The organism is Variovorax paradoxus (genome assembly GCF_030815855.1).
Taxonomy (GTDB): Bacteria; Pseudomonadota; Gammaproteobacteria; order Burkholderiales; family Burkholderiaceae_C; genus Variovorax; species Variovorax paradoxus_M.
This window is the reverse complement of sequence record NZ_JAUSXG010000001.1, coordinates 3,309,123-3,362,302: the sequence shown is the minus strand read 5'-3', so window position 1 is coordinate 3,362,302 and position 53,180 is coordinate 3,309,123. Positions and strand designations below refer to the sequence as shown.

Sequence of the window (53,180 nt, the reverse complement as noted above, 5' to 3'; positions counted from 1 at the left end):
TGTTCCGGCTCAACGAGAAATACATCAGCATCACGCCCCAGGCCTCGGGCGAGCTCGAGATCCGCATCAAGGGCCCGTGGCTGCACACCATCCTGTTCGAGATTCCCGTGCTGGCGATCGTGAACGAGGTCTACTTCCGCAACACGCAGAAGAAGCCCGATCTCGAAGAAGGCCGGCGTCGGCTGGAAACCAAGATCGGGCAGCTGCAGGATGCCGGCCTCGCCGACCTCAAGATTGCCGACTACGGCACTCGCCGCCGCTTTTCGAAGGACTGGCACGAGGAGGTCCTGCGGACCTTGAACGCAAGGCTCGGCGCCGTGACCTCGCCGCCGGTCCAGCCCAGGCCCACCGCCCGCCTGCCGCAGCTTGCGGGCACCAGCAACGTGCTCTATGCCATGAAGCTCGGCCTGATTCCGCTCGGCACCATGGCGCACGAATACCTCCAGGCCTGCCAGGGACTCGGTCCGCGGCTGCGCGACAGCCAGATCTTCGGCTTCGAGAGCTGGGCCCGCGAATACCGCGGCGACCTCGGCATCGCGCTGTCGGACGTCTACGGCATGAGCGCTTTCCTGCGCGACTTCGACCTGTACTTCTGCAAGCTGTTCGACGGCGCGCGCCACGACAGCGGCGACCCGTTCCAATGGGGCGAGCGCATGCTGGCGCACTACGCCGCCAACCGGGTCGATCCGCTCACCAAGACATTGATCTTCAGCGACAGCCTCACCGTGCCGCGCACCATCGAGCTCTACCAGCAGTTCCGCGGCCGCTGTCAGCTGGCATTCGGCATCGGGACCAATCTCACCAACGACCTCGGCTACGAGCCGCTGCAGATCGTCATCAAGATGATCAACTGCAACGGCCAGCCCGTGGCCAAGCTGTCGGACACGCCTTCCAAGAACATGTGCGAGGACGAAAAATACCTGGCGTACCTGCGCCAGGTGTTCGAGATCGAGCAGCCGCCGGCCTGACTCCGTCTGGTACGGTACGGCCCCATGAGAAAAACGTTCCGCATGGCGGCAGCCGCCGTGCTGCCGATGACGTTCCCCGCGCTTGCGATGGCTGCCGAATTCGACGGCAGCAAGCTGTCTGCACTGTGGGGCGTTCCGTTCGCGGGCATCCTGCTGTCGATCGCGCTGCTGCCGCTGCTCGCGCCGACGTTCTGGCATCACCACTATGGCAAGATATCGGCGGCCTGGGCGCTGGCGTTCCTGCTTCCCTTCGCCGCGGTCCATGGGGTGCCTCTGGCGGGAGCCCAGTTCGTGCATGCGCTGGTGGAGGAATACATCCCCTTCATCATCCTGCTGACCGCGCTGTTCACGGTGGCCGGCGGCATCCATATCCGCGGCAACCTGCATGGCGCGCCCGGGCTCAACACGGCCATTCTTGCCATAGGCGCGGTGCTTGCGAGCTTCATGGGAACCACGGGCGCCTCGATGTTGCTGATACGGCCGCTGATCCGCGCCAACGACAACCGCGTGAGCAAGGCGCACGTGGTGGTGTTCTTCATCTTCATCGTGTCGAATGCGGGCGGCTCGCTCACGCCGCTGGGCGATCCGCCGCTGTTCCTCGGCTTCCTGAAGGGCGTCGACTTCTTCTGGACCGCGCGGAACATCTTTCCGGAAACGCTGTTCCTCGTCGGCACGCTGCTCGCGCTGTTCTACGTGATCGACCGCCATCACTACCGCAAGGAAGGGGTGCTGCCGTTCGACCCGACGCCCGATACCCAGCGTATCGGCTTCGATGGCGGGGCCAATGTCTGGTTGCTGGGCGGCGTGGTCTTCTTCGTGCTGCTCTCCGGCATCTGGAAGTCGCCAGTCGACTTCGACGTCTTCGGCACGCGTATCGGCTTGCCGGGGCTGGTGCGCGATGTCGGGCTCATCGCGATCACGCTGCTCTCGCTCAAGATCACGCCCGGCAAGGTGCATGCCGCCAACCAGTTCGAATGGGGTCCGATGGCCGAGGTCGCCAAGCTGTTCGCGGGCATCTTCCTGACCATCATTCCGGTGATCGCGATGCTGAAGTCCGGCATTCACGGAGCTTTCGGACCGGTGGTCGCAGCCGTGACGCGGGCCGACGGCACGCCGGATCCCGCCATGTACTTCTGGGCGGCCGGCATCCTGAGCTCGTTCCTCGACAACGCGCCGACCTACCTGGTGTTCTTCAACACCGCGGGCGGCGATGCGGCCATGCTCATGACCACCTACGCCACCACGCTGGCCGCCATCTCGGCCGGCGCCGTGTTCATGGGCGCCAACACCTACATCGGCAATGCGCCCAACCTCATGGTCAAGGCCATTGCCGAAAGCCGCGGCGTGCGCATGCCCAGCTTCTTCGGATACATGGCGTGGTCGATGGCCATCCTGGTTCCGCTGTTCGTTCTCTCCACCTTCATCTTCTTCCGCTAGGCGCAGACACATCATGAGCAAGCCCAAGATCCTGGTCGCACGCGCGATCTTTCCCGAAACCATCGAACGCCTGTCGCAGCACTTCGAGGTCGAGTCGAACCAGGCCGACGAGAGCTGGAGCAAGGAGCAGCTGATCGCGAGGCTCAAAGGCAAGCAGGGCGCGTTCACGACCGGCAGCGAGCGCATCGATGCCGCGGTGCTCGACGCCTGCCCCGACCTGAAGATCTGCGCCAACATGGCCGTGGGCTACAACAACTTCGACGTCGAGGCGATGGCCGCGCACGGCGTGCTGGGCACCAACGCACCCGATGTGCTCACCGAAACCACGGCCGACTTCGGCTTTGCGCTCTTGATGGCCACGGCCCGCCGCATCACCGAAAGCGAACACTTCCTGCGCGCGGGCAAGTGGCAGAAATGGAGCTTCGACATGTTCGCGGGCTCCGACATCCACGGCTCGGCGCTCGGCATCATCGGCATGGGCCGCATCGGGCAGGGCATTGCCAAGCGCGGTGCGCACGGCTTCGGCATGAAGGTGGTCTATCACAACCGCTCGCGGCTCGATGCTTCGCTCGAGGCCGAATGCAAGGCCAGCTACGTGAGCAAGGAAGAGCTGCTCAAGACCGTCGACCACGTGGTGCTGGTGGTGCCGTATTCGCCGGCTTCGCACCACACCATCGGCGCGGCCGAAATCGCGCTGATGAAGCCGACCGCCACGCTGGTGAACATTGCGCGCGGCGGCATCGTCGACGACGCGGCGCTGGCCGTCGCGCTGCGCGAGAGGCGCATTGCGGCAGCGGGGCTCGACGTGTTCGAGGGTGAACCCAAGGTCCACCCCGATCTGCTGACCGTGCCCAACGTGGTGCTGACGCCGCACATCGCGAGCGCCACCGTGCCCACGCGGCGCGCCATGGCCGAGCTCGCGGCCGACAATCTCATCGCCTGGTTCGGCGGCAAGGGGGCGCTGACGCCCGTCACGCCGGTTCCGCCCGCGGCGCCCTGAACGGCCAGATAGACATACAACACGGACCCTCGCCGACACCTTGGACACCTCCCTGATTCTTCTTCTGCTGGCCGCCTTCGCGGTGGTCCAGCTCGTGCTCGTGATCTGGCTTCTCGCGCGCCGCCAGCCCAGGCCCGACCACAGCGAAATGCTGGCTGTGCTGGCCGCCATGGGCTCGGCCAATGAGCGCACCGAGCGCGAGCTGCGCCACGAAATCGGCGAGAGCTCGCGCGGCGCGCGGCAGGAAACCGCGCAGGCCTTCGCCACTTTTCAGCAGGCGCTGGTGCAGCAGGGGGCCGAGGCCACGCGCACGCAGAACGCGCAGCTCGATGCCTTCTCGCTGCAGCTCGCGTCCTTGCAGAAGAGCCTGGCCGACACGCTCAACACGCAACTGCAGGGCCTGAGCGAATCGAACGCGCGCCGTCTCGCCGAAGTGCGCGCCACCATGGAAACGCAGCTGGCGCAGCTGCAACAGACCAATACCGCCAAGCTCGACGAAATGCGCAAGACCGTCGACGAGAAGCTGCAGAGCACGCTGGAAGCCCGCCTCGGCGAAAGCTTCAAGCAGGTGGCCGACCGGCTCGAGCAGGTGCACAAGGGGCTGGGCGAAATGCAAACGCTGGCGGTGGGCGTCGGCAGCCTGCAGCGGGTGCTGACCAACGTGAAGACGCGCGGCGTGTTCGGCGAGGTGCAGCTCGAGGCGTTGCTCGAGCAGGTGCTCACGCCGGAACAGTACGCCAAGCAGATCGAGACCAAGCCGCGCAGCGGCCAGCGCGTCGACTTCGCCATTCGCTTTCCGGGCCGCGGCGACGACGGAGCGCCGGTGTGGCTGCCGATCGATGCCAAGTTTCCGCGCGACGACTACGAGCGCCTGATCGACGCGCATGAGCGCGCCGACGCGGCCGGCGCCGAGCTCGCGGCCAAGGCGCTCGAAGCGCGCATCCGCAGCGAGGCCAGGTCGATCGCGGAGAACTACCTTGCCGCGCCGCACACCACCGACTTCGCCATCCTGTTCCTGCCGGTCGAGAGCCTCTATGCCGAAGTGCTGCGCCGTCCGGGCCTGATGGACGCCATCCAGCGCCAGCACCGCGTGACGCTGGCGGGCCCGACGACCCTGCTGGCCATGCTCAACAGCCTGCACATGGGCTTTCGCACATTGGCACTGGAGCAGCAGGCTTCCGAGGTCTGGAAGGTGCTGGGCGCGGTCAAGACGGAGTTCGAGCGCTACGGCGAATGGGTGTCGCGCATCAAGGAGCAGGTGGCCAAGGCCTCCGACACGCTCGACAAGGCCGACACGCGCGCCAAGCAGATGCGCCTGGCGCTGCGCAAGGTCGAGGCCCTGCCCGAAGCCCAGTCGCAGGTGCTGCTGCCCCCCACGGCCGACAGCGAGGGCGACGACACGCCGTGAAAGGTTCCGAACTGCTGCGCGTGATCGGCGCCCAGGTCTGCCTGCATGCGACCATGGCCGGCATGCGGCTCGCAACGCCGCTGCTGGCACTGCAGCAGGGCTACAGCGCGGCGGCCGTCGGCGTGCTGATTTCGTTGTTCGCGCTCACCCAGGTGTTCCTGGCGCTGCCCGCGGGCCGTTTTGCCGACCGGCACGGATTCAAGCGGCCGCTCTGGCTTTCGGTGCTGGCGGCCGCGGCCGGTGCGGGCCTCGTGGTGGTCTTTCCGATTTTCCCGGTCATGTGCCTCGCCGCGCTGTTGACCGGCGGTGCCACGGGCGCGACCGTCATTGCGCTGCAGCGGCACGTCGGCCGCTCGGCCACCAACGCCACGCAGCTCAAGCGCGTATTCAGCTGGCTTGCCATTGCGCCCGCGGTAGCCAATTTCGTCGGGCCGTTCGTGGCCGGGCTGCTCATCGATCATGCGGGGCGCGCACCCGCGGACATGCTGGCCTTCAGGATTTGCTTCGCGGTGATGGCGGCCTTTCCGATCGTCTGCTGGCTGCTTGCGCGCGGCGCGCACGAGCCACCGCGCACCGAGCCCGCCGCAGGCGCGGTGCCGACGCGAGCCTGGGACCTTCTGCGCGAGCCGATGTTCCGCCGCCTGCTGTTCGTGAACTGGCTGCAGTCGTCGAGCTGGGACGTGCATGCCTTCGTGCTGCCCGTGCTGGGGCACGACCGCGGCATCAGCGCCTCGGTCATCGGCTCCATCCTCGGCGCTTTCGCGATTGCGGCAGCGGCCATTCGTGTCGTGCTGCCTCTCGTTGCCTCGCGCGCTTCGGAGCGCAGCGTGATCCTGAGTTCCACCATCGTCACGGCCGCGGTGTTCGCGGTCTACCCGCTGCTCCATTCGCCCTTGACCATGGGCCTGTGCTCCGTGGTGCTGGGTTTTGCGCTCGGGGCGGTGCAGCCGATGGTGATGAGCATGCTGCACCAGATCACGCCGCATGCCCGGCACGGCGAGGCGCTGGGCCTGCGGCTGATGACCATCAATGCATCGAGCGTGGCGATGCCGATGCTGTTCGGATCGCTCGGTGCGCTGATCGGTATCGCGGGCGTTTTCTGGGTCGTAGGCGGCGTGCTGGCGCTGGGGGCGCGGGCGACGTGGGGTCTGAAGGTCCGGGACAGGACCGATTGACGCGACCAGCCAGCACCCGCCGCCGGTCAGAGCTCAGAGCTTGTAGAAGCGCTTGATCGCGTCCCAGGCATCTTCGGGTGCGTCGACGTACTCGAAGAGATTCACATCGGTTGGCGAAATCACGCCTTCCTCGACCAGGAAGTCGAAATCGATCAGCTTCTTCCAGTAGGCAGAGCCGAACAGCACGATCGGCACCGGCTTCGACTTCTTGGTCTGCACCAGCGTGATCACTTCGAACAGTTCGTCGAGCGTGCCGAAACCACCCGGAAAAGCCACGAGCGCCTTGGCACGCATCATGAAATGCATCTTGCGAATGGCGAAGTAGTGGAACTTGAAGCTCAGCGCCGGCGTCACGTAGGGGTTGGCTTCTTCTTCCATCGGCAGCGCGATGGCAAGGCCGACCGACAGGCCGCCGCCTTCGTGCGCGCCGCGGTTGGCCGCCTGCATGATGCCGGGGCCGCCACCCGTGCAGACGAATAACTTGTCTTCCGGTTCTTTCCCCTCGCTGTATTGCGCGACCAGCTTGCCGAAGGCGCGCGCCTTCTCGTAGTAATGCGAGCTGCGCGCCAGGCGGCGCCAGCGTTCGGCCGCGGCGGCATCGCCGGCGGCCTCGGCCCGCGCCACCAGTGCGGCGGCTTCTTCCTCGCTGCGGAAACGGGCGCTGCCGAAGACCACCACGGTGTTTTCGATGCCGTGGGCGCGCTGCTCGAGGTCCGGCTTCATCAGCTCGAGCTGCATACGAATGCCGCGGGTTTCGCGGCGCAGCAGAAACTCCGGATCGGCGAAGGCGATGCGCGAGGGATCGGGGTCGAGCGGAAGGCCTTTTTCCGAATGCGTCTTGAGCGTGGCCCAGGCGTCGGCGAGGCGTTTGTCGTGAAGGTCGTGCGTGTTGTTCATGGAGGAATCAGACAGGAAGACTGGTGCATTGTGCAGCCTTGCAACCGGCATGCCCGCCGGTTCAGAAAGTGCCGTGCCGCCCCGCGCCCTGGACGAAGCGCTTGGCGCCGGCTGCGCCCTCGGCCGCCACCATCGGCACACCCAGCCGCCCCTCCTGCCGCAGCGCCTCGGCCAAAGGCAAGTCCCATTGGGCGTAGGCGGAACGGCGGTCCGCCAGCATGCATTGCTGCGGAAAGGCCGCGAGCTCGCGTCCGAGCGCTTCGGCCGCCTCGCGGGCTTTGCCCTTCGGCACCACGCGGTTCACGAGGCCCATGGCATGCGCCTCCTGGGCGCTCACGGGCCGCCCGGTCAGGATGAGGTCGAGCGCGCGGCCCATGCCGACGATGCGCGGCAGCCGCACGGTGCCGCCGTCGATCAGCGGCACGCCCCAGCGGCGGCAGAACACACCCAGCACGGCATCTTCTTGGGCCACGCGGAGGTCGGCCAGCAGCGCCAGTTCGAGCCCGCCGGCCACCGCATGGCCGCTGATGGCCGCGATCAGCGGCTTGCTCAGCACCATGCGGGTCGCGCCCATGGGACCGGAACCGCCGCCGTCGGGATCGAGTTCGTTGCGCCGCACGGGGTCGCCGACCGCGCCGAGGTCGGCGCCCGCGCAGAAGGTTCCGTGTTCGCCCCAGAGCACCGCGACGCGCTGGCTTTCGTCGGATTCGAAGCGCTCGAAGGCGGCACGCAGCGCATCGGCCATGGGCTTGTCGACCGCGTTGCGCTGCCGCGGGCGGCTCATGACAATGGTGCTGACCGGTCCATCGATTTGGGTGCGGACGCTGGCGGACGTGTTCATGGGCGCGAGCGTACGCCCGCCAACGGAAAAAGGCTCCTTGCGGAGCCTTTTGTCGGGGCGGCGGCCGGCAGCGACGCTGAAGCCGCCGTCGGAAAGGTCCTGGACCTTAGACGCGCTTGCGGTATTCGCCGGTGCGGGTGTCGATTTCGATCTTGTCGCCTTGCGCAACGAAGAGCGGCACGCCGATTTCGAAGCCGGTCGCGATCTTGGCGGGCTTCATGACCTTGCCCGAGGTGTCGCCCTTGACGGCGGGCTCGGTCCAGGTGATTTCGCGTTCGACGCTGGTCGGCAGTTCGACCGAGATGGCCTTGCCGTCGTAGAACACCACTTCGACAGCCATGCCGTCTTCGAGATAGTTGAGCGCGTCGCCCATGTTCTCGGCTTCGACTTCGTACTGGTTGTACTCGGTGTCCATGCAGACGTACATCGGGTCGGCGAAGTAGGAGTAGGTGCACTCCTTCTTGTCGAGCACGATCTGGTCGATCTTGTCGTCGGCCTTGAAGACCACTTCGGTGTTGAAGTTGGCGATCAGGCTCTTGAGCTTCATGCGCACCGTGGCGGAATTGCGGCCGCCGCGGCTGTATTCGGTCTTCAGAACGACCATCGGGTCCTTGCCGTGCATGATGACGTTGCCGGCGCGGATTTCTTGAGCGATTTTCATGTCAGGTTCTCTGGATGTTGGCCGCTCGGTGCACGGGACCATCGGCGGCGTTTGCAGCGTTGCGATGCAACGTCTTGCCGGCGTTATTGGTCCCGCGGTACAGGTCCCGCGGCAGGTTTGGCGGACAGCATCTCGGATCTGTGTAAATCCGGGCTGAAATCCGCAAAGCCCGCTATTTTAGCTTTTTCCGGCGACCAGATGCCGCAGCTGCGTGACCAAGTCCTCTTGTTCGCACAGCCTTTCGCAAGCGGCCTGCACGGTTTCATGCCAGGGGCCTCGCGTTCCGAGAGGGGGCAGGGGGCTGTCGCCGAAGCCATTCCAGGCATGGTGAAACTGCCGGAGCGATGGCGGGGCGCCGAGCCAGTCCAGCCAGGCGCCGAGCTTGACGTGGTGCGCGTCGTCGTCCTGCGGGTAGATCTGCCAGACCAGCGGGGCGCCGGCCCACAGGCCCCGCACGAGCGAATCTTCGCCGCGCACGAAATTCAGGTCGCAGGCCCACAGCAGATGGTCGAAATCCGGCTGCGTCAGGTAGGAGAGGTACGAAATTGAGAGTGCGCCGAATCCTTGGAGCGAGCGTTCCGGCCGTGCCTGGCCGGAGAAATATGCCTTGACCGCATGTGCGGCACGGCCTGAAGTCACCAGGAGCCGCGTCGGTTCCGGCCCTGACGCCAGCTGCTCGAGCAGGCTGGCCAGCGCCGGAGGCTCGTAGCAGAACAGCGAAACGAGGCGTTCGCCATCGCGCCAGGGGATTTCCTGCGCCGCCAGCCATTGCGCGCGGTCGAAGCGGGCGCGCCGTTCCAGCAGATCGGGCTCCCGCAGCAGCCCTCCCGTGGCGGGCGTGAAGCCCGGATAGAAAAAGCGCTTGGTCAGCCCCGCGCCGGGCCCCTTGAACACCGGAGAAGGCAGGCCGTGCAGCCGTTCCACGTAAGGTTCCGCCGAGAGGTATTCGAGATTGATCCACGTCCGGGCCGGCCCGCCCGCGGCCGGCGGTTCGGCGAAGCGGGCGATCAGTTCGGGTGCCGGCTCGCAGCCGAAGGCTTCGATCAGCACATCGGGTGGCGGAGCCGCGACGGCCTTGCGGATTGCGGCAGGGTCGAGCCAGTCGATCACGCTCACGCCGTCGCAGCCTGTCGGCGCCATCCAGTGCAGCGCCGTGGCGTCGTCGATCCAGAGGCGTGCGCGCTCGCCGAGCGCCGCCAACTGGCTGGCCAGCCGCCAGCACACGCCGAGATCGCCGTGGTTGTCGATGACCTTGCAGAAGATGTCCCATTGCATGGGGTGGCAGTGTGCCCGTCTTCGGCGCCTCCGGGGCGTGGGTGCTTGGTATGCTGGCCGCACCACAACATCCGGAGCGAGAAACCATGCGCATGAAGACCCGTCGTCGTTCGCCGCTTTCCCTTGTTTCCCTTGGTACAGCGAAAACCGCGCTCGCGGTTTCTCTGGCCCTGGGTGCCCTCGCAGGGGCGTCGGCGCAAACGACGCCGTCGCTGACGCCGCAGCAGCAGCGCTTTCACGATATCTACAAGGAGTTGATCGAGATCAACACCAGCCATTCGGTCGGCGACAACACGCTGGCAGCGCGCGCGATGGAAAAACGGCTCGTCGAATCGGGCTTTGCGCCCGGCGACATTCAGATCTTCGAACCCTTCCCGAAGAAGGGCAACCTCGTGCTGCGCTTCAAGGGCAACGGCAGCAAGAAGCCGCTGCTGTTGCTGGCGCACATCGACGTGGTCGAGGCCAAGCGCGAAGACTGGAAGACCGATCCGTTCAAGCTGCAGGAGACCGGCGGCTACTTCACAGCGCGCGGCTCCATCGACGACAAGGCGATGGCTTCGGCGCTGGTGTCGGTGCTGGGGCAGCTCAAGCAGGAAGGCTTCAAGCCCAGCCGCGACATCATCCTGGCGCTCACCGCAGACGAAGAGCGCGGCGACGCGCTCAGCAACGGCGCCTTCTGGCTCATCAACAACAAGCCCGAGCTGCTGCAGGCGGAGTTCGGCATCAACGAAGGCGGCGGCGGCGAGCTGCGCGGCGGCAAGCCCAACCTGCACCGCATGCAGGTGGCCGAGAAGATGTACACCACCTACATGCTCGAGGCGCGCGACGTGGGCGGCCACAGCTCGGTGCCGACCAAGGGCAACCCGATCTACGCGCTCTCGGCGGGGCTGGAGCGGCTGGGCAACTACGCCTTCCCGATCAAGCTCGCGGACGTCACGAAGACCTACTTCGCGCGCAGCGCGCCGTTCGCCACCGGCCAATTGGCAGACGACATGCGGGCCATCGGGAGCGGCAACCCCGATGCCGGAGTGCTCGAGCGCATGACGGCCAACCCGGCCTACAACGCGCAGTTGCGCACCACCTGCGTGGCGACCATGGTGCAGGCCGGGCATGCCGAGAACGCATTGCCGCAATCGGCCAAGGCCACGGTCAACTGCCGCATCCTGCCGCACGACGACCCCGAGGAAATCGAGCGCCTGCTGACCCAGGCCGTCGGCAACGACAAGATCGTGGTGCGCAATCTCGGCAAGCCCTTGCGCAGCCCGGCGTCGCCGCTGAACGGCGACCTGGTCAAGACCGTGGAATCGGTGACGCAGGCCATGTGGCCCGGCGTGCCCGTGGTGCCCGCGATGAGCACCGGCGCCACCGACAGCCGCTTCATGCGCAATGCCGGCATTCCGATGTACGGCGTGACGGGCATGTTCCTCGATCCGGCGGACGCACGCGCCCACGGCCTGGACGAGCGCATCGAGATCCAGCGCCTGTACGACGGCCGCGAGTTCCTGTATCGGCTGGTCAGCGAACTCGCCAAGTAACCCGGCGCCTTTCAGGGCGGTGGCCGCTGCGGCGGCCGCCCTGCGCGCGCGCCACAATAGCCGCCATGTCAGACGTGCATTCCGATCAATTGCTCAGTGAAGTCGCGGCCCTGCCGCAGCTGCCGGGCGTCTACCGCTATTTCGACGCGGCCGGCGCGGTGCTCTATGTGGGCAAGGCGCGCAACCTCAAGAAGCGGGTTGCCAACTATTTCCAGAAGAGCCATGGCGGCACACGCATCGGCCACATGATCAGCAAGATCGCGCGCATGGAGACCACCGTGGTGCGCTCCGAGGCCGAGGCGCTGCTGCTCGAGAACAATCTCATCAAGACGCTCAAGCCGCGCTACAACATCCTGTTCCGCGACGACAAGAGCTATCCCTACCTGAAGATCGCTTCGCACGAGTTTCCGCGGCTGGCCTATTACCGCGGTGCCGTCGACAAGAAGCACCGCTACTTCGGGCCTTACCCGAGCGCCTGGGCGGTGAAGGAATCGATCCAGCTGCTGCAAAAGGTGTTCAAGCTGCGCACCTGCGAAGACACGGTGTACGCCAACCGCACGCGGCCCTGCCTGCTGTACCAGATCAAGCGCTGCACCGGGCCCTGCGTGGGCTACATCGCTCCCGAGGCCTATGCGCAGGACGTGGCCAGCGCTGAAGCCTTTCTGATGGGCGACACCCAGCTCGTGCTGTCGAAGCTCGAGGCGCGCATGACCGAGCATGCCGAGAAGCTCGAATTCGAGCAGGCGGCCGAGCTGCGCAACCAGATGTCGGCCATTTCGCGCGTGCTGCACCAGCAATCGATCGAGATCGCTTCCGACAAGGACGTGGACATCCTCGCCGTCAAGGTGCAGGGCGGCAAGGCCTGCGTCAACCTGGCGATGGTGCGCGGCGGCCGGCACCTGGGCGACCGCCCCTACTTTCCCGTGCACGTGGAAGACGCCGCGCAGATCCATCATGGCGAGCTCGATGCGGAGGAGGGCGCGGCGGCCGCGCCGGCCGATCCGATCGAGGTGCAGGTGCTCGAGGCCTTCATCGCCCAGCACTACATCGATGTGCCGGTGCCCGCCACGCTGGTGCTGAGCCATCAGGTGGGCCGCGAACTGATCGAGGCCATTTCCCAGCAGGCCGGCTCGCGCGTGACGGCCGTGTTCCAGCCGCGCGAGCAACGCCGGCACTGGCTCGAAATGGCCGAGACGAACGCCGGCCTGCAATTGGCACGCCTCTTGGCCGAAGAGGGCTCGCAGCAGGCGCGCACCCGCGCGCTGGCCGATGCGCTCGAGCTCGCGCCGGACGACCTCGACAACTTTCGCGTCGAGTGCTTCGACATCTCGCACACCGCGGGCGAGGCCACGCAGGCTTCGTGCGTGGTGTTCGAGCACCACACGATGCAGAACCGCGAATACCGCCGCTACAACATCGAGGGCATCACGCCCGGCGACGACTACGCCGCGATGCGCCAGGTGCTGCACCGCCGCTACGGCAAGCTCGCCGAGGCAATGGCGGCCGAGACCGATGCGCCGCCGATGGGCGATGCCGGCGGCGCGGGCAACGATGCGCCTGCCAGGACCAAGGCCGCGCGCATGCCCGACCTCGTGCTGGTGGACGGCGGCAAGGGCCAGGTGTCGATGGCGCGCGAGGTGTTCAGCGAACTGGGCCTGGCACTGTCTCTCATCGTGGGCGTCGAAAAGGGCGAGGGCCGCAAGGTCGGGCTCGAGGAACTGGTGTTCGCCGACGGCCGCGAGAAGGTCTACCTGGGCAAGGATTCGGCGGCGCTGATGCTGGTGGCGCAGATCCGCGACGAGGCGCACCGCTTCGCCATCACCGGCATGCGCGCCAAGCGCGCGAAGGTGCGCGTGGGCGGCAGCCAGCTCGAAGACATTCCGGGCATCGGGCCGAAGCGCCGTGCGCGCCTGCTGCAACGGTTCGGCGGAATTCGCGGCGTGGCGGCGGCCAGCGTCGAGGACATCGCATCGGTCGAAGGCATTGCCACGGATCTGGCCGAGGAAATCTATCGCGCATTGCACTGAGGCCGATTTGCCCCCTGGCCTTCGGCCCGTCACGCGCGCATGACACAATCGCCCGCATGTTCTGGACCCTCCCGACCATCATGACCTGGACGCGCATCGTCGCGATTCCATTGATCGTTGGCGTGTTCTACCTGCCGATGGCCGAGCCGACGCGCAACCTGATCGCCACGGTCATGTTCATCGTCTTTGCCGCGACCGACTGGCTCGACGGCTACCTGGCGCGCAAGCTGAACCAGACCTCGTCCTTCGGCGCCTTCCTCGATCCGGTGGCCGACAAGTTTCTGGTGTGCGCCGCGCTGCTGGTGCTGGTGCACCTGCAGCGCGCCGATGTGTTCGTGGCGCTGATCATCATCGGCCGCGAGATCGCCATCTCGGCGCTGCGCGAATGGATGGCGCGAATCGGCGCCGGCAAGAGCGTGGCGGTCCACATGATCGGCAAGGTCAAGACGACCGTGCAGATGATCGCGATTCCCTTCCTGCTCTATGACGGGCGCCTGTTCAACGTCATCGACACGGGCCTCTGGGGCCAGTGGCTGATCTGGATCTCGGCGGTGCTCACCGTCTGGTCGATGGTCTATTACCTGCAGAAGGCCATTCCCGAGATCCGGGCCCACAGCAAATGACGGCGGCGGCCACGGCACGTGGCTCGGGCTGGCTGCGTGCCATGCCGGCGGTCTTCGTGCTGATCTGGAGCACGGGGTTCATCGTCGCGCGCTACGGCATGCCCTATGCGCCGCCGCTCAAGTTCCTGGCCGTGCGCTATGCGCTTTCTCTCGTGTGCTTCTGCGTCTGGGTCGCGCTCGCGCGGGTCGCTTGGCCGAAGGAGCGCGCGCAGTGGGGGCACCTTGCGGTCACGGGCGTGCTGATGCAGGCGGGCTACCTGGGCGGCGTGTGGGCGGCCGTGCACGCGGGCATGGGCGCGGGGCTGGTGGCGCTGCTGGTCGGCGTCCAGCCGGTGCTGACCGCCATCTGGCTCTCGTTTGCCGGTGGGCGCATTTCGAAGCGCCAGTGGGCGGGGCTGCTTCTGGGATTTGCGGGCTTGGTGCTCGTGGTGTCGCGCAAGTTCGGGCAGGGTTCCGAGATCAGCGCTTTGACGATGGGGCTCGCCGTGATGGCGCTCCTTTCGATCACCGCGGGCACGCTGTACCAGAAGCGCTTCGTCGCGCCGTGCGACGTTCGCAGTGCGAGCGCCGTGCAGATGGCGGCGGCGTTGCTCGTGACCTTGCCTTTCGCGGCAATGGAAACGCAAGGCATCGAATGGAACGCGTACTCGACCGGCGCCATGGCGTGGTCGGTGCTGGTGCTGTCGCTTGGCGGCAGTTCGCTGCTCTACATGCTGATTCAGCGCGGTACGGCCACCGCCGTCACGAGCTTGCTGTACCTCGTGCCGCCAAGTACGGCGGTGATGGCCTGGCTGCTGTTCCGCGAGCCGATCACCCTGGTGACCTTGCTGGGCATCGGGCTGACCGCGGCGGGCGTGAGCCTGGTGGTGCGCAGCGAGCGATGACCGACCGCGTCTTCTTTCAGCGTGCCGAACCGGCCTTGCCGGGTTTCCAAGGCTCGCCGCGGAACTGTTCGGCCAGGTAGTCGAGCAGCAGCCGCACGCGGCGCGGTGTCTTGGGCCGCCATGGCGCAACCCAGTGGATGTCCGCATCGGGCATGGCGTAGTGGGGCAGCACGCGCACCAGCTCGCCTGAAGCCAGCTGCGGGGCGATGTCCCACAGGCTGCGCAGCATGATCCCCTGGCCGGCCAGGCACCAGTCGCGCACCATCTCGCCGGAGTTGCTCGTCAACGGCCCTTGGACGCGCACGCGCGCCGTGCTGCCGTCGCGCGCGTGGCGCAGCGTCCAGAGCGCGAACTGGTGCTGGTTGACGTCGCCGTTCTCCCGCGCCACCAGGCAGTCGTGCGTGCCTAGCGCATCAACCGTGGCGGGCACGCCGCATCGCTTTATATATGCAGGAGAGGCGGCCAGCACGCGCTGGTTGCGCGCGATGCGGCGCGTGACCCAGTCGGCGGCGCGGCGTTGCTGCACGGCCCAAAGCCAGAGCGCGCCGTCGTAGCCCTCGGCGCCAAGATCGGGCAGCCGCTCGGTCAGCAGCAATTCGATCTGCAGCCCGGGATGACGCGCTTGAAACGCTGCCAGCGCGGGGCCGAGCCAGCGCCGTCCGAAACCGAAAGTCGCCGCCAGTCGGATGGTGCCGACCAGTTCGTTCTGCCGCTCGCCGAGTTCGCTCTCGAGCGCCGCGAAACCTTCGAGCAGCGTCCTGGCGTGCAGGCAGACGGCCTCGCCCTCGGCCGTGACGCTGAGCCGGCGCGTCGTGCGTTCGAACAGGCGCTGGCCCAGCCGCGCCTCGAGCGCGCCAAGTCGCTTGGTCACCACGGAAGGCACCACGTCCAACGTGGCGGATGCGCCCGCCAGGCTTCCCTGGTCGCGGATGGCCAGCACCAGTTCCAGATCGCCCCGGTCCATCGACAGTTGATTCATGCCAAACTGGAAAGTATGAATTGGCTGATTGTTGCTTGATGGCCGATGGAGCGCAACGCACAATGGCCGCGTGACTGCTTCATCCTTCTTCGACTTTCCAGAATTCGATATCGAGCGCAACGGCGTGCGCGTGCATGGCCGCATCGGCGGCCGCGGCGCCCCCTTGCTGCTTTTGCACGGCCACCCTCAGACGCACCTGATCTGGCATCGCGTGGCACCGGCGCTGGCCGAGCAATTCACGGTGGTGGCGGTGGACCTGCGCGGTTACGGCGACTCCGGCCGCCCCGCGGACGATGCGGATCACATGGCCTACAGCAAGCGCGAAATGGCGCTCGATGCGCTCGCCGCCATGCGCCACCATGGTTTCGAGCGCTTCGGCGTGCTGGCCCACGACCGCGGCGCCCGGGTGGCGCATCGGCTGGCCGAGGACCATGCCGCGGCCGTCGATCGCATGCTGCTCCTCGACATCGCACCCACGCTCTCGATGTACGAGAACACCACCGAGGCGTTTGCCCGCGCCTACTGGCACTGGTTCTTCCTGATCCAGCCGCCGCCGCTGCCCGAAGCGCTGATTGCTTCCGACCCCGTGCGCTACGTGCGCAGCGTGATGGGCGGGCGCCATGCCGGCCTCGCGCCCTTCGCGCCCGAGGTGCTGGCCGAGTACGAGCGCTGCGCAAGCATTCCGGGCACGGCCGAATCCATTTGCGGCGACTACCGCGCATCCGCGAGCATGGACCTGGTGCACGACCGCGCCGACGTTGCCGCCGGCCACCGGCTCGCGCAACCGCTGCGGGTGCTCTGGGGCGAGCACGGCGCGGTGGGCCGCTGCTTCGACGTGCTGGCGCTCTGGCGCGAATGCGCAGAGCAGGTTTCGGGCCGTGCATTGCCTTGCGGCCACTACGTTCCGGAGGAAGCCCCGGGCGAGGTGCTCGCCGAGGCACTCCAGTTTTTTACTCCCCCTCTCCAGCAAGAAGGAACCAGACCATGACCACCCACAGAATCGCAGTCATCGCCGGCGACGGCATCGGCAAGGAAACCATGCCCGAAGGCCTGCGCGTGGTCGATGCTGCGGCGCGCAAGTTCGGCATCGACCTGAAGTTCGACCATTTCGACTTCTCGAGCTGGGACTACTGCGAGAAGCACGGCAAGATGCTGCCCGACAACTGGAAGGACCAGATCGGCGGGCACGACGCGATCTACTTCGGCGCGGTCGGCTGGCCCGAAAAAATTGCCGACCACGTGTCGCTCTGGGGCTCGCTGCTGCTGTTCCGCCGCGAATTCGACCAGTACATCAACCTGCGCCCCGCGCGGTTGATGCCCGGCATCATCGCGCCTGTGGTGCGCCGCGACGGCACGCCGCGCGAGGCCGGCGAGATCGACATGTACATCGTGCGCGAGAACACCGAGGGCGAATACTCGAGCATCGGCGGGCGCATGTACGAAGGCACCCCGCGCGAGATCGTGGTGCAGGAAACGGTGATGTCGCGCGTGGGCGTCGACCGCGTGCTCAAGTTCGCCTTCGAACTCGCGCAATCGCGCCCGAAGAAGCATCTGACCAGCGCCACGAAGTCGAACGGCATCTCGATCACCATGCCGTACTGGGACGAGCGCGTGGCCGAAATGGCAAAGAACTATCCGGGCGTGGAGCTCGACAAGTTCCACATCGACATCCTCACGGCCCACTTCGTGCAACGGCCCGACTTCTTCGACGTGGTCGTGGCGAGCAACCTGTTCGGCGACATCCTGTCCGACCTGGGGCCGGCGTGCACCGGCACCATCGGCATTGCGCCCAGCGCCAATCTCAACCCCGAGCGCACCACGCCATCGCTGTTCGAACCGGTGCATGGCTCGGCGCCCGACATCGCGGGCAAAGGCATCGCTAACCCGATCGGCCAGATCTGGTGCGGCGCGATGATGCTCGAATTCCTGGGCCACAAGAAGGCGCACGACGCGATTCTTGCCACCATCGAAAAGGTGCTCGCGCCCCAAAGCGGAGCACCGCGCACGCCCGACATCGGCGGCACTGCGAGCACCAGCGACCTGGGCAAGGCCATTGCCGAAGCGCTCTGAAATAGACTGCGCGAAACGCCCCTAAAATCGCGCGCTCCGCTGTTCTGCATGGCCTCGTGTCGTATTGACACCCTGCAGACCAGTGGTTGTAATCCTCGCTGGCAGTGCGCTGCCGAGGCGTCATTCCTGCCAGGTTCCCGTGTCGCGTCATTTCGCGGCCAGCTCGCAGCTGACGAAAGCCGACCAACTTTATTTCTTCGACAAGGGGCCCTTGTGAACAAGACCGAACTGATTGAGCACATCGCAAAAAACGCCGATATTTCCAAGGCAGCCGCCACGCGCGCGCTCGAATCCACCATCGGCGCCATTCGTACCACGCTCAAAAAAGGCGGCTCCGTGTCGCTGGTCGGTTTCGGCACTTTCGCAGTAGGCAAGCGGGCTGCTCGCACCGGCCGCAATCCCCGGACCGGCGACGCGATTAAAATCAAGGCCGCCAAGATTCCGAAGTTCCGTCCGGGCAAGGCGCTGAAAGACGCGCTGAACTAAGACGTAGACTCGGAGAGTTTCCCGGTGGGGTGCTTAGCTCAGTTGGTAGAGCGGCGCCCTTACAAGGCGTAGGTCGGGGGTTCGAGCCCCTCAGCACCCACCACCCACCGATGCAAAGGCGAACACAGGTTCGCCTTTTTTATTGCCGTTCGACATCCGTCGCAAGAGAGTGTTCAAGCATGTTTGATTTCTTCCGCAAGCACAACAAGATCGTCATGATTTTCTTGTTCTTGCTGATCATTCCTTCGTTCGTCCTCTTCGGCGTGGACCGCTACCAGGGCTCCGGCAAGGACGAAAAGGTTGCACGCGTCGATGGCCACGACATCACGCGGCCCGAGTGGGACGCGCAGCACCGCAACGAGGTCGACCGCATTCGCCAGCAATCGCCGAACGTCGATCCGACACTGCTCGATTCCGAGGTGATGCGCTACGCCACGCTGGAGCGCATGGTGCGCGATCGCGTGCTGGCCGCAGCGGCGGCCAAGTCGAACGTCACGATTTCGGAAGAACGGCTGTCGCGGATCTTCGCGCAGGACGCGGGCCTCGCGTCGTTCCGCACGCCGGACGGCAAGTTCGACCGCGAGACCTTTCAGCGCGTGACCGGCCGCACCCCGGAGCAGTACGAGGCGTCGATGCGCGCCGACCTGGCAACGCAGCAGATGCTGCTGGGTATTTCGGGCACGGCATTCACGCCGCCCGCGCTGGCTGCCGCCACCATCAATGCGTTCTATGACCGGCGCGAAATCCAGGTGGCACGCTTCGGTCCCGAGAGCTTCGCATCGAAGGTGACGATCAGCGACGCCGACATCGAGGCCTACTACAAGGACCACGCAGCCCAGTTCCAGGCACCCGAGCAGGCCAGCATCGAGTACCTGGTGCTCGATCTCGAAGCAGCCAAGAAGAACATCTCGGTGAACGAGGCCGACCTCAAGACGTACTACGAGCAGAACAAGGCGCGCTTCGGCACGAAAGAAGAGCGGCGCGCGAGCCACATCCTGATCACCGCGCCGGCCAGTGCGTCGGCGGCCGATCGCGAAAAGGCCAAGGCCAAAGCAGAACAGTTGCTGGCCGAAGTGAAGAAGGCGCCCGCCACCTTCGCCGACGTGGCACGCAAGAATTCGCAAGACCCGGGCTCGGCGGAGAAGGGCGGAGACCTCGACTTCGTGACGCGGGGCGCGATGGTCAAGCCTTTCGACGACGCGATGTTTGCGCTCAAGAAGGGCGACATCAGCGACGTGATCGAAAGCGAGTTCGGCTACCACATCATTCGCCTGACCGACATCAAGCCGGCCGTGGTGCCGCCGTTCGAACAGGTGCGTGCCACCATCGAGAACGAAGTCCGTGCACAGCAGGCGACGCAGGAATTCGCCAAGGCCGCTGAAGCCTTCACCGACGCGGTGTACCAGCAGCCGGACAGCCTCAAGCCCGCGGCGGAAAAGCTGAAGCTCACGATCCAGACGGCGACCAACGTTGCGCGCACGCCCGCACCGGGTGCGACCGGCGCGCTCGCGAGCCGTAATTTCCTGAGCGCACTCTTCGCGGCCGATTCACTCGACCGGAAGCAGAACACCGAGGCGATCGAAGTCGGTTCCAACCAGCTCGCATCGGGCCGCGTGACGCAGTACACGCCTGCGCATCCAGTCCCGCTGGCTGAAGTGAAGGACAAGATCCGCGCGCAGCTCGTCACCGAGCGCGCCGCGGTGCTGGCAAAGACCGAGGGAGAAGCCAAGCTCGCTGCCTGGACCGCCAAGGCCGACGGCGCGACCTTTGCTGCGCCGGTGACGGTTTCACGGCGCGAATCGCAGAACCAGCCCATCGCGGTCGTTGATGCCGCACTGCGCGCCGACGCGTCCAAGCTGCCCGCGCTGGTGGGTGTCGATCTGGGCACGCAAGGCTATGCCGTGGTTCGCGTGACCAAGGTCGTTCCGCGCACGCCGTCGGCACCCGAGCAGGCGCAGCAGGAGAACACGCAGGTCGGCCAGTCCGTGGCCGCCGCGGAAGACGTTGCGTACTACAACCTGCTGAAGGAACGTTTCAAGGCCGAGATCCTCGTGCCGAAGCCCGCGGATACGCTGCCCGTGCCCACCCGCTGACGGGGCGCGGCGCGCCGCGCCCGGGTCGGCGGCCCGGGCCCCGCCGCGCGCGCTTCGTCGCACGTGGGACAAGCGCGCGATGCGCTTGTCGCCAGAATCGCGTGCATGGGAACCCTCTATCTCGTGCGCCATGGCCAGGCCAGTTTCGGCGCCGCCGACTACGACAACCTGAGCGAGCTCGGGCACAAGCAGTCGGTGCGCCTCGGTGAATACTGGCGCGAGCGCGGCATGCTGTTCGATGCCGTGATCACCGGCACCTTGAAGCGCCACTGGCAGACCTGGGAGGGCATTGCCGAGGGGCTCGGGCTGAAGCGCGACGACGTGCTCCCGTGGCCCGGCCTCAATGAATACGACAGTGAAGCGGTCATCGCCACCATTCACGAAGGCAAGCTCGAGAAGCCTGATTCGCCCGAGATGTACCGGCATCATTTCCGCCTCTTGCGCAATGGCCTGGGGGCCTGGATGCAAGGCAAGACCCGGCCTGCCGGCATGCCGAGCTATGTCGACTTTCTGTCGGGCGTGACGACGGCGCTCGACCATGTACGCGACCGCCACCATGGCGCCAAGGTGCTGGTAGTGTCGAGCGGCGGGCCGATCAGCACGGCGGTGGGGCATGTGCTTGGCACGAGCCCGGAAACCACCATCGAGTTGAATCTGCGCATCCGCAATACCGCGGTGACGGAGTTTGCCTTTACGCCCAAGCGCCACATGCTCGTGACGTACAACACGCTGCCGCATCTGGACGCACCGGCTTACGAGGGCTGGATTACCTACGCCTGAAGTGTCGGCGCCGAAGCAGAGCACCTCGAAGCGAGTGGGCTTCAGGCCTGCCAGACGCCGTAGCCGTTGTTGCGCAGCCTGATGCCGAGTTCGACCTCCATCGATCGCGCATCCTCGTAGCTCATCGGGTTGTAGCGTTCATAGAGGGCGGGCAGCAGCCGAAGGCCGAACTCCCGCACGAAGCTGTTGGCCTGGATGCCGGCCTTGTGCTTGTCGAACCGGACGTCGGGGTCGAGCCCGGTCATTCCGACATAGACGAACGGCTTGCCGAGCAGATAGCCGGGGTTGGCCCGCCGGAAACGGCCATGGTTCCAGACGCGATCGTCGAGTTCGACCACGTAGACATGATGCTTGGCTCGGGGTTTGCGCGGCATCAGTCTTCCGCACTGCTCCGAATCAGCTCTTGCGCTTGATCAGGCCGTAGAGGATGAGCAGCACGATTGCGCCAAGCACCGACGCGATGAAACCGGCCCCCTGGCCCGCGGTGTACCAGCCCATGGCTTGGCCGACATAGGTCACGATCAACGAACCCGCGATGCCGATCAGCGTGGTCACGATGAAGCCCGCGGAATCGTCGCCTGGCTTGACTGCCCGCGCAACGAGACCCACGATGAACCCGATCAGAATAGTCCAGACGATGCTCATGAAGAAGTTCCTTTGGCGGTGAATTGAAGAAGCTGGGAAGCGCGCCCGATGCTCAGGTGGCAGCCATGATAGCGGAGCAAAACCGCCGCCAAGCGCAGGAAAGCACATCGAGGACGGGTTCGAGAATTTTGGCGCGGACTACCGCCATCTCTCGCTTGCTGCGGCGTCCTACAGGGCCAACTGCCGCGCAGGGCTATACCGAAGCCATGCTCGAAAAATTGCCTGAAGTCATCGGCCATGCGCTGCACGGCATGCGCGCGGGGCTGGACAAGATCGTTTTCAATGCGCTCGGCATGCGGCAGGGCATGGCGTCCATCGCGCTGACCAGCGTGGCTTTCGTGGACCATGGGCCGCTGCCCTCACGCTATACGGCCGACGGCGAAGGCTTGTCGCCACCGCTGCAATGGGCGAATCTGCCCGCTGAATCCACTTCGGTGGTGCTGGTGGTCGAGGACGCCGATTCCCCGACGCCGAACCCGCTGGTGCATGCGATCGTGGTCGGGCTGCGGCCCAGCGACGGCAAGCTCGACGAGGCGGCCATTCCGAGCCGGGACAACGAAGGCGCCGCCGGCATTCACGTCGGGCGCAACTCCGGGCTGCAGGCCGCCTGGCTCCCGCCCGATCCGCCGCCCGGCCACGGGGCCCACCGCTACGCTTTTCAGTTGTTTGCGCTCGACAGTGCACCCCTGTTTTCGGCCGCACCCGGCCGCGACGAAGTCTTCGAAGCGCTGCGCGAACATGCGCTTGCGAGCGGGTTGCTGATCGGTACCTGCGAGAGGCCTGACGGTTCCATCAAGATCGAGAAGGCTGCACCGGCCGGCCCGTTGGCAGCGGGCTGAACAGAATTTCAGGCATGTCCGGATGCCCGGGCGCTGAAAACGGGAGTTTTTGCCGCTACAATTGCGGGCTCTTCGGTGGCTGTAGCTCAGCTGGTAGAGTCCCAGATTGTGATTCTGGTCGTCGTGGGTTCGAGTCCCATCAGCCACCCCAAATACTTCCCTGACTGCTATTGCGCAATAGCGTCCAAGGGACCACAACGCCGGGGCTGGCCCGGCGTTGTCATTTCCGGCTGTTACTGCCGTTGGGGCTTAACCCCTTGCCTCTCTTCTTTTTGTTCGATAAAAGCGTGTGAACCGGTGCGCTTTACATGGTGCACTGCCGCAATCCGCGTGCGCTCTCCGGTTTTTTCTTGCGGCGGCGTGCTTGTTTTAAATTGGAATTGAATTAAAATCCGCCCGTTTCCAATTTTCAGGAGTCCAACAATGGCTTCGACCCTCGCCGATATCAATTCCCAGATCAAGAAGCACGACGAGCTGATTGCGCAATTGCGCAAGCAGGCCGAAGACCTTCGCAACCAAGAACGCTCAGGCGTCATTGAAGAGGTTCGCAAGAAGATTGCTGAATATGGTTTGACGGCCTCCGACCTGAAACTCAGCGCACGCGGCGGTTCGGTCAAGCGCAGCGCCGGAGCGCCCGGCACCAAGGCTGCCGCCAAATACCGCGGTCCGAGCGGTGAAACCTGGTCTGGCGGCCGTGGCCGCAAGCCGCGTTGGGTGACCGAGGCGCTGGCCGCCGGCAAGTCGCTGTCCGAGTTCGAGATCAAGTAACCGAACGTCCGACAGAACCATCGACCACAAAAAAGCCCGCATCCGCGGGCTTTTTTTATTGCGTGAGTGGAACCAAACGGGCGACGCGCGCTCAGTTCACCATGACGAGTTTCCCTTTGACGCCGCGCGAACCCATGTGGGCATAGGCAGCTTTCAATTCTGCCATCGGCATCGTGCTGTCGATCACCGGCTTGATCTTTCCCTGGCCGTACCACTGTGCCAATTCGGCCATCATTTGTGCATTGGCCTTGGGCTCGCGCTTCGCGAAATCGCCCCAGAACACGCCGACGATCGAAGCGCCTTTCAAGAGCGTCAGGTTCAATGGCAGCGACGGAATGGGACCGGAGGCAAAGCCGACCACCAAATAACGGCCGCGCCATCCGATCGAACGAAATGCCGGCTCGGCAAAATCGCCGCCCACCGGGTCGTAAATGATGTCGGGACCCTTGCCGTCGGTCGCGGCCTTGATGGCGTCGCGAAAACCGTTTGGAAGCGCGTGCGTCGTGTAGTTGATGGTGGCGTCGGCGCCAATGGAACGGCAGAGTTCACATTTCTCGTCCGTGGAGGCCGCCGCAATCACTTTCGCGCCCGCTGCCTTTGCAATTTGTATGGCCGCGGTGCCCACGCCGCCCGCCGCGCCGAGCACGAGCACGGTTTCACCGGCCTTGAGTTGTGCGCGGTCCATCAGCGCATGCCACGACGTCGCATAAATCATGATGAATGCCGCCGCGTCGACATGGCCGAAGCCTTGCGGCAGCGGCATGCAGAGCGCCGCCGGCGCCAGGGTGTGGGTTGCGAAGCCGCCGGTGCCCGAAAGGCAGGCCACGTTCTGTCCGACCGAGAGGTGCGTGACGCCTTCGCCCACCGCCTGGACGATGCCGGCGTATTCCGAGCCGGGTACGAAGGGCAGCGGCGGCTTGATCTGGTATTTGTTCTGGACGATCAGCAGATCGGGAAAGTTGAGGCTGGCGGCCCTGATCTCGATCAGCACCTGGCCCGGGCCCGGCGCCGGTGTGGGCAGTTCTTTCCAGGTCAGCGCATCGACGCCGGTGGGGTTTTCGCAAAGCCATGCGTGCATGCTCGGGTCTCCTTGAATCAGTCGTGTGTGGGCAATGAATGCGAGGCGATGATAGGGGGCGCGGCAGGGCGCCGTTGTCCCTGCTGCGACGCACCCGGCGCCTACAATCCGGGGCACCGAAAAGCACCATGAAGATACTTATTTCCAATGACGACGGCTTTCAGGCTCCGGGCATCGTCGCATTGCACGACGCCCTGAAAGACATCGCCGATGTCGAGGTGGTTGCACCCGAACACAACAACAGCGCCAAGTCGAACGCGCTCACCCTGGCCGCACCGCTCTACGTGCACAAGGCGCACAACGGATTCCGCTACGTCACGGGCACGCCGGCCGACTGCGTTCATATCGCGCTCAAGGGGCTGCTCGACTACCGGCCCGACCTGGTGGTTTCCGGCATCAACAACGGCGCCAACATGGGCGACGACACCATCTATTCGGGCACTGTCGGGGCCGCGATGGAGGCGTATCTGTTCGGCATTCCGGCCATTGCGTTCTCGCAGATCGAAAAGGGCTGGGCGCATGTCGATGCGGCGGCACAGGTGGCGCGGCGGCTGGTACAGCAGATCGAGCGCGAGCGCATGCTCGAAGGCGGCGCTTTCCTGCTCAACGTGAATGTGCCGAACCGGCCGTTCGAGGAGCTCAAGCCGACCAAGGTCTGCCGGCTCGGCCGCCGCCACGCGGCGGAAAAGGTCATTACGCAAGAGAGCCCGCGCGGCGAGACGATGTACTGGATCGCGGGCGCCGGCAGCGCCAAGGACAGCGGCGAAGGCACCGACTTCCACGCCACCGCTGACGGCCACGTCGCACTGACACCGCTGCAGATCGACCTCACCGATCACGCCAACCTGGGGCAATGGCGCGAGACGGTAGCCCGTCTCGGCAATTGACATGGCCACGCAACGGCCTGGATTCCCGGTTCGCCTGACACCCACTGCTTCGGCCGCCGCGCGCGGGCGCCTGCCCGCCGTACCGGTCAAGCCGATGGTGCCGACCACGCCCTCGATGGCCTCCGACGCGGTGCGCGCGCGCATGGTGCAGAAGCTCGCCGCCCAGGGCATTACCGACCCCCGCGTGCTGCGTGCCCTGGGCGCGGTGGAGCGGCATCGTTTCGTCGACAGCGCACTGGTCAACCAGGCCTACGAAGACACGAGCCTGCCCATCGGTCTGGGACAGACCATTTCCAAGCCCAGTGTGGTGGCCCGCATGATCGAGCTCCTGCTGGGCGCGCCTGCACTGGCCGGCAAGCCGCAAGACCGGCTCGGACGCGTGCTCGAGATCGGCACCGGCTGCGGCTACCAGGCCGCGGTGCTGAACCACGTGGCGACGGAGGTCTACAGCATCGAGCGTTTGCGGGGGCTGCACGAGCGCGCACGCGCCAACCTGCGGCATTTCCGGCTCGCCACCGTGCACCTGATGCTCGGCGACGGCATGGTCGGCTATGCCAAGGGTGCGCCCTATGCAGGAATCATCGCCGCAGCAGGCGGCGAAGCGGTTCCGCAGGCCTGGACCGATCAACTCGCCGTGGGCGGACGCATCGTCGCGCCCACGCAATCGGCGGGGGGCGGACAGGCCCTCGTCGTCATCGATAAAACCGCCCGTGGGCTGGAGCGCCGCATTCTTGAGGCGGTTCACTTTGTCCCCCTAAAATCGGGCATCGCTTGAAGGAACAACACATGCAGGGTTTTGGCAATCGGAGTTGGTGCGCTGGTATCACGTTGGCCGTTGTGCTCGTGATCGCGGGCTGCGCCGCACCGCGAGGGCCGGCGCCGGTCGAAGACCGTGGCACGATGACGCGCGCCCCCAATGCGGCCCCCGGCGGCCCGCTCATCACCACCGACGCCTCCGGCAAGCCGCTTCCCGGCATCGAGAACTATGGCAAGCCGGGCTACTACGCAGTGCGGCCCGGCGACACGATTCGCCGCATCGGAAACGAAACCGGCCAAAGCTGGCAGAACATCGCTCGTTGGAACAATCTCGACAACCCCGACCTGATCGAAGTCGGCCAGGTGTTGCGCGTGGTTCCTCCGGTGGGCCCGGTCTCCACCACCGTGGCCGCCGCGCCTGCGCCCGCCGAAGGCGTCGTGACCAAGCCCGTCACGCCAGCGGCGGTACTCCCCGCGGCGCCCGCGAGTGCGGCTGCGAGCAAACCGCCGGTCACGGCATCGCCGTCGGCGCCTGCTGCAAATGCAGGCGACGAGGACCTCGGCTGGATCTGGCCGGCGCATGGCTCCCTCATCGCAGGATTCGACGACGCCAAGAACAAGGGCTTCGATATCGGCGGCAAGGCGGGCGATGCTGTCTTGGCCGCGGCCGACGGCCGCGTGGTCTACGCAGGCGCGGGCCTGCGCGGCTACGGCAACCTCATCATCCTGAAGCACAACAACACCTACCTCACGGCCTATGCGCACAACCAGACGCTGCTGGTGAAGGAAGACCAGTCGGTGCAAAAGGGCCAGAAGATCGCCGAGATGGGCAACAGCGACGCGGACCGCGTCAAGCTGCATTTCGAAATCCGTCGCCAGGGCAAGCCTGTCGATCCGGCACGCTACCTTCCGAACCGGTAATGCCATGGCTGCCTCTCGCCCCCGTCGCGCGCTTGCTGTGCGTCGGCTGGCGGGCCGGGGCGGGGCCGTGGAGAACAGCAAAGAGGGCGCGTCCACGAAGCCCGGCCGCGCTGCAGACCTGATTGCGGCAACCGACGCGGTCGGCGGCGAGGGCGCGGATGCCCTGACGATCTACCTGCGGCAGGTGCGGCGCACCGAACTCTTCACGCCCGAAGAGGAATACCAGGCCGCTTGCGCTGCCCGCGCCGGGGACTTCGCCGCGCGCCAATCCATGATCGAGCACAACCTGCGGCTGGTCGTGAACATCGCCAAGGCCTATCTGGGCCGAGGCGTGCCGCTCTCCGATCTCATCGAGGAGGGCAATCTCGGCCTCATGCATGCCATCACCAAGTTCGAGCCCGAACGCGGTTTTCGCTTTTCCACCTATGCGACCTGGTGGATCCGCCAGTCGGTCGAGCGCGCTGTCATGACCCAGGCGCGTGCCATCCGCCTGCCTGTGCATGTGGTGCGCGAACTGCAGCAGGTGCTGCGAGCCCGCCGTGCGCTCGAAGGCGATGCCGAGTTCCTGGCCCATCGGCCCGACGGCGTGCGCGTGGAAGATGTGGCGGCGTTCCTGGGCCGCGAAGTGCAGGCTGTCGCAGAATTGCTGGCGCTCGCCGAGGCGCCGCGATCACTGGATGCCGGCGATGCGCACGGCGAAGAAGGCTTCACCTTGGCCGACACCGTGGCCTCCGACGATGAACGCGGCGACCCGACCGACGTCACCCACACCCACGAGGTCGAACGGCTGCTCGAGCAATGGGTTCATGCGCTCGATGCGCGCGAACGCGAAGTGCTGGAAGGCCGCTACGGCTTGCACGACCGCGAGCCCGAAACGCTCGAGGTGCTGAGCGTTCGCCTCGGCCTGACACGCGAGCGCGTCAGGCAGATCCAGAACGAAGCGCTTGCCAAGATGCGGCGGCAACTCGTCCGTTCCGGGGTGGGGCGCGACGCCTTGTTCTAGGCCGAGCCGGCGAGGCCGCGGGAAGCGGGGCCGGCGCTGAGACAATCGGGGGATGACGGAATCCATCGAAGAAAAGAAAGTCCCCACGAAAGCCCTTGCGAAAGCCTCGGCAAGTTCCCCGGACGAATGGCTCGAGGTCGAATCGCTCGACCTGGACGCGCAGGGCGTTGCGCACAACGCCGAAGGCATGGTCGTGTTCATCGAGGGCGCCTTGCCTTTCGAGGAAGTGCAGTTCAACGTTCATCGCCGCAAGAACAACTGGGAGCAGGGCACGGTCACGGCCATCCGCCGTGAATCGTCGCAGCGCGTGCGCCCCGGCTGTCCGCATTTCGGATTGCACACCGGCGCATGCGGCGGCTGCAAGATGCAGCATCTGGACGCCGCGGCGCAGGTGGCGGTGAAGCAGCGCGCCCTCGAAGACAACCTGTGGCACCTTGGCAAGGTCCGGCCCGAGAACGTGCTGCGGCCGATGGAAGGGCCGGCTTGGCACTACCGCTACCGCGCGCGGCTCTCGGTGCGCCATGTGGTCAAGAAGGGCACGGTGCTGATCGGTTTCCACGAGCGCAAGAGCCGCTATCTTGCCGACATGCAGGTGTGCCCGGTGCTGCCGGAGCAGGTCAGCGACATGCTGATGCCGCTGCGCGCGCTCATCGGCTCGATGGACGCCCGCGAGACCTGCCCGCAGATCGAGCTTGCCTGCGGCGACGCACCCGGTACGACCGCGCTCGGCACCATTGCGCTGGTGCTCAGGCACCTGGAGCCGCTGTCCGACGCGGACATCGACCGCCTCAAGGGCTTTGCGGCGCAGAACCCCGGCGTTCAGTGGTGGCTACAGGCCAAGGGCCCCGAAACAGTGAAGCTGCTGGAAGAGGGCGGCGCGCCGCTGTCTTACGAGCTGCCCGAGTTCGGCGTCACCATGCCGTTCAAGCCGACCGATTTCACCCAGGTCAATCCGCACATCAACCGCGCGCTGGTCGGCAAGGCGCTGCGTCTTCTCGATGTGCAGGAGAACGAGCGCGTGATCGACTGGTTCTGCGGGCTCGGAAATTTCACCTTGCCGCTGGCGAGCCGTGCCCGCGAGGTCCTGGGCATCGAAGGCAGCGACACCCTGGTGGCGCGCGCGAGCGACAACTTCAAGAAGAATCAACCCGCCACGCCCGCCAGGCGAGCGCTTTCGTCCACCGGTTTCGTGGCCCGCAACCTCTTTGAAATGACGCCCGCCATGCTCGTGGCCGATGGCAGCGCCGACAAGTGGCTCGTCGATCCGCCGCGCGAAGGGGCTTTTGCGCTCGCCAAGGCCATGGCCGATCTGCTCCTGCAGCCCGAACTGCGAACCGATGGCTGGACGCCGCCGAAACGCATCGTGTACGTGAGCTGCAATCCGTCCACCCTGGCGCGGGATGCCGGCCTGCTCGTGCACCAGGCCGGATACCGCTGCACATTCGCGGGGGTGATCAACATGTTCCCGCACACGGCGCACGTCGAGTCGATTGCGGTGTTCGAACTGGCATGAAGAAAGGCCCCTCGAGGCCTTTCTTCTTCATGTTGGCGCACCGCAGCGCCACAGGTCTTGATCAGTCGCGTTCGCCGCCGGCAATGCCCAGCAGGGCCAGCAGGCTCTGGAACACGTTGAACAGGTCCAGGTAGAGCGCGAGCGTGGCGCTGATGTAGTTGGTCTCGCCGCCGTCCATGATCTGCTTCAGGTCATAGAGCATGAACGCCGAGAAAATGCCGATGGCGGCCACCGAGATGGCCATCATGCCGGCGCTCGAGCCGACGAAGACATTGATGATGGCACCCACCATCAGCACCATGGCGCCGACGAAGAGCCACTTGCCCATGCCGGACAGGTCGCGCTTGATGACGGTGGCCAGGGAAGCCATCACGAAGAACACGCCGGCGGTGCCGCCGAAGGCGGTCATGATGAGCTCGGAACCGTTCTTGAAACCCAGCACCATCGCGATCAGACGCGAGAGCATCAGGCCCATGAAAAAGGTGAAGGCCAGCAGCACCGGCACGCCGGCGGCGGAGTTCTTGGTTTTCTCGATGGCGAACATGAAGCCGAAGGCGCCGCCGAGGAAAACCATGAGGCCCAATCCGCCCTTGAGCGAAGCGGTAATGCCGGTGGCAACGCCGAACCAGGCGCCCAGCACCGTAGGCAGCAGGCTCAGCGCGAGCAGCCAGTAGGTGTTGCGCAGCACGCGTTGGCGCTCAGCCTGCGGCAGCACCTGGCCGTAGCCGGTGGAAGTGTCGAGGGTGGTAACGCGGTCGTTCATGGCCGTAGCTCCTTGGGTTGCTGCAATGACGCAGTTTGGGCGCATTCTAGGGGTCTGCAAGAGGAGGCAGGCAAAGACCGTATGGGCGATGGTCCTAAGCACCGCAGGGCTCCGGGTCTGGTTGGCCGTTATGCTGTCGGGTTTCCCGACCAACCTGACTTTCATATATGAAGACCAAGTCCTTCCTCGAACTCGCCGACGTCAAGGCCATTGCCGCGGCTGCCGAAGCCGAAGCCCTGAAGAACAACTGGGCCGTGACCATTGCCATCTCGGACGACGCCGGCAACCTGCTCTGGCTTCAGCGCCTCGACGGGGCTGCGGCACTGTCTTCCCATATCGCTCCAGCCAAAGCCCATACCGCGGCCATGGGCCGCCGCGAGAGCAAGGTCTACGAAGACATCATCAACGGCGGCCGTACGGCGTTCCTCACGGCGCCCGCCGTGCAAGGCTTGCTTGAAGGCGGAGTGCCCATCGTGAAGGACGGCCATGTGATCGGCGCCGTGGGCGTGAGCGGCGTGAAGTCCAACGAAGATGCCCAGATCGCCAAAGCGGGCATCGCAGCGCTCGGTCTTTGAAGTAGTTCGTCCGCGGGGCGAAAGTCCCGCGGAAAGCAAAACGCCGACTTCGAGTCGGCGTTTTTGTTGGTATCCAGCGTGAAAAAAAGCTTGGCTAGTCGGCGAACCGTTGGCTAGCAAAAAACGACCCTTCGGAGATGAATCTCCTGGAGTCGCCCCACGATGAAACTTGCGCGAGGGGCGGGCGGATTGCTTACTTGGTAAGAATCAGCTTGCCGAGTTTGGTCGCCTGAAGACGATAGAGGGAACCGTTGTGCATGATGCCCACGGTTTTGCTCCCCTTGAGAAGCTCCGTGCTTTCGACCATCGGCGCCGGACGGGGGGCCTGGATGGACGCATGTCCGCCACCCGATTGATCGAGCGAAGGATGGCTCAGAACGGAAAAGGCGTTCGGCTTGGCTTGCATCTGAAATTCCCTTATCGAAGCGATGAGTGAATGATAATGATTCGCAATAAAAAGTCAATCGCGGCGATCAACTTTTTTAAGGGCGTTCAGTGACTTACTTCGCGTCGGGTTCGGTAATGAAGCCGATCTTGCGCACGCCGGCCTCTCGCGCCTCCGACATGGCCTTGGCCACGCGTTCATAGCGGACCGCCTTGTCGCCGCGGATGTGCAGCTCGGGCTGCGGGTCCTTCGCAGCCTCGGCGGCCAGCCGGCCCGGCAGTTCGCCGTCTTCGATCTTCTGTTCGTTCCAGTAGTAGCTGCCGTCGGCCGTGATGCTGAACAGGATGTTCTGCGGTTTGGGCTGCTCGGGTTCGCTGGTTGCGCGCGGCAGGTCGATGTTGACCGCGTGCTTCATCACCGGCACGGTGATGATGAAGATGATCAGGAGCACCAGCATGACGTCGACCAGCGGCGTCATGTTGATCTCGTTCATCACCTCATCGGGTTCGTCCTGGGTACCGAAGGCCATGATGCTCAGCCCTTCTTGAGCGGAACCACGATGGCGTCGCCGCTGCCGCTTTGCACGCGGGCGCCCGTCACGAAGTAGGCGTGCAGGTCATGCGCGAAGCTGTTGAGCTTGGTCAGCACGAACTTGTTGCCGCGCACCAGCGCGTTGTAGCCCAGCACCGCCGGAATCGCCACCGCGAGACCCAGCGCCGTCATGATCAATGCTTCGCCGATCGGGCCGGCCACCTTGTCGATGGTGGCCTGGCCGGCCGAGCTGATGCTCATGAGCGCGTGATAGATGCCCCAGACGGTGCCGAACAGCCCGATGAACGGCGCCGTCGAGCCCACCGACGCCAGGATGGCGAGGCCGGTTTGAAGGCGTGCCGTGAACGCATCGATGCCGTTGCGGAGGGCTCGCGTGATCCAGTCGCTCACATCGAGCGCGTCGTGCAGATGGGCCTTCGTGTTGCGGTGGTGCGCAGCTGCTTCGCGGCCTTCGAGCGCCAGCGCGCGAAACGGGTTGCTGTCGTCCTTGCCGAGCTTGTTGAGCGCGGTGGCGAAGTCTTCGCTGTGCCAGAAATCCTGCGAGTTCTTCGCGAGGCGCTTGTACTTGATGACGTCGAGGGCCTTGATGATGATCACGATCCACGACGCAAGCGACATGCCGATCAACAGCACCGCGACGGCCTTGGTGACGAAATCGCCCTGGTTCCAGACGTTCATCAAGCCGAATTGGGAATCCATACGAAGTTGCTCCAGAGAAAAATTAGTTCAATTTGAATGAGAAGGGCGCCCGCAGCAGGTAGGTCGTCTGCGCGTTGCCTCCCGTTTGCCTGAAGGGCGTGACCTGGGCGGTTCGGGCGGCGCTCATCGCTGCTTCGTCCAGGCGTTCGAATCCGCTGGACTTGAAGAGTTCGACGCGCTTGGCGAAGCCTTCACTGTCGAAATAGATCGACACGACCGTCGTTCCCGTCTCGCCCAAGCGCTTGCTCATGCTGGGGAACACCAGCTTGGGTTCTCTGACGTAGCGCGTCTGGCCTTCCGAAATTTCGATCATCCGCGGCGCGGGGGGAGCGGGCGGTGCCGGCGGCGGAGCCGGTGGCGCGGGCGGCGCGGGGGCCTCGACCGGCGGTGCGGGAGGGGGCGGCTCGGTCACGCCCACGGGTGCACTGGGCGCGGGTGTCGGTTTGGGTTCGCGTATGGCGACCGGGCGCGGCGGCGGCTTGACCGCCTCGGGCTTGCGCTGCGGAGGAGGCGGTGGAGGGGGCGGCGGCGGAGCAGGCTTGGGCGGCTCGACGAACTGGCTCAGTATTTCAACCGGAATCACCACTTCGGCAGCCCGCCGCAGGAGGCCGCTTTGCAGCGCCCACAGCGCCGCCGCATGAAACAGGATCACGCCTCCGGCAATGAGCGCATTGCGCGAAAGACCCAGAACGGAGGGAGGGGGGGCAAAGCGGTCAGACACGATCAACCAATTCGAATGCGGGCACGCATGGAGCGTGCCCCGATTGCAGCAAAACCGCTACGACTACTGTTTACTTACGAAAGATCCACCAAGCCGAACCTGCGACGAGTATCAGGCTGCCGCCGATTGCCGAGAAGAGTTCCATGCCTTGCTTTCCGAAATGGAGGTGGCAAGCTGGATCGCGCTCGTTCCCGATTCGCGATTCAACGCGGCGACCGGGTGCGAGGCGCTGCACTGCGCGACGATATCGCGCGCACAACCTTCACATTGGCCACATTGGGTGGCTACGCCAAGCTCGAACTGGACTTCGTCGAAAGTCATGCCGGCCCGCACGTGACGTGCGATTTCACGGTCGGAGACTCGGCGGCAGACGCAAACGATCATGGCAGTGAAAGCGGCAGTTGGCTGGCTGGTTTGGGTTCGAGCCGATTATAAATACGAATCTCTCGCATTTTCAATAACTATCCCGGGAGGAGGCCTTTCGTACTGGTTCGGGAAAAGTTGCATTTTCGCAACGACGAATCTAAGTGCGAATGATTAAGAACTACGTTCGCACCTACACTCCAGCCCCATTCGGCAAGCCACATCGGTGAAGTACCGGTTCCAGCCAGCCATTCAAAACCAGCCGTTTGGCTTTCCGGGAGGTTATCTTGTCCAATGTCGCCCGTCGGCGCGCTCGCGCGTCGCGCCCCAAGTCTTCTTCGTTTCCTGCGGCGGGCGCCGCGACACCCAGCATGCCGCGTGAAGCGGCCATCCTGCCTTTCGGGGCCCTGATGCTGGCCGCCTCGGTCAGCAGCTGGGCGCAGACGCCGCCGGCGCCTGTGCAGGGCGGAACGCTCGGAACCATCACAGTGACGGAGCAGGCCGAAACGCAGGGCAAGGACCAGGTCCAGACCAAGAAGACCAACATCGGCAAGGGAACGCAGGAAATCCGCGATATTCCCCAGTCGATCAACGTCATCACCGAGAAGCTGATCGACGACGTCAAGCTCGACACGCTCAAGGATGCCTTGCACTATTCGGCTGGCATCACCTTCGCGGCGACCGAGAACGGCACCGACCAGGACATCCGTTTGCGCGGCTTCCCGGTGGCCACGGTCGGCGACCTGCTGATCGACGGCATGCGCGACCCTTCGCAATATGACCGCGACACCTTCAATCTCGAACGCATCGAGGTATTGCGCGGCTCTGCTTCGATGATTTTCGGCCGCGGGTCCACGGGCGGCGTGATCAATCAGGTTTCCAAGAAGCCCTTGCTCGCCGACCAGACCGACGTGGAAGCCACCGCCGGCTCGCGCGGCTACTACCGCACGACAGCCGACTTCAATGTGCGCACCGGCGAAACCTCGGCATTGCGGATCAACGCGATGTGGAACAAGGCCGACAACGGCGGCGCCAAGATCGACAAGTACGGCATCGCGCCTTCGTACAGCTGGGGCGTCGGCACGGCCAATGAATTCACCGTGGGGTTGTTTCACCTGAACGTCGACAACGTTCCGCTGTCGGCGGTTCGCTGGGTGGCGACCGGCCGGCAAGGCGTTACCGGCTACAGCGCGAGCGGCGTGCCCACCATCGGCAGCCTGGGAACCCTCGCGCCCGTCAAGCCCGGCAGCTTCTACGGCACCACGGCCGACAAGGTCCTTGGCAAGGCCACCTATGGCTCGGCTTCATGGCTGCATCGCTTCGACGACGGCGGCGAACTGCGCACGCAGGTGCGCTCGGGCACCTTCGATCGCAACCAGTGGTCTACGGCGGCCGGCGCGAGCACCACCTTCGGCGCGCCCACCACGGTGGCGAACTTCAGCGACTACACCATGCTCACGCGCAGCGGCCTCACCCCGCGCAAGGACGAGTACAAGGGCACCTACCTGCAAAGCGACTACAGCAAGGAGCTGAACTGGGGTGGCATGAAGCACCAGTTGCTGGCCGGTGTCGATGCCTCGAAGGAGGAAGCGAGCCGCTATCAGAACGACGCCTTCTTCAACAACAGCTTCCGCGGGCGCGCGCTGGGCTCGCGGGCCAACACCTTCGTCGGCACGCCGAACGATGGCGCCGGCCTGAGCGGCACGTTCGTGGAGCCCGTGTACCGCGATTCGAGCGCCTATTCCGCGAAGTCGATGGGCGTCTACCTGCAGGATCTGGTTCAGGTTGCGCCCGACTGGAAAATTCTCGGTGGGCTGCGCTACGACCGGCTCAGCGGAGATTTCGACCAGTACAACTACACGAATCCGGCGTGCGTGAGGCCCACTCCGGCACCGCGCGGCTATACGCAAACGGCGAACTGCACCGATCGGCGTGAACGCTATTCCGCCGGTAGCCCGCTGCCGACAGTGGCTACCACCCATTTGTCCCAGGGCGCCTGGAGCTACCGGGCCGGCGTGCTGTACCAGCCTTCGACGACGCAGTCGTACCACCTGTCGTACAGCACCTCGTTCAACTCGTCGGCGGACACCTATCAGTACGTGTCGCCCCAAACTGCGGGTACGCCGCCCGAGAAGAGCCGCAACATCGAACTGGGCACCAAGCTCGACTGGCTGGATGGCAGGCTCTCGACGCGCGCGGCCATTTTCCGCACGGAGAAGACCAACGAGCGCACGACCGACTCGGACTTTGCGAACAGTTCCTATCTGCTGTCGGGCAAGCGTCATTCCCAAGGGCTCGAGCTCGACGTGGTCGGACGGTTGAGTTCGCAGTGGGAGGTCTACTTCTCGTACTCCTACATTCCGACTGCAACCATCGACAAGGTCGGCAGCACGGCCACGCCGGGTACGGTCGGTTCGCGCGTGGGCCTGACGCCCAAGCACAGCGGGGCCGCATGGATCAGCTACCAGGCGACGCCCAAGTTCCGTGTTGCGGGCGGTGTGCGCGGCGCGTCCGAGAATCGGCCGCTGCAGGGCGGCAGCGGCGCCGCCAGCCTGGCCAACAGCACCCCGGGCTACGTAGTCGGCGACATGATGCTCGAGTACAAGTTCACGCCCGATCTGTATGCGCAGCTCAACGTCAACAACGTGACGAACAAGCTCTACGGCGATCAGCTCTACCCGGGCTTCGCGATTGCCGGTGCGAAGCGCACGGTACTCTTCACGGTCGGAGCTCGTTTCTAAAATAGGCCAAGCGTTCTTCCACTCTCATGCTCTTGCATATTCGCGAAGTGCTCTCGCCCGACGAGGTTCGTCAGGCCAGGGAAATTCTGGGCCAGGCGCCCTGGGAAGACGGCCGCCTGACCGCAGGCGAGCAGTCGGCCAAGGCGAAGAACAACGAGCAACTAAGAGAGGACTGCGAAGAAACCCGCGCCGTCCAGCAACTGCTGCTGCGCGGCCTGGAGCGGCACCAGGTCTTCTTCTCGGCCGCCTTGCCGAAGCAGATCTCGCCGCCGCTGTTCAATCGCTACGGCGGCGCATCCAACAGCTTCGGCAATCACGTGGACAGTGCGGTCCGTTTTCTGCGCGACGGCTCGGGACGGGTGCGTACGGATATTTCGTGCACCTTGTTCCTGGCCGAGCCCGATGAGTACGACGGCGGCGAGCTCGTGATCGAAGACACCTTCGGCGTGCAGCGCGTCAAGCTCCCGGCCGGCGACATGGTGCTGTATCCGGGCACCAGCGTCCACCGGGTGCTGCCGGTGACGCGGGGCTTTCGCACCGCGAGCTATTTCTGGATTCAGAGCATGGTGCGCAGCGACGAGCAGCGCCGCCTGCTGTTCGAAATGGACAATCATCTGCGCCATCTTCGAAGCCAATACGGTGAGACCGACGCCGGCGTGATCGGCCTCACGAGCACGTACCACAACCTGCTGCGCATGTGGCTCGACATCTGAGCCGCGGCGTGGCGCCTGCAACGTCAGGAGATCCTTTCATGAACAAGTCACTTCTTTTCGCCGCAACGGCCGCAATCGCCGTCCTCTGGTCCGCCTCGGTGTCCGCGCAATTCGTCGACCACGACGCCGTCAAGTGCGCGGCAGTTGCCAAGGAAGAAATGCGTCCGCAGATGGAACTGCAGCGCAAGCTCACCAGCGAGGGCTGGAAGGTTCGCCAGATCAAGAACTTCAATGGCTGCTACGAGGTCTACGGCTTCGACGAGAAGGGCCAGCGCACTGAGGCGTTCTTCGATCCCAAGACTTTCGAGAAGGTCGGGCAGGTGAAACAGCCATCCTGAGGACGCGCGAAATGCGTGCAGTTCCCGGAGGTCCATCGACGCAGGTCTGGGCGCTTTGGCTGCGCGCAGCGCATTGGGCACTGGCGGCGGCCATTGCCGTGGCATGGTTCAGCGGCGAGGCGCTGCTGCGGCAGCACGAGCTGGCGGGCTACGCGGCGCTGGCCTTGATTGCCGGCCGCTGCATCGGTGGATGGCTCGGAGGTCGCTATGCGAACTTCAAGCAGTTTGTGCGGCCTCCTTCACAGGTGCTGCGCTATGCGGCCGAAGTGCTCGCACGGCGCGAGAAGCGCTACCTGGGCCACAACCCGTTGGGCGGCTGGATGGTCGTCGCTCTACTCGCCATGGTGACAGCCGTCAGCGTCACGGGCTGGATGTATTCGCTGGATATGTTCTGGGGACTGGCGTGGGTGGAATGGCTCCACCGCACCTTCGCCTGGATACTGGTGGTGCTGATCGCCCTGCATCTGGCCGGTGTGGCTTTCACGAGCTGGCGGCACCGGGAGAACCTGGTGGGCGCCATGCTCAGCGGGCGCAAGCGTCCCAAGGAGCCGGGCGACGTCGACTGACGGCGACGCCCGCCACATTGGAAGGGGCCGAGCGGCCCCCGTCCGAAACTCAGCCGAGCTCGCCCATCTGCGACTGCAGATAGTTCTGCAGCCCGACCTTGTCGATCAGGTCGATCTGGGTCTCGAGGAAGTCGATGTGCTCTTCCGTGTCGTCCAGAATTTCCTGCAGCAGGTCGCGGGAAACATAGTCGCGAACGGTTTCGCAATACGCGATGCCGTCCTTGATGGTGGCTTGCGCGCCGGTTTCGGCGCCCAGGTCGCAGCCGAGCAGCTCGGGCACGTCTTCGCCGATGTTCAGCTTGCCCAGGTCTTGCAGGTTCGGCAGTCCGTCGAGCATGAAGATGCGGTCCATCAGCTTGTCGGCATGCTTCATTTCGCCGATCGACTCTTCGTATTCCTTCTTGGCCAGCTTGTCCAAACCCCAGTGCTTGAGCATGCGGTAGTGAAGGAAATACTGGTTGATTGCAGTGAGCTCGTTTTTGAGCTGCGCCTGCAGATGTTCGATGACCTTGGGGTCGCCCTTCATGTTTTTTCCTTGTTCTGAAAGTAGGGATTGTGAGAGGTGCGGGCGAGCGCTTGCAAGCAATCCCATGCTGCGCTGGTCTGCATGCGTTTGATGGTGATACACGTTCGTATTCGGATGCGGCGAAACGGCCGCGAAGGTGATCGCCAACATAGTAAGCAGCAATATTTTTAATAGCTAATCGCTATTGAAATATATCGATTGGTAGTTATACTCATGGCTCGCACTTTTTTGTCCACCCGCAGCATCCAAGGAATCACCATGTCCCTGATCAACACCCAAGTCCAACCCTTCAAGACCCAGGCCTACCTCAACGGCAAGTTCATCGACGTGTCCGACGAGACGCTCAAGGGCAAGTGGTCCGTGCTGATCTTCATGCCGGCGGCCTTCACCTTCAACTGCCCGACCGAAGTCGAAGACGCGGCCGACAACTACCCCGAGTTCCAGAAGCTGGGTGCCGAGGTCTACATCGTGACCACCGACACGCACTTCTCGCACAAGGTCTGGCACGACACGTCGCCGGCCGTCGGCAAGGCCAAGTTCCCCCTGGTGGGCGACCCGACCCACACGCTGACCAACGCTTTCGGCGTGCACATCCCCGAAGAAGGCCTGGCACTGCGCGGCACCTTCGTGATCAACCCCGACGGCATCATCAAGACCGCCGAAGTGCACTCCAATGAAATCGCCCGTGACGTGAAGGAAACGCTGCGCAAGCTGAAGGCAGCGGTCTACACCGCCGCCCACCCGAACGAAGTCTGCCCGGCCAAGTGGAATGAAGGCGACAAGACCATCGCACCGTCGTTCGACCTCGTCGGCAAGATCTAAGCGTCCCGCGCGAAAGCCCGGGCGCTCACGAGGCCCCGGGCTTTTTTGTCCCCTGTTGATAGTTTTCAGTTATCGAAAGAGAGTCCGTCATGCTCGACGCCAGCACCAAAGCCCAATTGAAGAGTTACCTCGAACGCGCCACGCAGCCGATCGAGATCGTCGCCTCGCTCGACGACAGCAAGGCCTCGGGCGAAATGCTGTCGCTGCTGAAGGACGTCGCAGAAGCCTCGCCGCTGGTCAAGCTGACCGAAAGCCGCGACGACAACCATCGCAAGCCCTCCTTCTCGGTCAACCGCCCGAGCGAGAACCATGGCCCGCGTTTCGCCGGCCTGCCGATGGGCCATGAATTCACGTCGCTGATCCTTGCGTTGCTGCAGATCGGCGGTTATCCCCCGAAGGTCGAAGAAGCCGTGCTGGAGCAGATCCGCGCGCTCGACGGCGACTTCGAGTTCGAGATCTACGTCTCGCTCACCTGCCACAACTGCCCTGACGTGGTCCAGGCGCTGAACCTGATGGCGATTCAGAACCCACGCATCCGCACCACGATGATCGAAGGCGGCACCTTCCAGGACGAAGTCAAGGAACGCCAGGTGATGGCCGTGCCGACCGTGTTCCTGAACGGCACCGAGTTCGGTCAGGGCCGCATGAGCCTGGAAGAAATCCTCGCGAAGATCGACACCAGCGGTGTCGAACGCGAAGCGAAGAAGATTGCCGCCAAGGATCCGTTCGACGTGCTGATCGTCGGCGGTGGCCCCGCCGGCGCGGCAGCTGCCGTGTATGCCGCGCGCAAGGGCATCCGCACCGGCGTGGCATCGGAGCGCTTCGGCGGCCAGGTGCTCGATACGCTCGGCATCGAGAACTTCATCTCGATCAAGGAAACCGAAGGACCGAAGTTCGCCCATGCGCTCGAAGAGCACGTGCGCGACTACGACGTCGACATCATGAACCTGCAGCGCGCCAAAGCCCTTGTTCCGAATGCGGGCCCGGGCAAGGACCTCATCGAAGTGCAACTCGAGAGCGGCGCTTCGCTCAAGAGCAAGTCGATCATCATTTCGACCGGCGCGCGCTGGCGCAACATCAACGTGCCGGGCGAGCACGAGTTCAAGAACAAGGGCGTGGCGTACTGCCCGCATTGCGACGGTCCGCTGTTCAAGGGCAAGCGCGTCGCGGTCATCGGCGGCGGTAATTCAGGCGTCGAAGCGGCCATCGACCTGGCCGGCATCGTCGGCCATGTGACGCTGATCGAGTTCGACACGCAGCTGCGTGCCGACGCCGTGCTGCAGCGCAAGCTCAAGAGCCTGAAGAATGTCGACGTGTTCACCAACGCGCAGACCACCGAGATCACCGGCGACCAGAAGGTCAACGGCCTGGTCTACAAGGACCGCGCAACGGGCGAGCTGAAGAAGGTCGAGCTCGAGGGCGTATTCATCCAGATCGGCCTGGTGCCCAATACCGATTGGCTCAAAGGCGTGGTCGAGCTGACGAAGCACGGCGAGATCGTGGTCGACGCCAGGGGGCAGACATCTGTGCCGGGCGTGTTCGCCGCGGGCGACGTGACGACCGTGCCGTTCAAGCAGATCATCATCGCCGCCGGTGACGGCGCCAAGGCGGCGCTGGGTGCTTTCGATCACCTGATCCGGACTTCGGCCCCGGTAGAGCAGGCCGCGGCTTAAAGACGGCTGCGGCGGCCGACCTGCAGGCCGCCTCAGTACGTCAGCCGCTCCGGCTTCAGTTCCTGCAGGATGGTGGTGGCAATTTCCTCGATCGACTTGGTGGTCGTCGAAAGCCACCGGATGCCTGCCCGGCGCATCATGGCCTCGGCCTCGCTCACCTCGTTGCGGCAGTTTTCGAGGCTGGCGTAGCGTGAATCGGGCCGGCGTTCGTTGCGAATCTGGCTCAGACGTTCGGGCTGGATCGTGAGCCCGAAGATCTTCTTGCGATGGGGCAGCAAGGCCGGCGGCAGCTGCCGGCGCTCGAAATCTTCCGGAATCAGCGGATAGTTGGCCGCTTTCAGGCCATGCTGCATCGCTAGATAAAGAGAGGTCGGCGTCTTGCCGCTGCGGCTGACGCCTACCAGGATCACGTCCGCGCCCTCGAGGTCACGGTTGCTCTGGCCGTCGTCGTGGGCCAGGCTGAAGTCGATGGCCGCGATACGGGCGTCGTATTCCTTGCTCTTGCTGACATCGCTGAAGCGGCCGATACGGTGGTTCGACTTCACGGCCAGCTCGATCTCGAGTGGCCGCACGAAGGTCCCGAACATGTCGAGCAGCATGCCCTTGCAGCCGGTCTCGATCACCTCCAGCACTTCCATGTTCGCCAGCGTCGTGAAGACGATCGGGCGCACACCTTCCAGTTCGGCCGTGTGGTTGATCTGCCGCACCGCCTGGTGGGCCTTGTCGACCGTGTCGGTGAACGGCAGCCGGACATGGCGCGGTTTCATCTCGAACTGGGCGAGCACGGCGTTACCGAAAGTTTCAGCGGTGATGCCGGTGCCGTCGGAAATGAAGAAAACAGTGCGTGTGTGCATGGTGTAGCTCTTGCGGCCTTGTCCTGCGGCGCGCGCAACCTTGCCACGCCTACAATCCGGGCCATTATCGGGAATCCGCTTTCCCTTGACTCAATTCTTTCCATGCACGCCGCGCCAGCACCCAAAGCAACGACAACGATCGTGCCGCGCCGCCTGCATGCAGCACCGGTTTCAACTTCTGGAGCTTTCCCATGTCTGCACTTTTCGACGCGACCGCCCTGGTCGTACCGTTTGAAAACCTGAGGATGACCGACGTCGAGTCGGTCGGCGGCAAGAACGCCAGCCTCGGCGAAATGATTTCGCAGCTGCCGCAGGGCGTGCGGGTGCCCACGGGCTTCGCGACCACGGCGCACGCGTTCCGCCAATTCCTGGCCCATGACGGACTGGCCGACAAGATCAGCAAGCGGCTCGCCGCTTTGGACACCGAAGACGTGCGGGCGCTGGCCGTGGCCGGCGCCGAAATCCGCGCGATGGTCGAGGCCCAGCCTTTCCCCGCCGATCTGCAGAAAGCCATTGCCGACGCCTTCGCGAAACTGAGCGCCGGCAACCCCGCCGCCTCGTTTGCCGTGCGTTCCTCGGCCACGGCCGAAGACCTGCCGGACGCTTCTTTTGCAGGTCAGCAGGAAACCTTCCTCAACGTGGTTGGCATCGACGACGTGCTGCACAAGATGAAGGAAGTGTTCGCCTCCCTCTACAACGACCGCGCGATCAGCTATCGCGTGCACAAGGGTTTTGCGCACGACGTGGTCGCGCTCTCGGCCGGCGTGCAGCGCATGGTCCGCTCCGACCTCGGCGCGGCCGGCGTGATGTTCACCATCGACACCGAGTCCGGCTTCGAGGACGTGGTGTTCATCACCTCGAGCTACGGCCTGGGCGAGACGGTGGTGCAGGGCGCCGTGAACCCCGACGAGTTCTATGTCCACAAGCCCACGCTGCGCGCCGGCAAGCGGGCGGTGATCCGCCGCAACCTGGGCTCCAAGCTGATCCAGATGGAGTTCGCGACGCCTGAAGAAAAGAAGGCCACCGGCAAGCTGGTGAAGACCAGCGACGTCAAGGCCGAGCAGCGCAACCGCTATTCGCTGAGCGACGCCGATGTCGAGCAGCTCGCCAGGTACGCGCTGGTGATCGAAGAACACTACGGCCGCCCGATGGACATCGAGTGGGGCAAGGACGGCACCGACGGCCAGCTCTACATCCTGCAGGCGCGCCCCGAGACGGTGAAGAGCCAGCAGCAGGGCAAGGCCGAGCAGCGCTACAAGCTGCTGGGCAAGGGCGCCGTGCTGGCCGAAGGCCGTGCCATCGGCCAGAAGATCGGCACCGGCCCCGTGCGCCTCGTGCACAACATCAGCGAAATGGACAAGGTTCAAGCCGGCGACGTGCTCGTGACCGACATGACCGACCCCAACTGGGAACCGGTGATGAAGCGCGCCGCCGCCATCGTGACCAACCGCGGCGGGCGCACCTGCCACGCGGCCATCATTGCGCGCGAGCTCGGCATCCCGGCCGTGGTGGGCTGCGGCGACGCCACCGACCTGCTGAAGGAAGGCACGCTGGTGACCGTGAGCTGCGCCGAGGGCGACACCGGTTTCATCTACGACGGCCTGCTCGAAACCGAGGTGACCGAAGTGCAGCGCGGCGTGATGCCCGAGATCGACATCAAGCTGATGATGAACGTCGGCAACCCTCAGCTGGCATTCGACTTCGCGCAATTGCCCAACCACGGCGTGGGCCTGGCGCGGCTCGAATTCATCATCAACAACAACATCGGCGTGCACCCGAAGGCCATCCTCGACTATCCGAACGTCGACAACGACCTGAAGAAAGCCGTCGAATCGGTGGCCCGTGGCCACGCCTCGCCGCGCGCGTTCTATGTCGACAAGGTGGCCGAAGGCATCGCAACCATTGCCGCGGCGTTCTGGCCCAAGCAGGTCATCGTGCGGCTCTCGGACTTCAAGTCGAACGAGTACCGCAAGCTGATCGGCGGCAGCCGCTACGAGCCGGAAGAGGAAAACCCGATGCTGGGTTTCCGCGGCGCCGCCCGTTACCTGAGCAAGGATTTCGGCGAGGCCTTTGCCATGGAATGCGAAGCGCTGAAGCGCGTTCGCAACGAGATGGGTCTGGTCAACGTGCAGATCATGGTGCCCTTCGTGCGCACGCTGGGCCAGGCCGAGCGCGTGACCACGCTGCTCGGCGAGCACGGCCTGAAGCGCGGCGAGAACGAACTCAAGCTGATCATGATGTGCGAGGTGCCGAGCAACGCGATCCTGCCCGAGGAGTTCCTGAAGTTCTTCGACGGTTTCTCGATCGGTTCGAACGACCTGACCCAGCTCACGCTCGGCCTGGACCGCGATTCGGGACTCGAACTGCTGGCAGCCGACTTCGACGAGCGCGACCCGGCCATCAAGGCCCTGCTGAGCCGCGTCATCAAGGCCTGCAAGGCCGAAGGCAAGTACGTGGGGATTTGCGGCCAAGGCCCGAGCGACCACCCGGACTTCGCGCTTTGGCTGGCGGAACAGGGCATCGAATCGATCTCCTTGAATCCGGACAGCGTCATCGACACCTGGCAGCAACTCGCCAAGCGCTGACGGCAAAAAAGAGCGGGGTGGTTGTAACCGCCTCCGGACCCGAAAGCGGGAATCCCCATTGGGGAAATTCCCGCTTCCGTGGTGCATGAATGAATCAAAATGTGTTCTTTATGCCAGACTTGTGACGCTCACAAGGGCGGCAGTCGCTTGCGGGCTGCGCATGGCGAAATTGCCAATCGCGCAGACCGGCGGTACATCGCGGAAGAAACATCATGATTCTTGTCAAGACAGAAGCCGGACAGCAGGTTTTCAAGGAGCGGTCGGTGCCGCTTTCGCCACGCCAGCGCACGGCATTCATCCTGTTCGACGGCAAGCGCTCGGTCGATGAGGTGCTGGCTGCGGGGAACGGCATTGCACGTGAAGAGATCGACCAGATGGTCGACCTGGGGCTGCTCCAGCCGGCCGCTGGGAGCAACGCGGCTGCGGCACCCAAGGCGCCTGAACCCCCCGCCACCGCAAGCAAGACGGCGGCAAGCGCCGCGCCACAAGCTTCCGCCGGAAGCAGGGCGCCCGAGGCGGCAAAGCCCAAGCCGGCCGATGCCGTCCCCGCGCCCGCAGCAGCCCGCAGCAGGCAGCAACGCTACAAGGACGCCTATCCCATTGCCACCCAGTTGACCGGTGCACTGGGGCTGATGGGCTTCCGGCTCAATCTGCAGGTCGAGGGCACGACGAGCTATGAAGATCTGGTGGCGCTGGCGCCCAAGATCCGTGCCGCAGTCGGCGCCGAGAAGGCGGCCGCTCTGGACAAGGCCTTGAACGACTGAGCGTGGACCAACGCCGCGCCTATAGTGCTACAATAGCCGGCTTTGCCTTGCCACACTGCGCCCGACGCTGCAGGTGGCTTTTCCTCTTCCTCGGAAGAATCCACAAGGAGTGCCATGCGTCACTACGAAATCATTTTGCTGATCCACCCGGATCAGAGCGAACAAGTTCCGGCCATGCTGGAGCGCTACAAGGGCCTGATCACGGCCGGCGGCGGCAACGTCCACCGCGTTGAAGACTGGGGCCGCCGTCAGCTGGCTTACCAGATCAACAAGCTCAACAAGGCGCACTACCTGTGCGTCAACATCGAAGCTGAGCAAACCGTGATGGCCGAACTCGAACACGCGTTCAAGTTCAATGACGCCGTGCTGCGCCACCTCACCGTTCAGAAGAAGAAGGCCGAAACCGGTCCTTCGTCGATGATGAAGACGGTCGAGCGCGAAGAAGCCCGCAAGGCCCAGCAGGCCGAGTACGCCGCCAACAACAGCTGATAGCGGCGTGACCGCTGCCGCTGCTGCGGCAACCGGAGTCAATCAGCTTCTGCTGACAGCTTCCGTTGCCGAACTCGGAGCCTTGCGATACACGCCGGCCGGCCTTCCCGTCATCGATCTGAAGCTCGAACACGAGTCGACGCTCCAGGAGGCAGGAAAAGCCAGGCAGGTGAAAACGGCCCTCAAGGCCGTTGCCTTCGGCGCCATCGCCGAACGGCTCGCAACGCAGTCGATGGGAAGTCTCTGGTGTTTTCAGGGATTTCTCGCGACACCGGGCAACGGCAAGCATCCGGTCCTGCACATTCAGGATTTTCAGCAAAATTAATTTTCGACAAGAGGTCCCCAAATGGCCACGTTCAAGAAATTCAACAAAGACAAGCGCCCGAAGCGCAACACCCAGTCGCTGCTGTTCAAGCGCAAGCGCTTCTGCCGCTTCACCGTCGCTGGCGTCGAAGAAATCGACTACAAGGACATCGACACGCTGCGTGACTTCATCAGCGAAAACGGCAAGATCATCCCCGCACGCCTGACCGGCACGCGCGCGATCTACCAGCGCCAGCTCAACACCGCGATCAAGCGCGCACGCTTCCTCGCGATGGTGCCGTACAGCGACCAGCACCGCGTCTAAGGAGCAAGCACCATGCAAATCATTCTTCTGGACAAGGTTGTCAACGTCGGTGGCCTGGGCGATATCGTCAAGGTCAAGGACGGCTACGCCCGCAACTTCCTGATCCCGACGGGCCGCGCCCGCCGCGCCACCGCCGCCAACAAGGCCGAATTCGAAGCCAAGCGCGTCGAACTCGAAAAGGCTGCGGCCGCCAAGCTGGCCGAAATGCAAGCCCAGGGCGAGAAGCTCGGCGGCACGACCGTCAAGCTGACCCAAAAGGCCGGCGTCGACGGCCGTCTGTTCGGCTCGGTCACCAACGGCGACATCGCCGAAGAGCTCGGCAAGCAAGGCTACAAGGTTGCCAAGTCGCAAGTGCGCCTGCCCAGCGGCCCGATCAAGGTCGTTGGCGACAGCACGGTGAGCGTTGCGCTGCACACCGACGTGGTGGTCGACATCACCGTCACGGTCTACGGCGAAACCGCCTGATCGTCATTGCGGCGCCTTGTGCGCTGCTGCAAAAGCCGCCTCCGGGCGGCTTTTGTTTTTCTGCGCACGGGTTTTCCAGCCCGCTGCACCGGAAGATCACCGTTTATTCACAACCTTGTCCACACGCGCAACGCCGCGCGCGGCTTAGCATGCAGGGTTGCAAGGGAAGTCCATGTCCGCCGTTTTCTCCTATGCCGACAATGACCCGTCGGCCGATCGCCAAGTTGCCAAGCTCCGCATTCCGCCTCACTCGATCGAGGCCGAGTCGAGCGTGCTTGGCGGCCTGCTGCTCGACAACGGGGCATGGGATCGCATGGGCGACCTGCTGGTCGACGGCGACTTTTACCGCCACGAACACAAGCTGATCTACGCGGCCATTGGCGGGCTGATCAACGCCAGCAAGCCGGCCGACGTCATCACGGTCTACGAGCAGCTGCAGGGTCTTGGCAAGGCCGAGGAAATCGGCGGGCTGGTCTACCTGAACTCGCTCGCGCAGTATGTGCCGAGCGCGAGCAACATCCGCCGCTACGCCGAGATCGTGCGCGAGCGCTCCATCCTGCGAAAGCTGGTGTCCGCGAGCGACGAAATCGCGACCAACGCCTTCAACACGCAAGGCAAGTCGGTCGACAAGATCCTCGACGAGGCCGAACAGAAGATCTTCAACATCGGCGAAGAAGGCACGCGGATGAAGCAGGGCTTCCAGAGTATGGATGCCCTGGTGGTCGAGCTGCTCGACCGCGTGACCGAGATGGCCGAGAACCCGAACGACATCACGGGCGTGCGCACCGGCTTCCACGATTTCGACAAGATGACCTCGGGCCTGCAGCCGGGCGACATGATCGTGCTGGCCGCGCGTCCTTCGATGGGCAAAACCTCGCTGGCTATCAACATCGCCGAGCACGTGGCCCTGAATGAAGGACTGCCGGTGGCGGTCTTCTCGATGGAAATGGGTGCTTCGCAGCTGGCGGTGCGTATCGTCGGCTCGATCGGGCGTATCGACCAGGGACACCTGCGCACCGGCAAGCTCAGCGACGAGGAGTGGCCGCGCCTCACGGAAGCCATCGAGAAGCTGCGCAACGTGTCGCTGCACATCGACGAGACGCCCGGCCTTACCACCAGCGAGTTGCGCGCGAATGCGCGGCGCTTGGCGCGCCAGTACGGGCGGCTCGGCCTTATCGTGGTCGACTACCTCCAGCTCATGAGCGTGTCGAGCAGCATGAACGACGAGAACCGCGCCACCGCCGTGGGCGAAATCTCGCGCGGCCTGAAGATGCTCGCCAAAGAACTCAAATGCCCCGTGATCGCGCTCTCGCAGTTGAGCCGCGGCGTTGAAAGCCGCACCGACAAGCGTCCCATGATGAGCGACCTGCGTGAATCCGGCGCCATCGAGCAGGACGCGGACATCATCATGTTCATCTACCGCGACGACTACTACGACAAGAACAGCAAGGAGCCGGGCGTGGCCGAGGTGATCATCAGCAAGCACCGGAACGGGCCCACGGGCACCGTCAAGCTGGCGTTCCTGAAGCCGCTCACCAAGTTCGAGAATCTGGCCGGCTACGGCAGCAGCAACGACTACTGACGCCGCGTATTTATTGTTGCTGCTGTTCGAGCCGCTTCGCTTCCGCCGCCCGGGCCTTCACCTGGCGCAGCATGTCGGCCAGCGTCTTGCCCGCTTCGTCGCGAAACCGGTCGGGCAGCACTTGCACCGCGTCCATGCGGTCGATGCGAAACCCCCGGAAGTCCTTACGCAGCTCGCACCAGGTCGAAAGCGTCCAGACCTTGCCCCAGTAGAAGCAGCCGAGCGGACGCACGGTGCGTTCGCTGGCGTCGCCTGATACGTCGCGGTAGCTGAGGCGCAGCTTGTGATGCGCCTCCACGGCCTCGCGCAATACCTGCAGCCGGGCCCGCATGGCGTCCTCGAGGCCGAGGGCGGGAGCGTAGAGCGCCAGTGCTTCCGCCGAGACGCGCGCGGCCGGCGGCAGCACCGAAAGAATCTTGCCGAGCCCCGTTTCGATATTGCGCGCCAGCGCCGGATCGACCCAGCTCTGCGCGAGCCGCGCCGCAGCCACGAGGGCGGAAGCTTCTTCCTGCGTGAACATCAGCGGGGGCAGTTCGAAGCCCGCGCCAAGCCTGTAGCCCACGCCGGCTTCGCCCTCGATCGGCACACCCTGGTGCTGAAGATCGGCGACGTCGCGGTAGACCGTGCGCTCCGACACTTCGAGGCGCTGCGCCAGAAAAGCGGCCGTGGTGAGTCTGCGCCCGCGGATGAGCTGCACCAGTTGAAACAGGCGATCGGCGCGGCGCATCAGCGAGCTCGTGCGAGTTTCTTCGCGAAATCTTCGACGAAGTAGCGCTTGCCGCGCTGCACGACGGTATGGCCTTCGGCCTCGAGTTTCGACATTTGCGCGTCGATGCCGCCGGGATACTTGGAGTTGAGCTCGCCGCCGATTTTGAGGGTACGCCAGTAGGGCGTCCTGGCCTCCGCGGGGATGGCCTCTTCGGCCGCATGCGCGATCATGTGCGCGAAGATGGCCGTCGTCACGGTGCATCCGATGGTGGTGCGATGGCGTGCCGCGATGTCTTCGCCTATGCCGAGTACGGTGGCGAGCCGGCCTTCCGGAACGCCGCGCATTGCCTCCTCGACCTCGCGCGGCGAGGGCGTGGCGATGGTGCCCTCGCCGTGCCGCTTGCGCATCGGCGTTGGGATCTCCTTGACGTTCGGCAGGTGGGGGTAGCCGGCGAGCCGGTCGCGCCAGCTCTTCGTGGTGCTCATGAAACTCCAGAAACTCCGATATGGATCGCCACTTTGTCGGGCCCGTCGTACGCTTCGAAATCGCTGCGGTAGAGGCGCGCGATGGTCGGGTTTGTCTCGAAATACTGCCAGATTCGCTGCCAGGTATCGATCACCATATGCGGCATTTCACCCTGGCCCGAAAAGACGAGGTAGTCGCCGGCTTCGATGGTGGCCGCCCCCGTTCCGCCCGAGACACTCACGCCCACGGTCAGGTCGAAGGCTCCATTGGCATCGGATTCGTAGCCCGAATAGACCCCGAAGATGCGAACGTCTTCCGTCCGGTGGGGCGTCGAGCGGTAGGTCTCTTCCGCAAAAAAGCGATTCCACAATAGGCTGATTCGGGCCGTGGCGGGATCGTCCTCTTCGCGGTTGGTGGTACGGGCCGTGAGTCCGGCAACCTGAAAAACGCCATGGTGCTGGCGAACGGGTTCCATCTGTTTTTCCTCCTGCATGAGTGGTGTTGGGGCGGAGTTGCTCAAAGCGCGAGCGCTTTCAGCTCGGCCTTCATGGCTTGGGCAATCAGCGTCATGTCGGCGTCGGTGACGTCGAACATGCCGAAGCGAAACTTGTAGCCCCACTGCTTCGGATTCTCGATGAAGGCAAGGCGCTCGATCAACGGCGCGATAGGCGCTTCGTACGCAGCCGCATAGGCCACGTCGCGGCGCCAGGGGACAAAGCCGTTGCCCATGTCGAACTCGTAAGGTTCGCCGGGCCGCACGATGCCGATCGACACGAAGCTCTGCAGCTTGTCCGTGCCTCCGAACACCGTAGCCGGTGCGTAGTAGGCCACGCGGTCGCCCGGTGCGACCCGCTTGAGCGGGCCGAGCTTGCCATGGCCGACCTGCATGAAGCCGAGCGGCTCATGGTCGCGTCCGCGCCGGGCATGCTCGGCGCTGGCAACGGCGATCCAGTTGCGCTGTGCCATGGCTTCAGGCGAGGGCGTGGAGGCCGACTTCGTTGCCTTCGGTGTCGCGCAGGTGGGCAATGAAGCCCATGCCGGGCGGCAGCGCGGACTTGGGCGCAACGATCTCCCCGCCGGCCGCTTCGACGCGTGCCAGCACGGCATCGATGCTCGGCATGCAGTCCAGATAGATGCGGATGCCGCTGCCCGGGCGGGCGCTGGCATTCGTGCCGGCCTGCAGGGCGCCACCCGTGGCGGGATCGTCGTAAGGAAACACGGCCAGCGTCTCGTTGCCGAAGTTTTCGCGGCGCAGCTTGCGCGCCAGCACGGTCTCGTAGAAGGCCTGGGCGCGGTCCATGTCGGTGACCGGAATCTCGAACCAGCTGATGGCGTTCTGCATGAGGAGCTCTCTTTCGTTGCGTTTGAAGAAGCCTCGATGGTGCGGACCGGCTCCTGACAACGTCTTGTCAGGAGCCTGTCACCGGGGACGAAAAAAAGCCCGCGATGCTCTCGGAGCATCGCGGGCTTGATCGGCGGCGAAGCGGCGGTTTAGAGCACGTCGCTCGCGAAATCGGCCAGACGCGAGCGTTCGCCGCGCGCCAGCGTGATGTGCCCGCCGTGCGGCCAGCCCTTGAACTTGTCGACCGCGAACGTGAGGCCCGAAGAGCCTTCGGTGAGATAGGGCGTGTCGATCTGCGCGAGGTTGCCCATGCAGATGATCTTGGTGCCCGGGCCGGCCCGGGTGATCAGCGTCTTCATTTGCTTGGGCGTCAGGTTCTGCGCCTCGTCGATGATCACGTACTTGTTCAGGAAGGTGCGCCCGCGCATGAAGTTCATGCTCTTGACCTTGATGCGGCTGCGGATCAGCTCGTTGGTGGCCGCGCGGCCCCATTCGCCGGCGCCGCCGCCGTCGCCCTTGGCCAGGAACTCGAGGTTGTCATCGAGCGCGCCCATCCAGGGGCCCATCTTTTCTTCTTCGGTGCCCGGCAGAAAACCGATGTCCTCGCCCACGCTCACGGTGGCGCGGGTCATGATGATCTCGGTGTAGCGGCGGTCGTCGAGCACCTGCGTCAGGCCCGAGGCCAGTGCCATCAGCGTCTTGCCGGTGCCGGCGGTGCCGGTGAGCGTGACGAAGTCGACCTCCGGGTCCATCAAGAGGTTCATCGCGAAGTTCTGCTCGCGGTTGCGCGTGTTCACGCCCCACACCGCGTTCTTGCCCGAGCTGTAGTCCTTCAGCGTTTTGAAGACCGCTGTCTTGTCGCGGATCTCGGTGACGCGCGCATACATGCTCGGCTCGCCCGGTGCTTCGAAGTACACGAACTGGTTGATGTACAGGTTGGGCACCAGCGGGCCGCTGATCCGGTAGAAGGTGTTGCTGCCGCTTTGCCAGCTCTCGACCGTCTTGCTTTGGCGGGTCCAGAAATCGGCCGGCAGCGCAAGCGAACCCGCGTAGAGCAGGTCGCCGTCTTCCAGCGTCTTGTCGTTCTGGTAGTCGTCGGCGGCCAGGCCGAGGGCGCGCGCCTTGACGCGCATGTTGATGTCTTTGGACACCAGCACCACTTCCTGCTTCGGGCGGCCGGGCTGGTTCGTGGCATGAAGGTCGCGCAATGCCTGAACCACACCGAGGATCTGGTTGTCGGCCTTGCCCTGGGGCAGGCTCACCGGCAGCGAATAGTCGAGCGGTGCGGTCTGGAAGAACAGCTTGCCGCCGGCCTCGCGGTGGCCGGTGGTATCGAGCTTCAGGCCCATTGCAATGTCGGCGCCGTGCGGGGCAGCCAGGGCATCGAGCGTGCGGCTGGTCTGGCGGCCGTTGCGGGCGACTTCGGTCGTGCCCTTTTTGTGGCCATCCAGCTCTTCGAGCACGATCATCGGCAGGAAGATGTCGTGTTCTTCGAAGCGGAACAGGCACATGGGGTCGTGCAACAGCACGTTCGTGTCGAGCACGAACAGCTTGGCCGGGCCGCTGGACTTGCTGCGCTTGGGCCGTGCCGGCGCCTGAGGCGCTGGAACCAGCGGCACGTAGGCCGGCGCGGCAGCCGTGGGAACCCGGGTCTCGACCTGGATTGCGGGTTGCTGCTGCGGGGCGCTCACCGGCGCGGCAGGCGCCTGCGGCCTCGACTTGGCCCGGCGGGACGTGCGCGCGGTTTCGCCGCCGCCTGTCGCCTCCGAACCCAGGTTGTCGAACAATTCCAGCGGTTGCGACCCGCTGGCGGCGGCTTCGCCGGCGCGCTCTTCGCCGGAGCGGCGCGATCCCCTGTGCGAGGAACGGGCGGGTGCATCGTGCGCATCCGGCGAGAGCAATGCGGCGCGTTTCGTGGGGGCGGGAGGCAATGGCATGGGTCAGGTCGCTCGCAGGAAGTGGAAACCAGAAAACGAAAAAGCCGCCTGTAGACCAAGGCGGCTTTGTTCGGGGGATGCGGTCGTGGAGCTCAACGGCATGAGGCCATTATGCACACCGGCGGCGACACGTCTCATGCTCTTTGCGCGGTCCGTTGGGCATTCCCCACGGGATGATGCAAAAGCGCACAAGCGGCGCTTCTTGTAACCGTCAGGCAGCCTTCTTGAGCGCCTTGACAGCCTTGAGCACGTCGTCGACATGGCCGGGCACCTTGAGGCCGCGCCATTCGGCCTTCAGGATGCCGTCGGCGCCGATCAGGAAGGTGCTGCGCTCGATGCCCTTGACCTTCTTGCCGTACATGATCTTGTTCTTG

The 53,180-nt window shown here is 64.7% G+C and carries 58 protein-coding genes and 2 tRNA genes (2 of these 60 cut by a window edge); 37 read left to right on the top strand and 23 right to left on the bottom strand.

Annotation, left to right across the window (positions count from 1 at the left end; translation table 11 throughout):
• The 5 genes in view from pncB to QFZ42_RS15915 are tightly spaced (at most 40 nt apart) and all read left to right on the top strand, a layout consistent with a single transcriptional unit that may run on beyond the window.
• Nucleotides 1–968 carry the 3' portion of a nicotinate phosphoribosyltransferase gene (gene pncB / locus QFZ42_RS15935; protein ID WP_307701879.1) on the top strand. It extends 253 nt beyond the left edge of the window, so only the last 968 of its 1,221 coding nucleotides appear in the window; the start codon falls outside the window, past its left edge; its stop codon occupies nt 966–968.
• A 24-nt stretch (nt 969–992) separates the two neighbouring features.
• Nucleotides 993–2,405 (top strand): sodium:proton antiporter, encoded by a 1,413-nt coding sequence (locus tag QFZ42_RS15930; protein WP_307701878.1) that lies wholly within the window; start codon nt 993–995, stop codon nt 2,403–2,405.
• 13 nt (nt 2,406–2,418) lie between these two features.
• Nucleotides 2,419–3,405, top strand: coding sequence for a 2-hydroxyacid dehydrogenase (locus tag QFZ42_RS15925; RefSeq protein ID WP_307701877.1), 987 nt, complete (start codon nt 2,419–2,421; stop codon nt 3,403–3,405).
• A gap of 40 nt (nt 3,406–3,445) precedes the next feature.
• Nucleotides 3,446–4,813, top strand: a complete 1,368-nt coding sequence (gene rmuC / locus QFZ42_RS15920) for a DNA recombination protein RmuC (protein WP_307701876.1) — start codon at nt 3,446–3,448, stop codon at nt 4,811–4,813.
• Nucleotides 4,810–5,988, top strand: a complete 1,179-nt coding sequence (locus QFZ42_RS15915; RefSeq protein ID WP_307701875.1) for an MFS transporter — start codon at nt 4,810–4,812, stop codon at nt 5,986–5,988. Before rmuC ends, QFZ42_RS15915 begins: the two co-directional genes overlap by 4 nt.
• Nucleotides 5,989–6,021: 33 nt before the next feature.
• On the opposite strand, the gene QFZ42_RS15910 is transcribed toward QFZ42_RS15915, so the two are convergent.
• The 4 genes from QFZ42_RS15910 to earP all read right to left on the bottom strand — a co-directional run bounded on the left by QFZ42_RS15910 (nt 6,022) and on the right by earP (nt 9,662).
• A complete protein-coding gene (locus tag QFZ42_RS15910; RefSeq protein ID WP_307701874.1) occupies nt 6,022–6,885 on the bottom strand; it encodes an LOG family protein in 864 nt (287 codons plus the stop codon).
• A 61-nt stretch (nt 6,886–6,946) separates the two neighbouring features.
• Complete coding sequence (locus QFZ42_RS15905) at nt 6,947–7,726, bottom strand: crotonase/enoyl-CoA hydratase family protein (protein ID WP_307701873.1); 780 nt, start codon at nt 7,724–7,726, stop codon at nt 6,947–6,949.
• A 106-nt stretch (nt 7,727–7,832) separates the two neighbouring features.
• Nucleotides 7,833–8,387, bottom strand: a complete 555-nt coding sequence (gene efp, locus QFZ42_RS15900) for an elongation factor P (protein ID WP_093011949.1) — start codon at nt 8,385–8,387, stop codon at nt 7,833–7,835.
• Nucleotides 8,388–8,564: 177 nt separating this feature from the next.
• The gene (gene earP / locus QFZ42_RS15895; protein ID WP_307701872.1) at nt 8,565–9,662 is read right to left on the bottom strand and encodes an elongation factor P maturation arginine rhamnosyltransferase EarP; all 1,098 of its coding nucleotides are present in this window, start codon (nt 9,660–9,662) and stop codon (nt 8,565–8,567) included.
• Nucleotides 9,663–9,748: 86 nt separating this feature from the next.
• On the opposite strand from earP, the gene QFZ42_RS15890 reads away from it, so the two are divergent.
• The 4 genes from QFZ42_RS15890 (at nt 9,749) to QFZ42_RS15875 (ending at nt 14,731) form a co-directional block, all read left to right on the top strand.
• On the top strand, nt 9,749–11,197 hold the full coding sequence (locus QFZ42_RS15890) for a M20/M25/M40 family metallo-hydrolase (protein WP_307701871.1): 1,449 nt from the start codon (nt 9,749–9,751) through the stop codon (nt 11,195–11,197).
• A 65-nt stretch (nt 11,198–11,262) separates the two neighbouring features.
• Complete coding sequence (gene uvrC / locus QFZ42_RS15885) at nt 11,263–13,224, top strand: excinuclease ABC subunit UvrC (RefSeq protein WP_307701870.1); 1,962 nt, start codon at nt 11,263–11,265, stop codon at nt 13,222–13,224.
• A 56-nt stretch (nt 13,225–13,280) separates the two neighbouring features.
• Nucleotides 13,281–13,847, top strand: coding sequence for a CDP-diacylglycerol--glycerol-3-phosphate 3-phosphatidyltransferase (pgsA, locus tag QFZ42_RS15880; RefSeq protein WP_307701869.1), 567 nt, complete (start codon nt 13,281–13,283; stop codon nt 13,845–13,847).
• Entirely contained in the window at nt 13,844–14,731 is an 888-nt protein-coding gene (locus QFZ42_RS15875) for a DMT family transporter (RefSeq protein WP_307701868.1), read from the top strand. The genes pgsA and QFZ42_RS15875 overlap by 4 nt, the downstream gene beginning before the upstream one ends.
• A gap of 16 nt (nt 14,732–14,747) precedes the next feature.
• Here QFZ42_RS15875 and QFZ42_RS15870 read toward each other — a convergent pair whose 3' ends face one another.
• A complete protein-coding gene (locus tag QFZ42_RS15870; RefSeq protein ID WP_307701867.1) occupies nt 14,748–15,710 on the bottom strand; it encodes a LysR substrate-binding domain-containing protein in 963 nt (320 codons plus the stop codon).
• A 70-nt stretch (nt 15,711–15,780) separates the two neighbouring features.
• On the opposite strand from QFZ42_RS15870, the gene QFZ42_RS15865 reads away from it, so the two are divergent.
• The 6 genes from QFZ42_RS15865 to QFZ42_RS15840 all read left to right on the top strand — a co-directional run bounded on the left by QFZ42_RS15865 (nt 15,781) and on the right by QFZ42_RS15840 (nt 21,139).
• A complete protein-coding gene (locus QFZ42_RS15865) occupies nt 15,781–16,698 on the top strand; it encodes an alpha/beta fold hydrolase (RefSeq protein WP_373423345.1) in 918 nt (305 codons plus the stop codon).
• On the top strand, nt 16,695–17,780 hold the full coding sequence (locus QFZ42_RS15860; RefSeq protein ID WP_307701866.1) for a tartrate dehydrogenase: 1,086 nt from the start codon (nt 16,695–16,697) through the stop codon (nt 17,778–17,780). Before QFZ42_RS15865 ends, QFZ42_RS15860 begins: the two co-directional genes overlap by 4 nt.
• Before the next feature lie 213 nt (nt 17,781–17,993).
• A complete protein-coding gene (locus QFZ42_RS15855) occupies nt 17,994–18,266 on the top strand; it encodes an HU family DNA-binding protein (protein ID WP_007830705.1) in 273 nt (90 codons plus the stop codon).
• Nucleotides 18,267–18,293: 27 nt separating this feature from the next.
• Nucleotides 18,294–18,369 (top strand) — tRNA-Val (locus tag QFZ42_RS15850).
• 76 nt (nt 18,370–18,445) lie between these two features.
• Nucleotides 18,446–20,359, top strand: a complete 1,914-nt coding sequence (locus QFZ42_RS15845; protein ID WP_307701865.1) for a SurA N-terminal domain-containing protein — start codon at nt 18,446–18,448, stop codon at nt 20,357–20,359.
• 105 nt (nt 20,360–20,464) lie between these two features.
• The gene (locus QFZ42_RS15840) at nt 20,465–21,139 is read left to right on the top strand and encodes a histidine phosphatase family protein (RefSeq protein ID WP_307701864.1); all 675 of its coding nucleotides are present in this window, start codon (nt 20,465–20,467) and stop codon (nt 21,137–21,139) included.
• A 41-nt stretch (nt 21,140–21,180) separates the two neighbouring features.
• On the opposite strand, the gene QFZ42_RS15835 is transcribed toward QFZ42_RS15840, so the two are convergent.
• Together QFZ42_RS15835 and QFZ42_RS15830 are read right to left on the bottom strand one after the other, a co-directional pair.
• Complete coding sequence (locus QFZ42_RS15835) at nt 21,181–21,513, bottom strand: hypothetical protein (protein ID WP_307701863.1); 333 nt, start codon at nt 21,511–21,513, stop codon at nt 21,181–21,183.
• Nucleotides 21,514–21,535: 22 nt separating this feature from the next.
• Nucleotides 21,536–21,784: a GlsB/YeaQ/YmgE family stress response membrane protein gene (locus tag QFZ42_RS15830; protein WP_307701862.1), complete on the bottom strand. Its 249-nt coding sequence runs from the start codon at nt 21,782–21,784 to the stop codon at nt 21,536–21,538.
• 206 nt (nt 21,785–21,990) lie between these two features.
• On the opposite strand from QFZ42_RS15830, the gene QFZ42_RS15825 reads away from it, so the two are divergent.
• From QFZ42_RS15825 to QFZ42_RS15815, 3 genes are all read left to right on the top strand, one after another.
• Nucleotides 21,991–22,623: a YbhB/YbcL family Raf kinase inhibitor-like protein gene (locus QFZ42_RS15825; RefSeq protein ID WP_307701861.1), complete on the top strand. Its 633-nt coding sequence runs from the start codon at nt 21,991–21,993 to the stop codon at nt 22,621–22,623.
• 75 nt (nt 22,624–22,698) lie between these two features.
• A tRNA-His gene (locus tag QFZ42_RS15820) sits at nt 22,699–22,774 on the top strand.
• Nucleotides 22,775–23,046: 272 nt separating this feature from the next.
• The gene (locus QFZ42_RS15815) at nt 23,047–23,391 is read left to right on the top strand and encodes an H-NS histone family protein (protein ID WP_307701860.1); all 345 of its coding nucleotides are present in this window, start codon (nt 23,047–23,049) and stop codon (nt 23,389–23,391) included.
• A gap of 91 nt (nt 23,392–23,482) precedes the next feature.
• Here the strand turns inward: QFZ42_RS15815 and QFZ42_RS15810 are convergent, their stop codons facing one another.
• Nucleotides 23,483–24,469, bottom strand: coding sequence for an NADPH:quinone oxidoreductase family protein (locus tag QFZ42_RS15810; RefSeq protein ID WP_307701859.1), 987 nt, complete (start codon nt 24,467–24,469; stop codon nt 23,483–23,485).
• 128 nt (nt 24,470–24,597) lie between these two features.
• Between QFZ42_RS15810 and surE the strand changes: the two genes are divergently transcribed.
• Genes surE through rlmD form a run of 5 tightly spaced genes read left to right on the top strand, consistent with a single transcriptional unit; the run spans nt 24,598 to nt 29,549 of the window.
• Nucleotides 24,598–25,356: a 5'/3'-nucleotidase SurE gene (gene surE / locus QFZ42_RS15805; RefSeq protein WP_307701858.1), complete on the top strand. Its 759-nt coding sequence runs from the start codon at nt 24,598–24,600 to the stop codon at nt 25,354–25,356.
• A 1-nt stretch (nt 25,357) separates the two neighbouring features.
• Nucleotides 25,358–26,131, top strand: a complete 774-nt coding sequence (locus tag QFZ42_RS15800; protein WP_307701857.1) for a protein-L-isoaspartate(D-aspartate) O-methyltransferase — start codon at nt 25,358–25,360, stop codon at nt 26,129–26,131.
• 11 nt (nt 26,132–26,142) lie between these two features.
• Nucleotides 26,143–27,033: a peptidoglycan DD-metalloendopeptidase family protein gene (locus QFZ42_RS15795; RefSeq protein ID WP_307701856.1), complete on the top strand. Its 891-nt coding sequence runs from the start codon at nt 26,143–26,145 to the stop codon at nt 27,031–27,033.
• Between the two features lie 4 nt (nt 27,034–27,037).
• Nucleotides 27,038–28,036, top strand: coding sequence for a sigma-70 family RNA polymerase sigma factor (locus tag QFZ42_RS15790; RefSeq protein ID WP_307701855.1), 999 nt, complete (start codon nt 27,038–27,040; stop codon nt 28,034–28,036).
• Nucleotides 28,037–28,088: 52 nt separating this feature from the next.
• On the top strand, nt 28,089–29,549 hold the full coding sequence (gene rlmD / locus QFZ42_RS15785) for a 23S rRNA (uracil(1939)-C(5))-methyltransferase RlmD (protein ID WP_307701854.1): 1,461 nt from the start codon (nt 28,089–28,091) through the stop codon (nt 29,547–29,549).
• Between the two features lie 61 nt (nt 29,550–29,610).
• Here rlmD and QFZ42_RS15780 read toward each other — a convergent pair whose 3' ends face one another.
• Complete coding sequence (locus QFZ42_RS15780) at nt 29,611–30,312, bottom strand: Bax inhibitor-1/YccA family protein (protein ID WP_307701853.1); 702 nt, start codon at nt 30,310–30,312, stop codon at nt 29,611–29,613.
• Between the two features lie 167 nt (nt 30,313–30,479).
• Here QFZ42_RS15780 and QFZ42_RS15775 point away from each other — a divergent pair, with 167 nt between their 5' ends.
• Nucleotides 30,480–30,887, top strand: a complete 408-nt coding sequence (locus QFZ42_RS15775; RefSeq protein ID WP_093236987.1) for a GlcG/HbpS family heme-binding protein — start codon at nt 30,480–30,482, stop codon at nt 30,885–30,887.
• 193 nt (nt 30,888–31,080) lie between these two features.
• Here QFZ42_RS15775 and hemP read toward each other — a convergent pair whose 3' ends face one another.
• The 5 genes from hemP to QFZ42_RS15750 all read right to left on the bottom strand — a co-directional run bounded on the left by hemP (nt 31,081) and on the right by QFZ42_RS15750 (nt 33,628).
• Nucleotides 31,081–31,293, bottom strand: a complete 213-nt coding sequence (gene hemP / locus QFZ42_RS15770; protein ID WP_018903010.1) for a hemin uptake protein HemP — start codon at nt 31,291–31,293, stop codon at nt 31,081–31,083.
• 94 nt (nt 31,294–31,387) lie between these two features.
• Entirely contained in the window at nt 31,388–31,801 is a 414-nt protein-coding gene (locus QFZ42_RS15765; protein ID WP_307701852.1) for an ExbD/TolR family protein, read from the bottom strand.
• Nucleotides 31,802–31,806: 5 nt separating this feature from the next.
• Complete coding sequence (locus tag QFZ42_RS15760; protein WP_307701851.1) at nt 31,807–32,523, bottom strand: MotA/TolQ/ExbB proton channel family protein; 717 nt, start codon at nt 32,521–32,523, stop codon at nt 31,807–31,809.
• A 22-nt stretch (nt 32,524–32,545) separates the two neighbouring features.
• Nucleotides 32,546–33,247, bottom strand: coding sequence for an energy transducer TonB (locus QFZ42_RS15755; protein WP_444875733.1), 702 nt, complete (start codon nt 33,245–33,247; stop codon nt 32,546–32,548).
• A 108-nt stretch (nt 33,248–33,355) separates the two neighbouring features.
• Nucleotides 33,356–33,628 carry a (2Fe-2S)-binding protein gene (locus QFZ42_RS15750; protein WP_258505289.1) on the bottom strand — a complete coding sequence of 91 codons (273 nt, stop codon included), beginning with the start codon at nt 33,626–33,628 and terminating at the stop codon, nt 33,356–33,358.
• 350 nt (nt 33,629–33,978) lie between these two features.
• Between QFZ42_RS15750 and QFZ42_RS15745 the strand changes: the two genes are divergently transcribed.
• Genes QFZ42_RS15745 through QFZ42_RS15730 form a run of 4 tightly spaced genes read left to right on the top strand, consistent with a single transcriptional unit; the run spans nt 33,979 to nt 37,965 of the window.
• Entirely contained in the window at nt 33,979–36,348 is a 2,370-nt protein-coding gene (locus QFZ42_RS15745) for a TonB-dependent receptor (protein WP_307701849.1), read from the top strand.
• A gap of 26 nt (nt 36,349–36,374) precedes the next feature.
• On the top strand, nt 36,375–37,061 hold the full coding sequence (locus tag QFZ42_RS15740) for a Fe2+-dependent dioxygenase (RefSeq protein ID WP_307701848.1): 687 nt from the start codon (nt 36,375–36,377) through the stop codon (nt 37,059–37,061).
• A gap of 38 nt (nt 37,062–37,099) precedes the next feature.
• The gene (locus tag QFZ42_RS15735) at nt 37,100–37,399 is read left to right on the top strand and encodes a PepSY domain-containing protein (protein ID WP_307701847.1); all 300 of its coding nucleotides are present in this window, start codon (nt 37,100–37,102) and stop codon (nt 37,397–37,399) included.
• 11 nt (nt 37,400–37,410) lie between these two features.
• A complete protein-coding gene (locus QFZ42_RS15730; RefSeq protein WP_307701846.1) occupies nt 37,411–37,965 on the top strand; it encodes a cytochrome b/b6 domain-containing protein in 555 nt (184 codons plus the stop codon).
• Nucleotides 37,966–38,014: 49 nt separating this feature from the next.
• Here QFZ42_RS15730 and bfr read toward each other — a convergent pair whose 3' ends face one another.
• Nucleotides 38,015–38,491: a bacterioferritin gene (gene bfr / locus QFZ42_RS15725; protein WP_307701845.1), complete on the bottom strand. Its 477-nt coding sequence runs from the start codon at nt 38,489–38,491 to the stop codon at nt 38,015–38,017.
• 258 nt (nt 38,492–38,749) lie between these two features.
• Between bfr and ahpC the strand changes: the two genes are divergently transcribed.
• Complete coding sequence (ahpC, locus tag QFZ42_RS15720; protein WP_258353953.1) at nt 38,750–39,313, top strand: alkyl hydroperoxide reductase subunit C; 564 nt, start codon at nt 38,750–38,752, stop codon at nt 39,311–39,313.
• An 89-nt stretch (nt 39,314–39,402) separates the two neighbouring features.
• Nucleotides 39,403–40,986 carry an alkyl hydroperoxide reductase subunit F gene (gene ahpF / locus QFZ42_RS15715; RefSeq protein ID WP_307701844.1) on the top strand — a complete coding sequence of 528 codons (1,584 nt, stop codon included), beginning with the start codon at nt 39,403–39,405 and terminating at the stop codon, nt 40,984–40,986.
• Nucleotides 40,987–41,018: 32 nt separating this feature from the next.
• On the opposite strand, the gene ppsR is transcribed toward ahpF, so the two are convergent.
• Nucleotides 41,019–41,840 carry a posphoenolpyruvate synthetase regulatory kinase/phosphorylase PpsR gene (ppsR, locus tag QFZ42_RS15710; protein WP_307701843.1) on the bottom strand — a complete coding sequence of 274 codons (822 nt, stop codon included), beginning with the start codon at nt 41,838–41,840 and terminating at the stop codon, nt 41,019–41,021.
• Between the two features lie 191 nt (nt 41,841–42,031).
• On the opposite strand from ppsR, the gene ppsA reads away from it, so the two are divergent.
• From ppsA to dnaB, 7 genes are all read left to right on the top strand, one after another.
• Complete coding sequence (gene ppsA, locus QFZ42_RS15705) at nt 42,032–44,425, top strand: phosphoenolpyruvate synthase (protein WP_307701842.1); 2,394 nt, start codon at nt 42,032–42,034, stop codon at nt 44,423–44,425.
• Between the two features lie 212 nt (nt 44,426–44,637).
• Nucleotides 44,638–45,189, top strand: a complete 552-nt coding sequence (locus tag QFZ42_RS15700) for a hypothetical protein (RefSeq protein ID WP_307701841.1) — start codon at nt 44,638–44,640, stop codon at nt 45,187–45,189.
• Between the two features lie 114 nt (nt 45,190–45,303).
• Nucleotides 45,304–45,678 carry a 30S ribosomal protein S6 gene (gene rpsF / locus QFZ42_RS15695; RefSeq protein WP_307701840.1) on the top strand — a complete coding sequence of 125 codons (375 nt, stop codon included), beginning with the start codon at nt 45,304–45,306 and terminating at the stop codon, nt 45,676–45,678.
• A 7-nt stretch (nt 45,679–45,685) separates the two neighbouring features.
• Nucleotides 45,686–46,003, top strand: a complete 318-nt coding sequence (priB, locus tag QFZ42_RS15690; RefSeq protein ID WP_307701839.1) for a primosomal replication protein N — start codon at nt 45,686–45,688, stop codon at nt 46,001–46,003.
• A gap of 21 nt (nt 46,004–46,024) precedes the next feature.
• Nucleotides 46,025–46,306, top strand: coding sequence for a 30S ribosomal protein S18 (gene rpsR, locus QFZ42_RS15685; RefSeq protein ID WP_007830781.1), 282 nt, complete (start codon nt 46,025–46,027; stop codon nt 46,304–46,306).
• Between the two features lie 12 nt (nt 46,307–46,318).
• Entirely contained in the window at nt 46,319–46,771 is a 453-nt protein-coding gene (rplI, locus tag QFZ42_RS15680; protein WP_307701838.1) for a 50S ribosomal protein L9, read from the top strand.
• A gap of 172 nt (nt 46,772–46,943) precedes the next feature.
• Nucleotides 46,944–48,353, top strand: coding sequence for a replicative DNA helicase (dnaB, locus tag QFZ42_RS15675; RefSeq protein ID WP_307701837.1), 1,410 nt, complete (start codon nt 46,944–46,946; stop codon nt 48,351–48,353).
• 10 nt (nt 48,354–48,363) lie between these two features.
• Here the strand turns inward: dnaB and QFZ42_RS15670 are convergent, their stop codons facing one another.
• From QFZ42_RS15670 to QFZ42_RS15640, 7 genes are all read right to left on the bottom strand, one after another.
• Complete coding sequence (locus QFZ42_RS15670; protein ID WP_307701836.1) at nt 48,364–49,080, bottom strand: helix-turn-helix transcriptional regulator; 717 nt, start codon at nt 49,078–49,080, stop codon at nt 48,364–48,366.
• A complete protein-coding gene (locus QFZ42_RS15665) occupies nt 49,080–49,547 on the bottom strand; it encodes a 6-O-methylguanine DNA methyltransferase (protein ID WP_307701835.1) in 468 nt (155 codons plus the stop codon). The genes QFZ42_RS15670 and QFZ42_RS15665 overlap by 1 nt, the downstream gene beginning before the upstream one ends.
• Nucleotides 49,544–50,002 (bottom strand): GyrI-like domain-containing protein, encoded by a 459-nt coding sequence (locus tag QFZ42_RS15660; protein ID WP_307701834.1) that lies wholly within the window; start codon nt 50,000–50,002, stop codon nt 49,544–49,546. The genes QFZ42_RS15665 and QFZ42_RS15660 overlap by 4 nt, the downstream gene beginning before the upstream one ends.
• A gap of 41 nt (nt 50,003–50,043) precedes the next feature.
• On the bottom strand, nt 50,044–50,493 hold the full coding sequence (locus QFZ42_RS15655; RefSeq protein ID WP_307701833.1) for an EVE domain-containing protein: 450 nt from the start codon (nt 50,491–50,493) through the stop codon (nt 50,044–50,046).
• A gap of 4 nt (nt 50,494–50,497) precedes the next feature.
• Nucleotides 50,498–50,869 (bottom strand): VOC family protein, encoded by a 372-nt coding sequence (locus QFZ42_RS15650; protein ID WP_307701832.1) that lies wholly within the window; start codon nt 50,867–50,869, stop codon nt 50,498–50,500.
• A gap of 149 nt (nt 50,870–51,018) precedes the next feature.
• Nucleotides 51,019–52,806: a PhoH family protein gene (locus tag QFZ42_RS15645; protein WP_307701831.1), complete on the bottom strand. Its 1,788-nt coding sequence runs from the start codon at nt 52,804–52,806 to the stop codon at nt 51,019–51,021.
• Nucleotides 52,807–53,017: 211 nt separating this feature from the next.
• Nucleotides 53,018–53,180, bottom strand: the 3' portion of a protein-coding gene (locus QFZ42_RS15640; RefSeq protein ID WP_007830801.1) for a peroxiredoxin. Its footprint extends 314 nt past the window's final position; the window shows 163 of its 477 coding nt (coding positions 315–477); its start codon lies beyond the right edge, outside the window; its stop codon occupies nt 53,018–53,020.

Bases quoted from the DNA above. Each gene is read 5' to 3' on its own strand.
- QFZ42_RS15930 (WP_307701878.1), top strand. From the start codon at position 993: ATGAGAAAAACGTTCCGCATGGCGGCAGCCGCCGTGCTGCCGATGACG.
- QFZ42_RS15925 (WP_307701877.1), top strand. From the start codon at position 2,419: ATGAGCAAGCCCAAGATCCTGGTCGCACGCGCGATCTTTCCCGAAACC.
- QFZ42_RS15910 (WP_307701874.1), bottom strand. From the start codon at position 6,885: ATGAACAACACGCACGACCTTCACGACAAACGCCTCGCCGACGCCTGG.
- QFZ42_RS15905 (WP_307701873.1), bottom strand. From the start codon at position 7,726: ATGAACACGTCCGCCAGCGTCCGCACCCAAATCGATGGACCGGTCAGC.
- efp (WP_093011949.1), bottom strand. From the start codon at position 8,387: ATGAAAATCGCTCAAGAAATCCGCGCCGGCAACGTCATCATGCACGGC.
- earP (WP_307701872.1), bottom strand. From the start codon at position 9,662: ATGCAATGGGACATCTTCTGCAAGGTCATCGACAACCACGGCGATCTC.
- QFZ42_RS15890 (WP_307701871.1), top strand. From the start codon at position 9,749: ATGCGCATGAAGACCCGTCGTCGTTCGCCGCTTTCCCTTGTTTCCCTT.
- uvrC (WP_307701870.1), top strand. From the start codon at position 11,263: ATGTCAGACGTGCATTCCGATCAATTGCTCAGTGAAGTCGCGGCCCTG.
- pgsA (WP_307701869.1), top strand. From the start codon at position 13,281: ATGTTCTGGACCCTCCCGACCATCATGACCTGGACGCGCATCGTCGCG.
- QFZ42_RS15875 (WP_307701868.1), top strand. From the start codon at position 13,844: ATGACGGCGGCGGCCACGGCACGTGGCTCGGGCTGGCTGCGTGCCATG.
- QFZ42_RS15870 (WP_307701867.1), bottom strand. From the start codon at position 15,710: ATGAATCAACTGTCGATGGACCGGGGCGATCTGGAACTGGTGCTGGCC.
- QFZ42_RS15860 (WP_307701866.1), top strand. From the start codon at position 16,695: ATGACCACCCACAGAATCGCAGTCATCGCCGGCGACGGCATCGGCAAG.
- QFZ42_RS15845 (WP_307701865.1), top strand. From the start codon at position 18,446: ATGTTTGATTTCTTCCGCAAGCACAACAAGATCGTCATGATTTTCTTG.
- QFZ42_RS15840 (WP_307701864.1), top strand. From the start codon at position 20,465: ATGGGAACCCTCTATCTCGTGCGCCATGGCCAGGCCAGTTTCGGCGCC.
- QFZ42_RS15835 (WP_307701863.1), bottom strand. From the start codon at position 21,513: ATGCCGCGCAAACCCCGAGCCAAGCATCATGTCTACGTGGTCGAACTC.
- QFZ42_RS15830 (WP_307701862.1), bottom strand. From the start codon at position 21,784: ATGAGCATCGTCTGGACTATTCTGATCGGGTTCATCGTGGGTCTCGTT.
- QFZ42_RS15825 (WP_307701861.1), top strand. From the start codon at position 21,991: ATGCTCGAAAAATTGCCTGAAGTCATCGGCCATGCGCTGCACGGCATG.
- QFZ42_RS15815 (WP_307701860.1), top strand. From the start codon at position 23,047: ATGGCTTCGACCCTCGCCGATATCAATTCCCAGATCAAGAAGCACGAC.
- QFZ42_RS15810 (WP_307701859.1), bottom strand. From the start codon at position 24,469: ATGCACGCATGGCTTTGCGAAAACCCCACCGGCGTCGATGCGCTGACC.
- surE (WP_307701858.1), top strand. From the start codon at position 24,598: ATGAAGATACTTATTTCCAATGACGACGGCTTTCAGGCTCCGGGCATC.
- QFZ42_RS15800 (WP_307701857.1), top strand. From the start codon at position 25,358: ATGGCCACGCAACGGCCTGGATTCCCGGTTCGCCTGACACCCACTGCT.
- QFZ42_RS15795 (WP_307701856.1), top strand. From the start codon at position 26,143: ATGCAGGGTTTTGGCAATCGGAGTTGGTGCGCTGGTATCACGTTGGCC.
- QFZ42_RS15790 (WP_307701855.1), top strand. From the start codon at position 27,038: ATGGCTGCCTCTCGCCCCCGTCGCGCGCTTGCTGTGCGTCGGCTGGCG.
- rlmD (WP_307701854.1), top strand. From the start codon at position 28,089: ATGACGGAATCCATCGAAGAAAAGAAAGTCCCCACGAAAGCCCTTGCG.
- QFZ42_RS15780 (WP_307701853.1), bottom strand. From the start codon at position 30,312: ATGAACGACCGCGTTACCACCCTCGACACTTCCACCGGCTACGGCCAG.
- QFZ42_RS15775 (WP_093236987.1), top strand. From the start codon at position 30,480: ATGAAGACCAAGTCCTTCCTCGAACTCGCCGACGTCAAGGCCATTGCC.
- hemP (WP_018903010.1), bottom strand. From the start codon at position 31,293: ATGCAAGCCAAGCCGAACGCCTTTTCCGTTCTGAGCCATCCTTCGCTC.
- QFZ42_RS15765 (WP_307701852.1), bottom strand. From the start codon at position 31,801: ATGGCCTTCGGTACCCAGGACGAACCCGATGAGGTGATGAACGAGATC.
- QFZ42_RS15760 (WP_307701851.1), bottom strand. From the start codon at position 32,523: ATGGATTCCCAATTCGGCTTGATGAACGTCTGGAACCAGGGCGATTTC.
- QFZ42_RS15750 (WP_258505289.1), bottom strand. From the start codon at position 33,628: ATGATCGTTTGCGTCTGCCGCCGAGTCTCCGACCGTGAAATCGCACGT.
- QFZ42_RS15745 (WP_307701849.1), top strand. From the start codon at position 33,979: ATGCCGCGTGAAGCGGCCATCCTGCCTTTCGGGGCCCTGATGCTGGCC.
- QFZ42_RS15740 (WP_307701848.1), top strand. From the start codon at position 36,375: ATGCTCTTGCATATTCGCGAAGTGCTCTCGCCCGACGAGGTTCGTCAG.
- QFZ42_RS15735 (WP_307701847.1), top strand. From the start codon at position 37,100: ATGAACAAGTCACTTCTTTTCGCCGCAACGGCCGCAATCGCCGTCCTC.
- QFZ42_RS15730 (WP_307701846.1), top strand. From the start codon at position 37,411: ATGCGTGCAGTTCCCGGAGGTCCATCGACGCAGGTCTGGGCGCTTTGG.
- bfr (WP_307701845.1), bottom strand. From the start codon at position 38,491: ATGAAGGGCGACCCCAAGGTCATCGAACATCTGCAGGCGCAGCTCAAA.
- ahpC (WP_258353953.1), top strand. From the start codon at position 38,750: ATGTCCCTGATCAACACCCAAGTCCAACCCTTCAAGACCCAGGCCTAC.
- ahpF (WP_307701844.1), top strand. From the start codon at position 39,403: ATGCTCGACGCCAGCACCAAAGCCCAATTGAAGAGTTACCTCGAACGC.
- ppsR (WP_307701843.1), bottom strand. From the start codon at position 41,840: ATGCACACACGCACTGTTTTCTTCATTTCCGACGGCACCGGCATCACC.
- ppsA (WP_307701842.1), top strand. From the start codon at position 42,032: ATGTCTGCACTTTTCGACGCGACCGCCCTGGTCGTACCGTTTGAAAAC.
- QFZ42_RS15700 (WP_307701841.1), top strand. From the start codon at position 44,638: ATGATTCTTGTCAAGACAGAAGCCGGACAGCAGGTTTTCAAGGAGCGG.
- rpsF (WP_307701840.1), top strand. From the start codon at position 45,304: ATGCGTCACTACGAAATCATTTTGCTGATCCACCCGGATCAGAGCGAA.
- rpsR (WP_007830781.1), top strand. From the start codon at position 46,025: ATGGCCACGTTCAAGAAATTCAACAAAGACAAGCGCCCGAAGCGCAAC.
- rplI (WP_307701838.1), top strand. From the start codon at position 46,319: ATGCAAATCATTCTTCTGGACAAGGTTGTCAACGTCGGTGGCCTGGGC.
- dnaB (WP_307701837.1), top strand. From the start codon at position 46,944: ATGTCCGCCGTTTTCTCCTATGCCGACAATGACCCGTCGGCCGATCGC.
- QFZ42_RS15670 (WP_307701836.1), bottom strand. From the start codon at position 49,080: ATGCGCCGCGCCGATCGCCTGTTTCAACTGGTGCAGCTCATCCGCGGG.
- QFZ42_RS15665 (WP_307701835.1), bottom strand. From the start codon at position 49,547: ATGAGCACCACGAAGAGCTGGCGCGACCGGCTCGCCGGCTACCCCCAC.
- QFZ42_RS15660 (WP_307701834.1), bottom strand. From the start codon at position 50,002: ATGGAACCCGTTCGCCAGCACCATGGCGTTTTTCAGGTTGCCGGACTC.
- QFZ42_RS15655 (WP_307701833.1), bottom strand. From the start codon at position 50,493: ATGGCACAGCGCAACTGGATCGCCGTTGCCAGCGCCGAGCATGCCCGG.
- QFZ42_RS15650 (WP_307701832.1), bottom strand. From the start codon at position 50,869: ATGCAGAACGCCATCAGCTGGTTCGAGATTCCGGTCACCGACATGGAC.
- QFZ42_RS15645 (WP_307701831.1), bottom strand. From the start codon at position 52,806: ATGCCATTGCCTCCCGCCCCCACGAAACGCGCCGCATTGCTCTCGCCG.